General features: G+C 66.1%; 39 protein-coding genes (1 of these 39 running past the window's edge). 9 read left to right on the top strand and 30 right to left on the bottom strand.

The features are described from left to right. Together C8J42_RS17810 and C8J42_RS17805 are read right to left on the bottom strand one after the other, a co-directional pair. Positions 1–884 carry the 5' portion of an esterase-like activity of phytase family protein gene (locus C8J42_RS17810; protein WP_133021188.1) on the bottom strand. Its footprint begins 541 nt before the window's first position, so the window shows 884 of its 1,425 coding nt (coding positions 1–884); it begins with the start codon at positions 882–884; its stop codon lies off the left edge, out of view. A gap of 25 nt (positions 885–909) precedes the next feature. Beyond that, the gene (locus C8J42_RS17805) at positions 910–3,291 is read right to left on the bottom strand and encodes a TonB-dependent receptor (RefSeq protein ID WP_243644582.1); all 2,382 of its coding nucleotides are present in this window, start codon (positions 3,289–3,291) and stop codon (positions 910–912) included. Positions 3,292–4,249: 958 nt separating this feature from the next. Here C8J42_RS17805 and C8J42_RS17800 point away from each other — a divergent pair. Genes C8J42_RS17800 through C8J42_RS17790 form a run of 3 tightly spaced genes read left to right on the top strand, consistent with a single transcriptional unit; the run spans position 4,250 to position 8,968 of the window. Next, positions 4,250–6,007, top strand: coding sequence for a type I secretion system permease/ATPase (locus C8J42_RS17800; protein ID WP_243644581.1), 1,758 nt, complete (start codon positions 4,250–4,252; stop codon positions 6,005–6,007). Continuing rightward, entirely contained in the window at positions 6,004–7,377 is a 1,374-nt protein-coding gene (locus tag C8J42_RS17795) for an HlyD family type I secretion periplasmic adaptor subunit (RefSeq protein WP_133021169.1), read from the top strand. Before C8J42_RS17800 ends, C8J42_RS17795 begins: the two co-directional genes overlap by 4 nt. Then, positions 7,367–8,968 (top strand): TolC family protein, encoded by a 1,602-nt coding sequence (locus tag C8J42_RS17790; RefSeq protein WP_133021168.1) that lies wholly within the window; start codon positions 7,367–7,369, stop codon positions 8,966–8,968. The genes C8J42_RS17795 and C8J42_RS17790 overlap by 11 nt, the downstream gene beginning before the upstream one ends. Positions 8,969–9,013: 45 nt before the next feature. On the opposite strand, the gene C8J42_RS17785 is transcribed toward C8J42_RS17790, so the two are convergent. From C8J42_RS17785 to C8J42_RS20660, 9 genes are read right to left on the bottom strand one after another with little or no spacing between them, the layout of a single operon-like run. Next, complete coding sequence (locus C8J42_RS17785) at positions 9,014–9,541, bottom strand: AAA family ATPase (protein ID WP_133021167.1); 528 nt, start codon at positions 9,539–9,541, stop codon at positions 9,014–9,016. A gap of 51 nt (positions 9,542–9,592) precedes the next feature. Further along, the gene (gene pelF / locus C8J42_RS17780) at positions 9,593–11,104 is read right to left on the bottom strand and encodes a GT4 family glycosyltransferase PelF (RefSeq protein ID WP_133021166.1); all 1,512 of its coding nucleotides are present in this window, start codon (positions 11,102–11,104) and stop codon (positions 9,593–9,595) included. Next, on the bottom strand, positions 11,101–12,015 hold the full coding sequence (locus C8J42_RS17775; protein WP_133021165.1) for a hypothetical protein: 915 nt from the start codon (positions 12,013–12,015) through the stop codon (positions 11,101–11,103). Before C8J42_RS17775 ends, pelF begins: the two co-directional genes overlap by 4 nt. After that, complete coding sequence (locus C8J42_RS17770; protein ID WP_133021164.1) at positions 12,012–12,980, bottom strand: hypothetical protein; 969 nt, start codon at positions 12,978–12,980, stop codon at positions 12,012–12,014. The genes C8J42_RS17775 and C8J42_RS17770 overlap by 4 nt, the downstream gene beginning before the upstream one ends. Beyond that, a complete protein-coding gene (locus C8J42_RS17765) occupies positions 12,977–14,452 on the bottom strand; it encodes a hypothetical protein (RefSeq protein ID WP_133021163.1) in 1,476 nt (491 codons plus the stop codon). Before C8J42_RS17765 ends, C8J42_RS17770 begins: the two co-directional genes overlap by 4 nt. Continuing rightward, on the bottom strand, positions 14,449–16,170 hold the full coding sequence (locus C8J42_RS17760; RefSeq protein WP_133021162.1) for a hypothetical protein: 1,722 nt from the start codon (positions 16,168–16,170) through the stop codon (positions 14,449–14,451). The genes C8J42_RS17765 and C8J42_RS17760 overlap by 4 nt, the downstream gene beginning before the upstream one ends. Continuing rightward, complete coding sequence (locus C8J42_RS17755; protein WP_133021161.1) at positions 16,167–17,045, bottom strand: endo alpha-1,4 polygalactosaminidase; 879 nt, start codon at positions 17,043–17,045, stop codon at positions 16,167–16,169. Before C8J42_RS17755 ends, C8J42_RS17760 begins: the two co-directional genes overlap by 4 nt. 14 nt (positions 17,046–17,059) lie before the next feature. Continuing rightward, a complete protein-coding gene (pelG, locus tag C8J42_RS17750; protein ID WP_133021160.1) occupies positions 17,060–18,457 on the bottom strand; it encodes an exopolysaccharide Pel transporter PelG in 1,398 nt (465 codons plus the stop codon). 24 nt (positions 18,458–18,481) lie between these two features. Further along, positions 18,482–21,877 carry a cadherin domain-containing protein gene (locus C8J42_RS20660; protein ID WP_133021159.1) on the bottom strand — a complete coding sequence of 1,132 codons (3,396 nt, stop codon included), beginning with the start codon at positions 21,875–21,877 and terminating at the stop codon, positions 18,482–18,484. 416 nt (positions 21,878–22,293) lie between these two features. On the opposite strand from C8J42_RS20660, the gene C8J42_RS17740 reads away from it, so the two are divergent. Next, positions 22,294–22,692, top strand: a complete 399-nt coding sequence (locus tag C8J42_RS17740) for an ankyrin repeat domain-containing protein (RefSeq protein ID WP_347812418.1) — start codon at positions 22,294–22,296, stop codon at positions 22,690–22,692. A gap of 61 nt (positions 22,693–22,753) precedes the next feature. On the opposite strand, the gene C8J42_RS17735 is transcribed toward C8J42_RS17740, so the two are convergent. Beyond that, entirely contained in the window at positions 22,754–23,473 is a 720-nt protein-coding gene (locus C8J42_RS17735; RefSeq protein ID WP_133021157.1) for a glutathione S-transferase N-terminal domain-containing protein, read from the bottom strand. 102 nt (positions 23,474–23,575) lie between these two features. Between C8J42_RS17735 and C8J42_RS17730 the strand changes: the two genes are divergently transcribed. Next, positions 23,576–24,142 (top strand): TetR/AcrR family transcriptional regulator, encoded by a 567-nt coding sequence (locus C8J42_RS17730; protein WP_133021156.1) that lies wholly within the window; start codon positions 23,576–23,578, stop codon positions 24,140–24,142. Between the two features lie 41 nt (positions 24,143–24,183). Here C8J42_RS17730 and C8J42_RS17725 read toward each other — a convergent pair whose 3' ends face one another. The 5 genes from C8J42_RS17725 to C8J42_RS17705 all read right to left on the bottom strand — a co-directional run bounded on the left by C8J42_RS17725 (position 24,184) and on the right by C8J42_RS17705 (position 32,088). Then, positions 24,184–24,714 carry a peptide-methionine (S)-S-oxide reductase gene (locus C8J42_RS17725; protein ID WP_133021155.1) on the bottom strand — a complete coding sequence of 177 codons (531 nt, stop codon included), beginning with the start codon at positions 24,712–24,714 and terminating at the stop codon, positions 24,184–24,186. 103 nt (positions 24,715–24,817) lie between these two features. Next, positions 24,818–26,095, bottom strand: a complete 1,278-nt coding sequence (locus C8J42_RS17720) for an MFS transporter (RefSeq protein ID WP_165895546.1) — start codon at positions 26,093–26,095, stop codon at positions 24,818–24,820. 46 nt (positions 26,096–26,141) lie between these two features. Continuing rightward, positions 26,142–28,415 (bottom strand): glycoside hydrolase domain-containing protein, encoded by a 2,274-nt coding sequence (locus tag C8J42_RS17715; protein ID WP_243644580.1) that lies wholly within the window; start codon positions 28,413–28,415, stop codon positions 26,142–26,144. Next, positions 28,412–29,563 (bottom strand): YdcF family protein, encoded by a 1,152-nt coding sequence (locus C8J42_RS17710; RefSeq protein ID WP_243644579.1) that lies wholly within the window; start codon positions 29,561–29,563, stop codon positions 28,412–28,414. The genes C8J42_RS17715 and C8J42_RS17710 overlap by 4 nt, the downstream gene beginning before the upstream one ends. Beyond that, on the bottom strand, positions 29,560–32,088 hold the full coding sequence (locus C8J42_RS17705; protein ID WP_133021153.1) for a TonB-dependent receptor: 2,529 nt from the start codon (positions 32,086–32,088) through the stop codon (positions 29,560–29,562). Before C8J42_RS17705 ends, C8J42_RS17710 begins: the two co-directional genes overlap by 4 nt. Before the next feature lie 115 nt (positions 32,089–32,203). On the opposite strand from C8J42_RS17705, the gene C8J42_RS17700 reads away from it, so the two are divergent. Continuing rightward, a complete protein-coding gene (locus C8J42_RS17700; RefSeq protein WP_133021152.1) occupies positions 32,204–33,322 on the top strand; it encodes an ROK family protein in 1,119 nt (372 codons plus the stop codon). 566 nt (positions 33,323–33,888) lie between these two features. Here C8J42_RS17700 and C8J42_RS17695 read toward each other — a convergent pair. The 7 genes from C8J42_RS17695 to C8J42_RS17665 form a co-directional block, all read right to left on the bottom strand. Continuing rightward, the gene (locus C8J42_RS17695) at positions 33,889–34,551 is read right to left on the bottom strand and encodes a histidine kinase dimerization/phospho-acceptor domain-containing protein (protein ID WP_243644578.1); all 663 of its coding nucleotides are present in this window, start codon (positions 34,549–34,551) and stop codon (positions 33,889–33,891) included. Between the two features lie 132 nt (positions 34,552–34,683). Beyond that, positions 34,684–35,721: a glycosyl hydrolase family 8 gene (locus C8J42_RS17690; protein ID WP_243644577.1), complete on the bottom strand. Its 1,038-nt coding sequence runs from the start codon at positions 35,719–35,721 to the stop codon at positions 34,684–34,686. Positions 35,722–35,734: 13 nt separating this feature from the next. Continuing rightward, a complete protein-coding gene (locus C8J42_RS17685) occupies positions 35,735–36,181 on the bottom strand; it encodes a hypothetical protein (RefSeq protein ID WP_133021150.1) in 447 nt (148 codons plus the stop codon). A gap of 5 nt (positions 36,182–36,186) precedes the next feature. Continuing rightward, complete coding sequence (locus C8J42_RS17680; protein WP_133021149.1) at positions 36,187–39,546, bottom strand: cellulose synthase subunit BcsC-related outer membrane protein; 3,360 nt, start codon at positions 39,544–39,546, stop codon at positions 36,187–36,189. Further along, positions 39,543–43,895, bottom strand: a complete 4,353-nt coding sequence (bcsA, locus tag C8J42_RS17675) for a UDP-forming cellulose synthase catalytic subunit (RefSeq protein WP_133021148.1) — start codon at positions 43,893–43,895, stop codon at positions 39,543–39,545. The genes C8J42_RS17680 and bcsA overlap by 4 nt, the downstream gene beginning before the upstream one ends. After that, positions 43,892–44,608 carry a cellulose synthase operon protein YhjQ/BcsQ gene (locus C8J42_RS17670; RefSeq protein WP_133021147.1) on the bottom strand — a complete coding sequence of 239 codons (717 nt, stop codon included), beginning with the start codon at positions 44,606–44,608 and terminating at the stop codon, positions 43,892–43,894. The genes bcsA and C8J42_RS17670 overlap by 4 nt, the downstream gene beginning before the upstream one ends. Further along, a complete protein-coding gene (locus C8J42_RS17665) occupies positions 44,608–44,901 on the bottom strand; it encodes a hypothetical protein (protein ID WP_133021146.1) in 294 nt (97 codons plus the stop codon). Before C8J42_RS17665 ends, C8J42_RS17670 begins: the two co-directional genes overlap by 1 nt. Before the next feature lie 584 nt (positions 44,902–45,485). Between C8J42_RS17665 and C8J42_RS17660 the strand changes: the two genes are divergently transcribed. The 3 genes from C8J42_RS17660 to C8J42_RS17650 are packed head-to-tail and all read left to right on the top strand — an operon-like array spanning position 45,486 to position 50,478. After that, complete coding sequence (locus tag C8J42_RS17660; RefSeq protein WP_133021145.1) at positions 45,486–48,164, top strand: TonB-dependent receptor; 2,679 nt, start codon at positions 45,486–45,488, stop codon at positions 48,162–48,164. Beyond that, the gene (locus C8J42_RS17655; RefSeq protein WP_133021144.1) at positions 48,164–49,255 is read left to right on the top strand and encodes a Ca2+-dependent phosphoinositide-specific phospholipase C; all 1,092 of its coding nucleotides are present in this window, start codon (positions 48,164–48,166) and stop codon (positions 49,253–49,255) included. The genes C8J42_RS17660 and C8J42_RS17655 overlap by 1 nt, the downstream gene beginning before the upstream one ends. Before the next feature lie 8 nt (positions 49,256–49,263). Further along, positions 49,264–50,478 carry a histidine-type phosphatase gene (locus tag C8J42_RS17650; RefSeq protein WP_133021143.1) on the top strand — a complete coding sequence of 405 codons (1,215 nt, stop codon included), beginning with the start codon at positions 49,264–49,266 and terminating at the stop codon, positions 50,476–50,478. A gap of 167 nt (positions 50,479–50,645) precedes the next feature. Here C8J42_RS17650 and C8J42_RS17645 read toward each other — a convergent pair whose 3' ends face one another. The 6 genes from C8J42_RS17645 to C8J42_RS17620 all read right to left on the bottom strand — a co-directional run bounded on the left by C8J42_RS17645 (position 50,646) and on the right by C8J42_RS17620 (position 57,560). Further along, positions 50,646–51,674, bottom strand: a complete 1,029-nt coding sequence (locus C8J42_RS17645; protein WP_133021142.1) for a c-type cytochrome — start codon at positions 51,672–51,674, stop codon at positions 50,646–50,648. Then, on the bottom strand, positions 51,671–52,291 hold the full coding sequence (locus tag C8J42_RS17640; protein WP_133021141.1) for a cytochrome c oxidase assembly protein: 621 nt from the start codon (positions 52,289–52,291) through the stop codon (positions 51,671–51,673). Before C8J42_RS17640 ends, C8J42_RS17645 begins: the two co-directional genes overlap by 4 nt. Then, positions 52,288–52,701 (bottom strand): hypothetical protein, encoded by a 414-nt coding sequence (locus C8J42_RS17635; protein ID WP_133021140.1) that lies wholly within the window; start codon positions 52,699–52,701, stop codon positions 52,288–52,290. The genes C8J42_RS17640 and C8J42_RS17635 overlap by 4 nt, the downstream gene beginning before the upstream one ends. Beyond that, positions 52,698–55,244, bottom strand: coding sequence for a cytochrome c oxidase subunit I (gene ctaD / locus C8J42_RS17630; RefSeq protein WP_133021139.1), 2,547 nt, complete (start codon positions 55,242–55,244; stop codon positions 52,698–52,700). Before ctaD ends, C8J42_RS17635 begins: the two co-directional genes overlap by 4 nt. Beyond that, positions 55,241–56,209 (bottom strand): cytochrome c oxidase subunit II, encoded by a 969-nt coding sequence (locus C8J42_RS17625; protein ID WP_133021138.1) that lies wholly within the window; start codon positions 56,207–56,209, stop codon positions 55,241–55,243. Before C8J42_RS17625 ends, ctaD begins: the two co-directional genes overlap by 4 nt. Before the next feature lie 163 nt (positions 56,210–56,372). Then, entirely contained in the window at positions 56,373–57,560 is a 1,188-nt protein-coding gene (locus C8J42_RS17620; RefSeq protein ID WP_243644576.1) for a biotin carboxylase, read from the bottom strand. Between the last annotated feature and the right edge of the window lie 111 nt (positions 57,561–57,671).

Here is a 57,671-nt window from a genome sequence, read left to right as displayed (position 1 = left end):
AGTTGCACCACGTGATGCGCGATCGGGTGCGCCGGCGTCGGCGTGCGGCTCAGGTCATACAGGAGGACTCGCGTGTTGATCCTACCCGCGGCGTTGCCGGTGGCGCTGTCCTGCATGAGCGCGCTTTGCAGCGCCACGAACAGCGTGTGACCGTCGGGCGACAGTGACATGCCCTCCGGCCCCTGGTTGTTGCGCCGACCGGTGTAGGGCGCCTCCAACGATCCGAAATAGCTTCGTCCGGCGCGTTGTGGCGCGATCGCGGTGGGGGGACGGATCACGTCGCGCAGGCGACCCTGCCGATCGAAATAATAGATGTTCGCGGTGTATTCGTCGCCGATGTAGAAGCCGCCGTCGCGTGCGAATTGCAGCGATTCCGCATCGAACGATACCTTGCCGGCGCCCGTGCCGCTGGCCGGGGCGGGAAGAACGATGCCGCGCTCGGTAAGTGTGCCCGGCCCCGGATCGGCGCCGGTGAAGGGCTGGCCGCGAAAGTCCCGCAGTTCCAGGCCACCATCGGGTATGAGATCCAGCGTGCCGCTGGCCGGCGTGAAACGGACGCGGAAGCGGTTCAACCGTGCGGGATACTCGAAGAAGAGCTTGGCGGCGGGATCGTTGCGCCCCCGATCGGGCAGGGTCCAGAGCACACCTTCGTAGTGATCGCCGACCCGCTTCCAGCTGTCGCGCGCGATCTTCAGCGAGGAGAAGGAACCGAGCGTATCGCCGAGAAAATCGACCGTGTCCGCCGACAGTACACCTGCGCCGACCAGCCCTTGATCGACATAGGTCCGGCCGTGCAGCGAGACGCTGCGCGCGCCGACGGTCCGATCCTGATGGGGGCGGGTAATGGCCTCCTCGCCGCCAGCGAAGGCAGTGAGGAGACCCATCAGGATCAGCAGGGCCGGCAGGCGTCTAGAATGCAACGCCGAGGGTTCCGAAGACCTGCCGTGGTGCCGACGAATGGAATACCAGGATCGATCCCGTGGGGTCGCTCGGCGCGAACACGCTGCTGTCGAAATTGGAGGCATAGCGCTTGTCCGTCAGATTGGTGACGTTCAACGACAGCTTCGTGTTCTTCAACGGACCGAAGTCGTCGAAGCTGTAGCTGAGACCGAGATCCACCGTGGCATACCCACCGAACCCCTGGTCGTTCGTATAGGTATAATAGCGCTTGCCCGTATATTTACCCAGCACCGAAGCGGATAAGCCGCCCTGCGTCAGCGTCAGCATGCTTGAATAGAGCTGCTCCGGCGTATCGACCTGCTGCTTGCCATCGGTGGCATAGAGCACGCAAGTGGTCGTGCAGAAGTTCAGATCCTGATCATAGGTCGTCTTGTTCAGCGACGCCGAATTATACCACGTTACCCACGGTGCGGGCTTCAGTAGCACGCCCAACTCGACGCCCCGGGCGGTGACGCTGCCGGCGTTGTGGAAGGAATTGCCGCAGCCGGGGTTCTGCTGCTGGTTCGTCGGGCACGGGTTGTACTGCAGCAAGCGATCGTCGAACTTCACCCAATAGCTGGTCAGCGAGACCTGCAGCATCCCGCTGACATACCGATAGCCGCCCTCGACGCTGCGCGACGTTTCCGGCTTCAGCGTCGATCCCTGGACGTTCCAGATCGCCTGCGTCACCGATTGCGGCCCGAGCTTGAAGCCGCCCTGGTACATCGCGATGTTCTCGGCATAGCTCGCGAACAGTTCGTGCCCGTGCGCGACTTCCCAGCGCACGCCTGCCTCTGGAAGGAAGTAATCCTTCGCCACCAGCGTCCCCGTCGCGAACTGTGTGGATGCGGGCGGCGCGGCCTTGGCAATGCCGGGAACGGCCCGCGCCTCGGACCTGGAATAGGTGCCCTTGAAGCCGAAATCGAAGCTCAGCGTATCGTCGAGCAGCGACACCGTATCCTGCAGATAGAATTGCCGCGTCGTCCAGTCGGTCTCCTGGACCCACTGCGCCGTCGCCGGCTGGCCGCCAAGGAACTGCCCCAGGTCGAACGGGCCCTTCACGTCATTGCGAATATAGCGCGCCGCGCTGCTGGTGTTGCCCTCCGTCCAGACGCCCGCTTCGAAATGGTTGAAGCCGATCCGCCAGCTGAGGCTGCCGAGGATGCCGTCGCGGTCGATGGTATAACGCGTGTCCCGGATCTGCACCGGCAGGTCGTCCGCGGTGGTTGCCGTGCCCTGTGTCGAGAGCCCGGAGATGAAGTTGTTGCCGGCACCCTTGTCGGTGTGGCGATAGCCCTGAACACGCGCGCTCAGGCCCTTGGCGATCTCGATGTCCGCCGCAAGATAGAAGAGTCCGTCGTTCCGCAGGATCTGGCCGTTGGTGTAGGTGACGTCGCCGCTCTTCTCCGGCAGCACCGAGGGCGCACACTTGATCGGCGTCGTCGTCACGGCGCAGGCGTTGCGACTGAGATAGGTCTGCCAGTCGGGTGCGTAACCGCCGAGATCCCAGCCGCGGCGTCCCAGCGTTTCCTTGGACAGATAGGCATCGTCGGCCTGGTTGGTGCGCGAGATGTCCGCAAAGGCGGTAAGGCGGAAGCCGTCGGTCTTGTACATGATCTTGGCGTTGATCTGCTTGCTGGTCGATCGGGTATAGGCATTTTGATCGACGAACAGGTCCTGCCGGGCATATTGGCCCGAGACATAGGCCGACAGGCCTTCATACTCGCCGGTGTCGAGACGTACGAAAGTGCGCAGGGCGTTCTCGCTGCCGACGGTCTGGCTGATTTTGAGGCCAATATCCTTGCTCGGGTTGCTGCTGGTATACATCACCGCGCCACCGAGGTTGCTGGTCGAGGCGATGCCGAGACCGGCGATCCCCGTCGCGAGATCGGCACGACCCAAATTCTCCGAAATCAACGCGCGGCTGATCGTAAGGCCGTTGTAGTTGTTATAGGCACCGTCGCCGAGCGGCATCCCGTCGAGCGTGTAGCCGAGATGCGTCGTGCTGAAACCGCGAACCTGCAGCGACATCGACTGTTCGTTGAGGCCCAGCGCATCGATTGACTGCGCGCTGACACCGGGCAGCATGTTCAGCGCTTTCTGGATGCTGGTGCCGGGCGGCAGCGCGTCGAGGTTCGCCGGCAACAGCGTCGATACCGAGCGGGTTTCGCCGGCGCCGACCACGACAATGTCGGCGGCGGTGTCGGCATCTGCGGTGGTGTCGGCATTCTGGAACTGGGGGTCGGCAGACTGGGCATGCGCACCGGGCGCGAACGCAGTCAATGCGGCGGACGCCATCAGAACGGCGTAGCCGTAACCGCTGCGCAGTCCGCGGCGCGAAAAATATGTCATGGTGGTTCCCTGTCGCAGCAGCCGAACGGCCGCCCCCGTCGTCGCGGCTAGACGCTAGGTGAGTCATTTCGGTTACGAAACGGCGTCCTTCGGGTGACACCTTTGCAGGACAGATGTTCTGGGGCTTAAATCTGACGATCGACGAATGTCTCGATGTCGGGAGTTTCAAACGGATCGTGAACGACCGAAAGTAGGTCCCCCCGCCACAAGGCGCGACGGCTAGCAGCTGAGCTATGATTGGCGGCGTGAAGAAGCCCTGGTCGTTTCGGTACCCGAGAAGGACGTCGTTGCCGCCGGACCCAGCGCTTGAACCGGTCGCCGTCGAGGATCAGTAAGCGCGTGCGTGGGAAGCCGCCGTCGTTGCCCCACACGGCCGACTGCCGAGGGTGCGCGCAGGTCGCGAAGTCCTCAAGCTAGATCTCCCAGCTGCCGTTGGCGCGAAATCGGTTGGGGAGGGACGTGTTTCGGCAGAAGCGGCCGGACTAACAGCCGTATGCATGTAGATAAGCGCACGCGTCATTCCCGGCAAATAGGCAAAGCCGTCCCGCATTTCGAGGGTGTAGATTTGCCCCGTTTTGTCCGCCAGCGTCATCGAGAAACGTGAGGATCGCTTCAAACATGTTTCCATTGCTATGGTCGGAACGCCGGTCGGCAGAGTAATTTCGGCCGTGGTAAGTGATAATTTATTAGAGAAGCCCCTTTTGAACTGGGCGCAGACAGATCGGTAGAAGGGTAGCCTTTCGGATTGATGCCGCTCCGCCATCACCGTCGACCATGTTGCATGCCGTGGCAGACGTAATTGTCGAAGCGGATTACGTCAGCGACGGCGCAATATCGCTCGCGACCGCGCTTTGCCGGCCATAGACCAATCGGCAGGCCAACCGGCATGTGGAGCGTTCTGACGGTCGCAAGTGCCGGAGAAACCGTTCGTTTAACCTTTCGCGGCTAGATAGCCGTGATGCCGACGTTATCTTCAGCGCCTGCGACGGCAAACGCCAGTCGCCGCCAGAATGCCCTGGCTGGCGCAGTCCGAGGCTGTCGACGCCATCTGGCGTTCGCGGCGATTTTCTCCGGGCTGGTGAACGTCCTGTACCTCGTGCCGTCGATCTTCATGCTGCAGGTGTATGATCGCGTGGTGCCGACGCGCGGTGGTGCGACGCTGTTACTGCTCACGCTGATCCTCGTCCTCGCGCTGATCGTGTTCGCAATCCTCGATGCGGTCCGGATGCGACTGCTGCTGCGCGCGAGCATGCGGCTGGAGCGTCGGGCGGCGCCGGGCATCTTGCTGCGGATTCTCGGCACCGACGGCGCGACGATCGGCCAGCGTAGCCAGGCGATGCGCGACTTCGACACGGTACGCGGCACGCTGACCGGGCCGACGATCATCGCGCTGTTCGATGCGCCCTGGGCACCGATCTATATCGGCATCGCGTTCCTGCTCCATCCGTGGATCGGCGTACTGGCGCTGGTCAGCGCGCTGCTGCTCGGCGGGATCGCGATCCTCAGCGACCGGGTGACGGCGGGGGCTGCGCGCGATGCGCATGCGCGGGCAGTGTTGGCGACGCGCGAACAGGACGTGTCGATCCACGGGTCGGAGGTCGCGCGGGTGATGGGGATGCGCAACGCGCTGATCACCCGGCACCTGCTCGAACGCGCCGAACTCGTCCGCCGTCAGTCGGCGCTTGCCGGCACTGCGGGACAGTTTCTTGCGATCACCAAGTTCCTGCGGCTGTTGCTGCAATCGCTCGCGCTGGCACTCGGGGCGTTGCTGGCGATCCGGCAGGATATTTCGGGCGGTGCGATCTTTGCGGCGTCGCTGCTGCTGGGGCGTGCATTGCAACCGGTCGAGCAGATCCTGGGCGCGATGAAGCCGCTCGCCGCCGCGCGCAACGCCTATCGCGATCTCGATGCGTTTTGCGCGATGCCGGGGCCGGCGATCGATGCGACCGTCCTGCCGACGCCGGTCGGCCGGATCGACGTTCGCGGCGTCACCGTCCGCGCCGAAGCCAGCGATCGGGCGCTGCTGTCCGATATCAGTTTCGCGGTCGAGCCCGGCGAGATCGTCGCGCTGGTCGGTCCGAGCGGGGCAGGCAAATCGACCTTGCTGCGCGTACTTTCCGGAGCCTTGTCACCGGACACCGGCGAGGTACGGATCGACGGCGCAAATCTCGCGGACTGGAACCGCGAACAGCTCGGCCGCCATGTCGGTTACATGCCGCAATCGCCGTCGCTGTTCCCGACCTCGGTCCACACCAACATCTCGCGCTTCCAGTCGGTGCTGGCGGGCGAGAGCGAGCAACTCGACGCCGCGGTGGTCGAGGCGGCGCAGGCGGCGGGCGCGCACGAGGTGATCCTGGGCCTGCCCAATGGCTATGCGACGATGCTGAGCATGGCGGACGGATCGGGGCTGTCGGCGGGGCAGAACCAGTCGGTCGCGCTGGCGCGCGCGCTGTTCGGCTCGCCGACGATCCTGTTCCTCGACGAACCCAACGCGCATCTCGACAGCGACGGCGAAGCACGGCTGGTGACGACGTTGGCAGCACTGCGCGCGCGCGGTGCGACGGTGATCGTGTCGACGCACCGGACCGGGCTTCTGCAAGCGGTCGACAAGATCATGGTTTTGCGCGGCGGCACGATCCAGTTGTTTGACGAGCGGGCAAAGGTGGTGCGTCCCGCCAACGTCGCGTCCACGACGGCGACCGGAGGTGCACGATGATCCCCGCCGAACTGGCCAGTCCGGTCCCCGCCGCTGGTGGTGCGAGCCTCGGCGATCGCCTGCGCCTCGACGATTCTCCGCGTCACGCGATCCTGATCGGCGGACTGGTCGCGATCCTTTTCTTCGTCGTTGGGCTCGGCTGGGCAGCGTTCGCGCGGCTCGATGCGGCAGCGGCGGGCGACGGGCAGGTGGTCGTCGCCGGCAATCGCCAGACCGTCCAGCACCGCGAGGGCGGGATCGTCGCGGCGATGGCCGCGCGCGACGGCCAGCATGTCCGCGCGGGGGACGTCCTGTTCCGCCTCGAAGGCGCGGAAGTGACCGCAAGCGAACGCGCGTTGGCGGCCAGTGTCATCGACCTCCAGGCGCAGCGCGCACGGCTCGAAGCGGACGTTCGCGGTGGCGCGATCGTCTGGCCCGCCGAGTTCGCATCCGCACAGGGCGACGACCTGCGGCTGGTCGAGCGGGCGAAGTCGCTCCAGATCGCGCAACGCACCGCGCGTTCGGCTGCGCTCGCCGCCAACGGTGCGGTACTCCGCCAGCAGGCGGCGGCCGTCGCGCAGCAGACGACCGGCTTCAACGCACAGGCGCAAGCGACTGCTCGCCAGCGCGCATCGCTTCGCCAACAGTTGGAGAGCACGCGTACGCTCGCCGATCAGGGCTATGTCTCGCGCAACACGGTGCGGGCGATCGAGCGCTCGATCCAGCAGCTTGAGGGGACCGACGCCGACTATGTCTCGCGCTCGGCGGCGGCGCGCGAACAGATCGGCCAGACGCGCGCGGAGGGCGTCCAGACCCGCCGCAAATATGTCGAGGACAGCGCCACGCTGCTCCGCGACACGCAGTTCCAGTTGAACGAGGTGATGCCGAAGTTCGCCGCTGCGCGCGAGCAGCTGGCGCGGACGATCATTCGCGCGCCGGTGGCGGGCCGCGTCGTCGGGCTGCGCGTCTTCTCGGTCGGCGGCGTGATCCAGCCGGGGCAGGCGATCCTCGACATCGTCCCCGACGCCGCGCCGCTCGTGGTCCGCGCGAACTTCTCGCCCGGCGACATCGACGGCGTGTTTGCAGGGCGCGAAGCCGAAGTGAAGTTCCTGTCGCTGCACGAACGCGACCTGCCGATCCTGCTCGGCACGGTCCGCACGGTGTCCGCGGATTCGCTCCGCGACGAGCAGACCGGCCACAGCTATTTCAGCGCCGAGATCACCGTGCCGCGCGACCAGATCGCCAAGGTCGAGGCCGTCCGCGGCCGCGACACCGGCATCCGCGCGGGCGTGCCCGTCACCGTCCTCGTCAAGCTGCGGTCGCGCACCGCACTCGACTATCTCCTCGATCCGTTGACCGAGGCTTTTTCACGGTCGCTCCATGAACGCTGATATCCTTCGCCTCGCCGCCGTCGTGCTTCTGTTGCCGGCTGGATCCGCGGTCGCCCAGACGGCACCGGAGGCACGGTCCGCCGCGCCGGAAACGCTGGGGCAGGCGATCGCCGACGCGTATCGCAGCAACCCCTCGCTGGAGGGGCAACGCGCGCAACTCCGTGCGCTCGACGAGCAGATCGTCCAGGCGGGGGCGGCGTACCGGCTGACCGCGGGCGTCAACATGACGCTGCAATATCAGTCACAGGACCAGCGCGGCTTGCTCGGCGATTTCGATACGGCACGGGGGCGGATGGTCGGCGCTTCGCTGACCGCGTCGCAGATCCTGCTCAACGGCGGGCGCACCGCGGCGCAGGTGTCCGCGGCCGAGGCGACGGTGCTGGCGGGACGCGAACGGCTGCGCGAGGCGGAGAACGCGATCCTGCTCGAAGTCGTGGATGCGTTCGTGTCGGTGCGGCGCGACCAGGCACTGGTGGCGATCCAGCAACGCTCGCTCGATTCCTACGGACGTCAGGTCACGCAGGCGATCGCGCGCGAACGCGGCGGTGACCTGACCCGCACCGACATCGCGCAGGCGCAGGCGCAGCGCGAGATCATCCGCGCGCAACTGGCGCAGGCGACGGTCAACCTCCAGGCGAGCCGGGGGCGGTTCGCAGCCGTGGTTGGGCGCAATCCCGGTAGTTTGCTCGTCCCGCCGACGTTGCCCGGCCTGCCTGGCTCGCTCGATGCGGCGTTTGCGGTGGTCGAGAAGGAGAGCCCGAGCCTGTGGCAGGCGATCCTCGCCACCAAGGCGGGCGACGCGCGGATCGCCGCGCAACGCGCCGAACGCGCGCCGATCGTCGCGCTGTCGGGCAGTTATGGCTATGTAAGTCCGTATTCCTATCGCCTGCGTGATGCCGGTGCGCAGGCGACCGGTGGGGTCACCGTGACGATGCCGCTGCTGACCGGCGGCGTGATCGGATCGCGCGTCCGCGCCGCGGTCGCCGAACGCCAGCAACTCGGCTTCGAGGTCGAAACGGCGCGGCGTGCCGCTCTGGCCAACGCGCAGAACACCTGGAACCAGGCGGTGGCGGGCGGCGAGCAGATGGCGGCGGGGAAGCTCGCGACCGAGGCCGCGGAGTCGGCGCTCACCGGCGTCCAACGCGGGTTCGCGGAAGGGTTTCGCTCGAATTTCGAAGTGCTCGATTCGGAACAGCGGCTGCTGACCGCGCAACTCGTCTTCGTCAACGCGACCTATGGCGCCTATGCTGCGGAAGCGCGCCTGCTCGCGACGCTCGGGCGATTGCAGGCGGCGGCGATCGATCAGGCCGTGCCGAGCTACGATCCGGCGCAGAATACGCGGCGCATCCGGGCGAAGACGTTCGGGCCGTTCGATCCCGTGTTGGCGCCGATCGATCGCGCGCAGGTTCCGAGTGCCGCTGCCCGACCCGCACCCCAACTCGCACCCGCGACCGACGCGAGGATCAGGCCGGCGCTCGTACAGACGTTGCCCGGACCGGTAGGCACCGCCTTGCCGATCACAAGCGTTCCCATTCTGGCAGGCCCGGCGATCGGCGACCTCAGCGATACGGTCGTGACGGGTGGGACTTAACGCTTAAGTTGCTCCCTTTCCGTCGCGCGGCCCACGCGATTGCAACTATCGCTCGAGTCCTTCGGCACGGTAGAATCGCGCCAAGTCGCGCGTGGTCGACAGCATGAGTTTTGGCAGGACGACCTGGTCGAACAGTGCCGCGTACCGCCTGCGGTTGGCGGGTGTCGTGACCGCGATGTGTCGGATCATCGCCCATGTGACTCGGTCGCTGCCGCCGTCGAGTGCTCCGTGCCTCGTTCGGTCGAACCAGGATCGCCGGAGATAGCGCAGGAGGCTGGTCATCGTCGGCGCTTCGAGAAGTATCACGCACGTCGCCCGTCCGAGACGCTGCGACAGGCACCGCGAATAATTGCCGTCCATCACCCAGCGTGAGCCGGCGATAGCCAGGTCGTGCAAAGCTAGGAACTCGTCGTCCGGCCGCGGCTGCCAGTCGGTATTTGGCTGGTGGTGAAGCTGGTCGAGATGGATGGCGGGCAGACCGCGTCCCCGTGCGATCGCGGCCGCCAGCGTCGACTTCCCGCTGTTCGATGGCCCAAGGATGCACAGGCGAGGGCCGAGATCGTCGAGCGTCATGACCCGTTTCCTACGCCGATCACGGATCGTGCGGCAACAGCACGACCGATCCTACCCCGTCATTAGCGTCTCATACAGGGTGGCATAGGCTCCGATGATCGTGTCGTGGTCATAATCCCGCCGCACGCGCTCGCGCATCGTTTCCCCCATCGCCAGTCGCATTGACGGATCGCCGGCGATCGTCAGGATCCCCGCCGCGGTCGCAGCCGGATTGACCAATGGCGTGACGATGCCGCCATGGCCGGAGTCCGTGCCACCGCGCCCCTCGATCATCTCGCGGCAACTGCCGACATCGGGTGCCACCACCGGGATACCGCACGCGCCGCCTTCCAGGATCACCAGCGGTTGCGCTTCCGACAGGCTGGTGAGCACGAGCAGGTCGATCTTCGCCATCCAGTCCTCGATCCGCACGCGTCCGGCAAAGCGGAAAACCGGCGTCAGCTCCAGATCCTCGACCAGTCGTGTGCATTCCGCGGCATATTCCGGGTCCTCGTCCTCGGGGCCAAGCACGACGAAGCGGATATCGGGACGTTCGGCGTGCGCGATCGCGGCGGCGCGGATGAACGTCTTCACGTCCTTGATTGGCACCACGCGGCCGAGCAGCGCGACCAGCGGATGCGCCGGATCGCGTTGGTCCGGGAGGCTCGCGAACCGCCGTGAATCGATCCCGTTGGGGATCACGCGGACACGCTCGATGGCAGCGCCCAGCCGGCGCTGGACTGCCGTGTTCGCGCCGTACAGCGCGACGATCGGGTCGCAGCTGTCGTAGCACGCGGTCGCATAGCTGGTGAACGCGCGCACCCACAGGTCGCGAAGGTCGCGGACGCTGCGCTCCAGTTCGAGCCCGGTGTCGACCTGGTCGCCGATCCAGTCCGCCATCATTACCTCGATCTGGCGTTCGAGCAGGTAGATGCCATGCTCGGTGATGAACGCCGGTCGCCCGGTCTGGCGCGCGGCTCGCGCGGCAAGCAGGCCCGCGAACCCGGTCGAGATCGTGTGATACGCCTTCGCGCGGGGCAGGGGCGTGGTCAGTACCGCGAGCAACCCGCCCAGCAGAACGCGCATCGCCCAGAAATAATGGTGGAAGGACGCCTTGGGGAGCATCGCCTGATAATGGCGCCGGAGCCTGGCGAAGACGGCGGGGTGCGACAGGATATCGCCGGGCGCGAGCGGCCGGGTGCTGCCGCCGATCACGTCGATCAGCGTCGCGAGCCGATCCGCGCCACCCGTCGCGACGAACGCGACCAGCGCATCGGCGATCGGCACCGCGATCCGGTCTGGAATGGCGCGTGGAACGGCCGGTGCGGGCGCGAGGCCGATCTCGACAACCGCGACAACGTTGGGCGGCGGCGTCAACTGGAACGGGAGCAGCCCGGCGCCCGGCTTGATCGCGGCGATCACGAACCGGATGTCCGGCAGATGCGTGATCAGATCCTGCAACCAACCGGACACGCCACCGATCACATAGGGGTAAGCGCCCTCGACGATCAGGCAGATGTCGGCGTCCGGTATGTCGACAGACGCTTGTCGCGACTTTTCGGTAAGGGCCGAGAGCGGGATCATGCCGCCGCTCCCGTCAGCCACCAGATCGCCCGCGTCGTCGCGCCGCGATGGGTAGCGTCCATCGGCGTATCGTTCCGCTCCGACGCGGCCTCGATCGCAGTCGCCATCCGGTCGATCGCCGCGTAATCGCCGGCGGCCCACAATGCTTCCATCATCAACGCGTCGCGCGTTCCAGACCCTGGATCGTCCGCCTTTGAAGGGACCGCGGCGACCATCGTTGCGACCGCATCCTCGCGAAGGTGGAGGCGTTGCGAATCCGACAGCAGCACGTCCGAGCGGGCATGATCCGCGAGCAGCGTCGCCAGGCTGGTGGCGGCGTCCGGATCGGCGCCATCGGCGATGCGCGCCGATAGCCTCGCCCGTGCCAGGACGAGGTTCTCCGCCACCCGGGCCGAGGCTGCCGCCGCCAGTGCGCGGATGGTCTGGTCGCCATCGGTCAGCGCCAATGCGATGAGCGGTGACAGCGCCGGCTCGAACGATCGCACCACGGTTTCCAGCGCGCACCGCCGCTCGGCAACCGCGCCGTGACGCATGATCGTGACCAGCGAACTCAGTGTATCGGGCGTCGCATGATGGACGCGTCCGTCAAGCATCCGCGCGACAGCTAGACGCGCGCCGCGCTGTGCGGAACGCCCGGCAACCGGGCCGAACATCTCGTCGTCGCTGCGCTGCGTCTTGAGCTTGAATACACGGACGAGCGGCAGCGCGGCGAGCAGCCCGAGCGGTCCGAACACGCCGAGTACTGCCGGGGCAAAGCCGGTCGCGGTACCGCTGCGAAGCCACACGCCGAACCCGAACGCGCTCGCCACGGCATGCACGGCGAGGCTCCAGCCGGCCGCGACTCCGGATATCTGGCACGCCGCCAGGATCATCATCTCGACGACCAGCAGCGCGATCAGGCGGAGGATCATGCGACCAGCCCGGCGGATCTCGCGGGTCGCCGTGTCGCCTGCGGTAGATCGGCGAGCAGGGGCGTCAACCAGGCGGCGATCTCGGCGAGTTCCGCGGTACGACTCGCGTTCAACGCCTCGAAGGGCAGGGTGTGGAGAACCAGGCAGCCGACGATCTCGCCGGTCTTCCGGTCGGGCAACGCGATCGCGGCGACGCCGACACCGTCGAGCGCGTGCCGATCGCTGCGCTTGGCGACATGCAATATGCGTTTGTGCCGCTCGATCCTCTCCAGGAGGGACGCGGGCAGGACGTCGCGCCGCCCTGCGGTAACCGGCCCGCGGAGCCAGGCACGCGCCTCCCCGCCGGTGACCCTGTAGCAGGTGAAGTCGGCGGTCCGCGCGGCAAGCGCGACCAGTTCGCCGATCGCACCGCGCCGCTCTGCCCGGTCCTCCGAACTGAGCCGCGTCGCCGTCTCGATCGCATGGCCGACGGTATGCGCTTCCGTCGCGATCTGGACCTGCAACAGGCGATTGGTCTGCGACAGCGTCGCAAACGCGTCGGTCAGCCTTGCCAGATTCCGCGTCGCGACCCGGCCGCGCTTTTCCAGCCGATCGTGACGCCCGGTCCGCATGATCGTCACTTCGCCGATGATCCCCGCCACGACGAACCACATCAAAGGCTGTAGCGACAGATGGAACAGGTGATCGAGGTAATCGCGTTCGCCCGGGGTGTCGTGAACGTTGGCGAGCCAAAGCCCCGATGCGATCACGGCTGCGAGAACGCCGGGGCCGGTCCCATACGCCAGCGCCATCACGAGGACCGGCACCCAATAGGGGTTCGGATGGACGTGCGCGAAACCGGTGCCGCCCGTCAGCCACCAGTCGAGTGCGACCAGCGCGGCGAAGGCAAGCGCGATCTCCGCGGCGACGCGCGCGGGGCGTCGCCACCGGGTCTGCCATTTGCGAACTTGGTCGTCGTGCGTCACTGCGTATCCCCAAGGCTGCGTGTCAGCAGCGCCCGTGCGTAGAGTTGGCGACCGGAGAAGCCGGGGCGTGCGATCGAGGTGATGCCGCCACTGCCCTCGACCCGCCAGGCCACCGCGATCGGTGCTGCAATGCCAAGACTGGCGGTCGGCCCATCACCACCGAACCTGTCGACGGTCCAGCCTGCCAGTGCGCTCATCTGCACCGTACCGAGCGCGCCGCTGAGCAGACCCTGGACGGTATGGTTCTCCCGCGTGGCGAGCGGGATGATCGCCAGGCTGTTCGCCCCGAGCTGCATGCGCTCGACATATTCTGCCTCGAACCGATAGGTCAGGCCGAGCGCGGGGAACTGGCGGCGGATGAGATAATCGACCCCGCCGCTCGCGACGATGGTGTCACTCGCGCCGCTGCTCCCGGCGAGCCCGTAGCGGTTCGCGCCGATATCGCCTTGCACGACGAGACCAGGCGTCAGGCGATAGGTCACGCCGATCAGGGCGCGTGACAGATAGCCGCCCGCCAGCACCTGCGCTGGCGTCGAGTAATCGGGCATGTGCCCGGTCAACGTTACGCGAAACTGTGCATCGGCGGACCCCGCGACGGCCTTGGCGCCGCCCCCGGTGACGCCGTCGTCGAGTGCTGCGGAGGCGAGCAGCTGTACGCGGACTGCGCCGTCGAACGCTGCGGCTAGCGAGGCATCGACGATCGTGTCGCCGGTTCGCACGGTCCGTGCGTCGTCGCCGACACGACTGGCGACATGGCGGATACCGCCACCGACGGTGAAGGTATCGCCGACCGCCGCATCGATCCGTGCGGCGAACTCCGCCTGCGACAGGTCGCTGCCGTCGCGCGCGGTGACGCCGATGCTGGCCGTTCCCGGTACGGCGGCGATGGCGCGCCGAGCGGTCAGGTCGTCGGCCGCGAGCGTGCGGTAATCGCGTGCCGCGCCGCGCACGTCACCGTCGGCGAGACGCGTGTCGGCGAGCATGCGCGCCGCGCGTGGGTCGGTCGGATAGCGTTTCGCCAATTGCGTCGCGGCGCGTCGTGCTGGCCCCGGATATCCGGCTGCGGCGTCTGCCTCGATCGCGGTCAGCGCCGCATCGGATGCGGTATCGTCGGTGCTCTCGGCGAGCGGTTGGGTCATGGCCGGCGGTGAGAAGGTCACCGCGACCGTTGCGCCCGCCTGCCGCCAGGTCATCGACCAGCCGGCGGCGGGACGCAGGACGAGGCTGTCGTCGTTCCAGCGAAGATCGCCGATCGCATCGCCTGCGGCCTCGCGAAACGCCGCGATCCGGTCGGACGTCATCGCCTGGTCGAAGCGCGCGACCAGCTCTCCATCGCGGTCCTCGATCCGGACGACCGCGTCGTCGGGCCAGGCGAGCACGACCTCGGGCACCACGACCCGACTGTCCGCGAAGACGGTATGGGGAACGGTCAGCGCGGGCGCGTCCGTCAGACAGAGAAACAGCGCGATCATTGCGCCAGCACCGTTCGGGCACGCCCGGCCTGGCCCTGTGCGATCAGCAGGCGTGCGTGCAGCGCGGCGAGCGATCGGTCGCGCGGGGTCTCGGCGCGCAGCGTCTCGACCAGCGCCACGGCCTCGGCCCGACGACCGAGCTTTTCCAAGATCTCCACGCGAGCCTTGCTGGCGGCGGGTGTCTGGACGAGCGCGCGGTCCAGCCAGGGTCGTGCCGCACGCTCGCCCCCCATCCGCGCCTGAACGTCGGCCATCAGCCGTAGCGCCGGGAGGTCGGTCGGATCGCTCGCCAGATGCTGATCGAGCCACTTCGCCGCGCCCTTGGCATCGCCCGCGTTCCACGCCGTCCAGGCGAGGTCGAGCTGATCCCGCGGCGCCGCGACCCCGGCCGCAACGCGCCGTTTCGCGATCGCAGCCGCTTGTGCCGGTTCGACCTTCGTGGGGGCTGCGGCGGATAGCGCGGCGACCTGCGCCGGATCGAGCGAGCGGCCGTCCAGCAACGACGCTAGCAGCGCACGACCGGCGGTATCATTGCCAGCCGCGCGAGCCAGCGACAGCCGCATCAGCATCACCTCGGTCTGGCCCGCGAGCGGATGTCGCGACAGGAACGCCAGCGCCTCGCCCGGTCGATCGCGCTCGGCATAGCGCGTCAGCCAAGCGCGCTGCTGGTCCGGGCTGCCCTGCAAACTTTGCTGTTTAAGCCAGATGAGATCGTCGCCCCCCGGCCGCGGCCCCATCAGGAACAGCAGGCGCTGAGCTGCCGGCGCGGTCGGTGGCTGGCCGGTCGCCGCCCGCCGCAGCACCGCCATCGCATCGCCGCGGTAACCCGTTGCAAGCAGCCGCTCCGCCTCCCGCTCGGGTTGCGCGCCCGGCGCCTGGGCGCGCGCCAGCAGTTCGGTACGCAGGCCGTCGCGGTCGCCTGCGTCGGTCAGGATCGCCTCGCGTGCGGCCGCCCGCTGCTCGACCGGCAGATAGTCGGTCGCCCTCAACCCTGCGGCGGTATCCTTCGCGCGCGCCGCGACACGGATCGCCAGCCAGGGATCCGCCGCCCGCCAGTTCGCCGTCGTCGTCCTGTCGAGCAATGCGATCAGGTCAGTGCGCCCAGCCTTGTCGGCACGCCGTGCCAGATCGAGCGACAGCGCGGCATCGGGCGGCGGTACGACGTGGTTCGCCGCTGCCACGATCACGAGGTCGGGCCGATCGATCGCATAGGCCGCCGCAACGATGTCCGCGGCCGGCACCGATCCGCGCTTCTGCGCCGCCTGCATGACGAGCGTCGACGCATCCGCGGTTCGTCCGGTTTGGCGAAGAAGATCGACACGCAACCGCCACGTCGCTGCCGCCCCGCCGTCGGGCCGTGCCGCAAGATAATTCAGCGCCACAGCCGGTCGCTTTGCTGCGACCAGATCATAGGCGACCTGCATCGTCGACACCGATTGACCCTCGGTAATCAGCTGCGCGGTCAGCGCGGCCAGCGCCGCTGCATCGGCCGTCGCGATCTGCGCCGCGATCGCCGGATGCGCAGGCGGCACCACCGGGGGCGCTACCGGCGCGACGGGCAGCGAACTGCTCGCCGTCGGCACCGGCTGTGCGCGACGCTCGGCGTGAAGGATCTCGCGGTCGTTCGGCAACAGCATCAGCCCGCCCGCAAGCAGGCCAAGCCCGGCGATTGCGGGCAGGACGATCGCGAGCCGTCCGCGTCGGCGGTCGATCCTCATCCGGCCGGCTCCAAGACCAGTCGGTCGAGCGCGAGCGTCGCGACATAGGGGCTGAACCCCGCCGCCCGTTCGCGCGCATACAGTGCCGCGACCTGTTTGGTGTCTGCCGGATCCCAGTAATCGAGCGTCATCAGGCTCAATGCCGGGTTCCGGACCTGAGCCGCGCGCAGGCGACCGGCCTGCCACGCCCAGTCCGAATCGCTGAGCAACTCATAATGCTTGGCGGTAAAGTTCCACCGCGATGCCATCGCCTCGCCGAGCAGGTAATCGATCTTCGGCGCGACGTCGGGCAGCAGTGCATAGCCGCGGTTGAGCATGATGCGGATCCTGGGGAAGCGCGCGCGCACGGCGGCGATCAGCGACACGCCCGCCGCTACCATGCCCTTGTTGGCCACCGGATCCTGCCGTTCCATCGCTTCGGCGTTATCCATCGTATCGATGAAGATTCCGTCATAACCCAGCGCCAGGATCGCGGGGACGAGGCGGTCGAGCACCGCTACGCGCCACGCCGGATGACGCAGGTCGGCGAGCCGCGCGTCGGGCCAGTTGGGATTGGCGGCCCTCAGCGCACCGGCCTTTTCGAGCCCGGCGAAATACGGCCGGCTGCGCTCGACTTCGCCGAAGCTGACATAGCCGAGCAGGATGCTGCCGGGTCCACGAAGCGGTGCGATCGGGCGGGCATGGTGCGGCTCCAGCACCAGCAAGGCGCACGCCTTCGCCAACACGGGATCGGTCGTTGCGCCGTAATCGACGCCCCAACGGCGTGCCGTGCTGGCGCGCGGCTTGGCGGTGGCCTCCGACCGCGATCGAAGCCCGAGCGTCAGGGCCGTTGCACCCAGCGCCAGTATCCGCCGCATGATCTTCCGGCGCGGCATATCCGTACTTCCCGTCACAACAGACGCCCTCCATGCCCCACGACCGAGGGATTGTTGCCGACGAACAGCAGGTAGGTGAGGTTGACCGTGGCCTCCGCGACCAGCGCGATGCCGACCGACGCACCGACCACGGCGCCGGCCATATAGCCCCAGCCGAATGCGGCAAACCCTGCATCCCATTGCAACAGTGTCGCGACGCCGCTGCCGACCGCGAAGGCCGTCCACGTCAGCAGGATCCGACCGAACAGGTCGTAATAGGCCAGCACCACGGTCGTTGCAATCACCACGAGGTGGAAGACGGTGCCGAGCGAAGTCTGCCGGAACGCGAAGATCGCGCGCGCGTCTGCGCCGATCAGCTCGAACAGCGGCACCGCGAACACCCAGGCGAGCGCGGCGACCAGCACCTGCACCAGCAGCATGATCCGCAGGCCGTCGAACATCGTCCGCGCGAGTTCGCTGCGCGCCTCCTCGATCCGTTGCAGCGTCGACGTGCCGGTACACCGGACGATCATGTCGCCGAACGCGCGATCGAACCGCGTCTCCGTCACGATCAGCAACAGCGTGAGCCCGGGGACCATCGTCAGAAGCCCGAGAAAGCTGCCTTGGTCGTTGATCGGATTGAGCCGCAACAGTCCGATCGCGCGGATGCTGTCGGGCCCCGCCCACAACAGCCATTTGTCGATCCAGATCGCGACGACCCCGGCAACGCCTGCCGCCGCGACGATCCACGCGAGCCGCAGCGCCATCGCATCCCTCTCGGGCAAGACGGGCAGCGCAGAAAAATGCCGGCGGATCACCACCATGATCGCGGCCAGCGTCAGGCCGATACCGCCGGCGATGACCGCGAGCACGACGACGACGCTCGGCTTTGGCAGGAGCCACAATATCAGCGTCGAAAAGCCGATGCCGAGCAGGTAGGCGAGGGGGATCGCGCGGTAGCGGCGCAGCGCGGTGAGCAGGGGCGCGGCGATCCAGACCTGGGTGAGCCAAGCGAGGATCAAGGTCGCGAGCGCGGCTTCGCCAAGCGGCAGCCCGGCCAGGTATCCGAACACGGTGGCGCCGACGGCAAGCGCGATCGCGCCGCCCGCAGCGAGGGCTACCAGCATGATCCCCGACACGCCGCCCGCATCGCGCGCGAAGATCCGATCCGCCACCATCCGGGTTGCGAGAATGCCGACCGGTGCCGCAGCGAGTGCGGACAGGCTGAACGCATAGACCAGGATCGTCTGGACGGTCCGCGCGCCGCCCGCGCCGAGATGCGCGCCCGACCAGTGGTTGAGCATCGCCATCGCGACCGCGGTGATCAGCCACGGCCCGGCGCTGATCACCGCACCAAACGCGGCGGCGCCGACGATCCCGCCGACGCCGCCCTCACGCGCGGTTTTCGCTAATTGGAAGCCTATGCCCGCCATAACACCGCCGGCCTATGCCGTGGGCTACATGAAGAAATCGTTCGCAGACAGGACATGGTGGCCGGTCAGCGCGATAGAGAAATCGGCAGCCGAACCGCTGTCGGTATTGCCTTCGACGACGGTGAATTCCTTGCCGCCGATCATCTGGTAGCTGTAGCGGAGCTGCCCCGGTGCGGTGAACTTGCCGGTCGTGCCGATGAAGCTGAACGCCTGGTCGCCGCGTGCGAACAGCGACGTGTTGGCGTCGATCATCGACAGGTCGATCTTGTCCTGCCCGACGGTGAAGTCGGTGATGACGTCGCGCGACGACGACGTCAGGCTGTCGCCCTTCACCTCGAAGCGGAAGATGTCCGCGCCTGCGCCACCGGACATCGTGTCCATGTCGTCGCCGCCGATCAGGATGTCGTTGCCGTCGCCGCCGTTAAGCACGTCCTTGCCGTCGCCACCGATCAGCGTGTCGTTGCCCGCGCCGCCGTGGAGCGTGTCGTTACCGAGGCCACCGGTCAGACGATCGTTGCCGCCAAGCCCGTTCAGCACGTCGTTGCCCCATCCGCCATCGAGCACGTCCTGCTCGCTGGTGCCGTTGATCGTGTCGGCGAACATTGTACCCGTCTTGGTGATGCCGACCACGTCGGTCACGCCGATCGTCAGCGTCTGCGTGTCGATCGCGCCACGCGCGTCGGTCGCGACCACGGTCACGCCGTAGATGTTGTCACGGTTGGCATCGGTCGGCGCCTCGAAATCGGGCGCGGTCACGAACTTCAGCACGCCCGTGGTCGCGTCGATCGAGAAGTTGGCGCCATCGCCGCCCGCACCGATCGAATATTTGATCGAGTCGCCCCAGACAATGTTGGCATCGGTCGCGGTGATCGTGGTCAGTGCGGTGCCGTTCTCCGCGATCGACAGCGCCCCCGTGGTGCCGCCGCCGAACGAGGTCAGCACCGGATCGACATTGGCCTGATGGCCGATCTTGACGTCGTGGACGCCGATCGCGCCGAGATCGATCGTCAGGATCTCACCGATCTGGCTGGCGATCGTGCCACCGCTCACCGTCGTCCAATCGGTCCCCGGCGCCTTCAGGTCGACGGTGACCTTGCCTTCGCCCTCGACCGTGAACGCAAGGTCGCGGCCGTCGCCGCTCAGCGTCGTCAGCGTCGCACGCATCGGCAGCGCGGTGATGTGCGTCACGTCGTCCGCGACCGCGCCCATCGTGATAGCATAGGTGCCGCCCGCTTTCGGCAGGAACACCGTGTCCGCGTCATAGGCGTACCAGTTGGCGACATTCTTGATGACCTGGCCGTTGCTCTGGCCGTCGACGTCGAGCGAGAAATTGCCGGTGGTCGCGCCGACCGTCGCGGTGATCGTGTTGCCGACCACGGTCGAGCTGATCGTCGTGTTCTGGAACGCGCTGACCCGGCCCGCCAGATCGGCGAGCGTCACGAACTCGACGCCGGCCGCCGCCGCCTGCGCGACGAAGGTCGTGAACATCTGCTTGGTGTACAGGCTGGTGGCGCCATCGGCGGCCCACATCGTCGGGCCGTAATCATGCCACGGCCACACGATGACCGGGGCGTCCGCACCGGCGGTCAGCGCGCCCAGTTCCTTCGCCCAGATCGCGCTGGCCTCGGCGACGGTCTTCTTCTGAAACTCGATCAGCGAGAAGTCGAACGACGTGTTCGGCGCCAGATAGACCTTGTCGTCGGCGGCGTTCTGAGGCGTCATGTAGCCGATCGCGTTGGGGTAGCCCGCGCCGACGCCCGAATAGCCGCCGCTGAGATACGTCACGTATTTCAGGATTTCCTGGCTCGTCGCGATCTGCTCGGGTGCGCCCGGCACCGCGGCCCCGCCGACGGTCACGGTCTTGCCGAGATACGCGCTCAGCTGCTTTTCCAGCTCGGTCCGCGACTGGCCGAATTCGAACGCGATCTGCGCATCGGTCAGCAGGTTGGTGTCCATCGGATGCGTGTAGCTGTGCGCGCCGATCTCGTTGCCCGCATCGAGCAGCGCCTTGTAGACCGGCAGCGACACCGCCCAGTCGGTCGCCTGGCCGTTCGCCGGATCGTTGCCGATGTTGACGTAATAGCTGCCGACGAAATTATAGTTCGTCTTCCACTCGGTCAGGATCGGCAGCAGCTTGTCGTAGATGCCGGGCGCGGTGCCGGCCGGATTGACCTCGTCGATCTGCTTGCTCTGGTCCATGTCGACGCGCGATGCGAACAGCCCGGCCTGGCGGGTCATTTGCAACCCGACCGACAGGCCGTCGCCGTGGACCGAGTAATCGATCGCCTTCTGGAGCAGATTGTCGTCCGCCATTACCGCTTCGCTGGAGAATAGCACGTTGCGCCCGCCGGTCTGCGTGGCGATCGCCGCCGAATAGGTCTGGCCGTTGACGGTTTCGGTCGCGATCGTCGTACCGGTCCCGCTGACGCTGGTGAACGCGTTCCAGCCGACGCCGGTATATTGGCGGATGACCTGGCCGTCAGTGTACCCGTCGAGCACGAGGTGCGACGCGTCGCTCGCCTTCACCGTCACGTCGGCGGGAAAGCCACCGGTCACGCGCGTCGCGTCGAACAACAGTTTCATCCGCGAGTAGGAATCGCCAGCGAGGGCGGTATTGTCGGCGCCGTTGGTCATGAACTCGCCCGCTGCGACCAGGCCGATGCCGAACTGCTTGGTCGCCTGTTCGAGCGTCTGCGCGATCAGGTCCGCCTTGCCCGCGTCGACGTTGCGGAACGACGGGAAGACGATCGTGTCGTACTTGGCGAGCGTCGCCAGGCTGGTCAGGTCGCCTTCGGTCAGGATGTCGAACGGCACGCCAGCCTGCATCGCCTGGCTCTGCGCCGCCATGAACAGCTGCGAATAGGCGGTCTTGCTGAAATAGGCGTTGGCGGTCGAATCGGACCAGACGATCGCAATCCGATGCGACGGATCGGCGATGATGCCGGTATCGTTGAAGACGGTGAACGCGGGGCTCGAATAATTGCCCGGCAGGAACGCGGTGTCGTTGACGTCGTAGATCGTGTCGATCGCGTTCGGGTTGCCGATTGCCGCCTTGGGCACCTTGAACTCGACGGTGGTACGATCCGCCGACCACGCCGCCTGCAAGCCGCTGGCCACGAGCGTCTGCCCGGCAGCCCCGCTATACAGCGACACCGTGCCGTCCGCGGCGAAGTTCACATTATACTCGGCACCACCGGCAAACCCGAACACTTGGTATCCCGTCGTCGCGTTACGATCGGTGTTAAGCCACGCCGTGGTGTTCGCACCGATTGCGGTCGGAGCGGTCATCGCAAACGCGAAGTCCGCGCCGTCGCTGCGCGCGTAGATCGCATAGCCGGTGCCCAGACCGCGATCGATGCGATCAGCGGCGGTCCAGTCATTCAGCATGCCATCTAGCATCACCGGTGTTGCGTTCGTCATCGTTCGTCCCCGTTTCAGCCACGGACTTCATGAGGGCGGCAAGGCTGCCCGTTACGAAGCTCGAGCGCCGCTTAGCGAATACATTCCGTCTTTCGAACAGCTTAGATGCTCGGCTCGGGCGGAACTGTCTCACCGTGGTACGGGGATGCTCGTCTCACCGCTGTGCTGACGCCAGATAGGCATGAAGGCGGGCTGACAACGGACTGTTGGGGGATCCAGGTCAATCCTTACCCCCTGGCATAGGCCCTTTTTAGAAAGCAGCGGAATAACGAAGCCGCTGGCAGCGGCAGTTAAGTCCCACCTGTTGTCTTTCAAAGGCCATTTGTCGTCGTGTGAAACCGAGATGAAGGGGTGTTCGGGTTTTGGTAAGCCCGAAACTGTGACTGCACGTCCGGAGCTGGGGGGCTGCTAGCATCTTGGAAAGTTTGGTACCAAATGGTCGCCATGAAGATGGTACCATCGACTACTCTTCCTATAACGGTCAGGCGGCGACCGTCGACGTGCTGATCGCGAAGGGCGCGAACGCGTGTCGTCCCGATCGCGACCAGGGCAACACCGCGCAGATGGGCGTCGCCTTCAAGGGCGAGGACGGGATCGCCGCACGCCTGTTGAAGGCCGGATGCGACGTGAACGCGCGCAACAACGCCGGCCAGACCGCGCTGATGATGGCATCGCTCTTCAACCGCACGCGGCAGGTCGACATGTTGCTCGCTGCAGGTGCCAATCGTTCGATCCTAGATGCCGCGGGTCGCTCGGCAAGCTCGATCGCCGCCGATCAGGGCAACGCTCCGATGGCGGCACGCGTAAAACACTGAGTGTCGCTGTCGTTCCGCACGGACCGGTCGTCGGGACGTGCGGAACAACGAAGAGGATCAGTTACGGCCGATTGTCGAGTTCCGGCACGCCGCTGTTGCCGTCCGCATAGGCAGCGAGGAACGTCGGCCGCTCCTGCCAGCGCCGCCAGAACGCGTCGACATGCTCGTAGCGCTCATTGAGGGGCATCGCGTTCACCGCGAACTTAGAGAACGCGATCGCGGTCGCCATCGTGATATCCGAGAAGGTCGGCTCGTCACCACCGAGCATCCACGCGCGACCGTCCGACAGATGCCGGTCGACCAGCGCGGTATGCGCCAGCGCCTCCTTGCGGCAATGCTCGCCCCACGCGGCGTTCGCGGTTAGCTCGAGCTTGGGGCCGAGACCCTGATGCAGGACGTGGAACGCGGTCGTGATGCGGTAGAGGATGTGCACCCAGATGCGGTTGTCCCACATCGTGTCGAGACCCTGCTGCTCCGGCGTCTCGCCCATGATCCGCCGACCCGGATATGCCTGGTCGAGATAGCGAACGACTGCGGCCGTCTCCGAGATGAAGCTACCATCCGCCAGTTCGAGCGTCGGCGTCTCGCCCCACGGATTCATCTTCAGGTGCTTCCACTGCCGCTGCTCGCCGACCGGCGACATGTCGTAGACCGTTTCGTCAAAGCGGTCGGCAATGCCCTTTTCGTGCAGGAAGATGCGCAGGCGCTGCGGGTTCGGGAAGGCGGACGGAGAGGTGAACAGGCGAAGTTTTACGGTCGATGGCGACGTTTGAACGGTCATGACGTATCCCTACCAAGTGATCGGTAGTGGCTAACTGCGTGCTTGCGCGGCGCGCGTCAACGTCTATCTACCAGTTGGTCGGTTGGCGGGATGGAAATCTGTATGGCGAGTTCGAATTCCAGGGAAGCCGTGCTCGCCGCGGCGAAGCGAAGCGCGATGGCGCGCGGCTATAACGGCCTCAACTTTCGCGACATCGCTGCCGAGGTCGGGATCAAGGCACCCAGCATCTATCATCATTTCGCGACCAAGGCCGAACTCGGCGCGGCGGTCGCGCGGCGCTATTGGGAAGATACCGTCACGCAACTGGCGGCTATATCGGACGAAGCGCAAGATCCGCGCATGGCCCTGCGCCGCTACCCCGAGATCTTTCGCAAGTCGCTCGCGAACGACAATCGCATCTGCCTGTCGAGCTTCATGGCCGCCGAATACGACGATCTGCCCGACCCGGTCAAAATCGAGGTGCAGGGCTTTGCAGACGTCAACGTAGCGTGGCTCAGCACGCTCCTCGTCGACGCCGAAATCCTGGGTCCCGACGAAAGCGAAACCCGGGCTAGGGCGATCTATGCGGCGGTTGCGGGCGCGCAGCTGTTCGCACGCGGTCGCGCGGATATCGGCCTCTTCGATTCGATGATCGACAGCTACCGTGCGGCAGGGCTTTTGCCGGATTAGCATCAGGGGCCGGACATGCGGTGTTCGACTGAATGGGTCGGTCAAAGCTCCCGAGCCGTGCCTTCCGGTAAGGCAATTTCGGCAAAATGGCGACGGATATAGTCCAGCTTTGGATCGATGTAGCGACGACAAAACGGCCTGTCCGGGTCCGTCCGGTAGTAGTTCTGGTACCGCGCGTCCGAGGGTTTGAAGTCGACGAAGGGGAGAACCATGGTCCGCGCCTCCTGGCCCGTTTCCTCGGCGAACCGAGCGATCACGCGGGCAACGTCATCGTGTTGATCCGCCGCGAAGACATAGATCGCGCTCCGATACCGCCCGCCGGGCGAGTAGATGCCGTTCGCCGAATGCGTTCTCAGGTGAACCTCCGCCAGCGTCGACAGGCTGATGATTGCGGGGTCGAAGCTGACGATCACGGCTTCGGCCCACACGTCCGAAGGCGCCTCCGACCGAATGAAGCCCTGATCGACGTGGTCGACGCCGCGCAGCGCCTGAAAGACACCCTCGGTGCACCAATGGCAGCCGCCGCCAAACCCGATCCTATCCAATCCCGTTCTCCCGTGCCCCGACCGCATGATGCATATGGACGCTGGCCGCGGGTGTTGAACCCGGTGGGGCAAGATTCCTGAAGTCGGATGCGGGCACGTGCCAATGGGGGATGCCGTGTCCGACGTTGCTTCAACCGTTTCGCGCCGCCACGATCGCGCGTCCTGTCGACGGTCGGAATTTCAGTGAAGCGACTGCAGCGAGGCAGATGAGTGCGCCGACCAGTGGCACCATCCAGGCCATCGTCAGCAGATTGCGCTGCTCGACCGGGCCGAAGGGCGCCGATGCATCCCACCCGATGATCGACAGGCCGCGCCCGAGCAACGCTCCGCTGATGCCGCCGCCAAGCTTCAAGGTGAGAAGCAACAGTGCTACCGGTAGCCCCTCGAGCCGGATACCCGTCCGGTGCTCGCCGTGATCGATCGATCCGGCGAGCAGTACCCAGATCATCATTTGCAATCCTGCGTTGCCGATCCCGAACAGCGCGATGCCCGCTATCGTTACCAATTTGCCCGTTGCGAATACGAGAAGTCCGATGGCGATGATGGTCAGCGCTGCGGCCAGAACCTCTCGCTGCCGGACACGACGGGCAATCGCCATCCACGCCGGCAGCGCGACGAGTTGCGACACCGCAAGCGTCGTCAGCGCGCGGCCCGTCCACGCCGCGTCATGGATCACGCCCTTCCCGATATAGGCGAACGATCGCGCAAAGAACGGCAAGGTCAGGGCCTGTGCGAATCCGAGCGCGAGCAACATCAGGAGCGGCCGATTGCCGATGATCCACGCAAGCGATCCGCCGTGCTTTGGCTCGGATTGCGGTATTTTCGCCACCGGTACCGATGCCGAGGACAGCCACAGCGTGCCGACATACGCCAAGGCGGCAAAACTGGTCACGGCGAGCAGCTCATAGCCTCCGTCATTCGTCGGATCGACGAACGCCTCCGCGAAATGCGCGACCGCCAGGGCGCCAAGGCAGCTGAACATGTACCGCAGGCCGGACAAGGTCGTCGCCGCGCCCGGAGTCTTGGTCATCCGCATCATCAGCGCGTTGTGCGCTACGTCGCAGACCGAATACGCAGTACGGAACAGCAACACAATCACGATTGCCCAAGCGAGGATCGCGCCGCCGCGCCACCCCGGATCGACGAAGAAGATCGCAAAGAAAATTCCGACAAAGGGTGCGCCGACGAACAGAAGGCGACGATACGTGCCGAGCCTGTCGGTGGACCGATCGAGCAGGCGCCCGAGCAGGGGATCGCAGAGGCCGTCCCAGACGAGCCCGATCATCACGACCAGTCCGGCGACCCCAGCCGATACACCCCAACGCTCGGTCAGGACGAACAACAGGAACACGTCCATCGTCGACGCGAGGACGTTCTTGCCGAAATTGCCGCTGGCGTAACCGACCATGCGCATCCGCCCGGCCTGTGGCGGATGTTCGACTGCGGACGCTAATTCATTGGCGGCGGCGTGCTCCATCCGTTAGCGTCTTAGCGGCGGTGTCTTGCAGTTGCGGGACATTTCGTCTGGCGGTTCCGACGGATGGGACGATGGTCGTGATCGCGAGGATGCCGCCGCGGAGCAACGCAGCGTGGTCGACGCGGAAGTCGGGCAGGGCGCGCCCGTTCAGGCTGGCGCGTGCGATCACGCCGTCCTCCGGTCCGTCGCGGCGGATCGTCAATCTGCGTCCGCTGCCGAGATCGATATCGGACCGCGCGAACGCCGGAGTCGTCACGACATACCACGGCTCGCCCGGGACGAGCGGGTACAAGCCGAGCGTGGCGAACACGTACCACGCGGTCATCCCGCCGGCATCGTCGTCCATTCCGTCGGCAAACCCCTGCGGCGACAGCGCGAAGCTGCGGCCGACGAACGGCACCGGCAGCTTGCCGCTGTTGGTATAGGGATGCGCGATCGGCTTGGTCAGAATCGTCCGGATCATGTCGGCGGTGGCTTGCGGGTGACCCAGCGCGGCGAACATCCAAGGCACCTGGATGTCGGGCTCGTTGGTCATGTTGAACAGGCCTGCATCGAAGAAATGATGCAGTTCGCCGAGCATCCGTTCGCGGCCGACCGTCGCGGTCATCCACGGCAGGTCGAAGATCGGCGCCCAGCGATATTGCCACAAGGTGCCCTGATACAGCCCGCGCGCCTTGACCACGTCGCCGTCCGCGCCCGGCGTCTGGAATACCGATCGCCACATCGGGCGGTAGCTTTGCGCCTTGGCGGTAAGGATTCGCGCGAGATCGGTGCGGCCGAGATCGCGCGCGAGTTCGGCGGTCGCCCAATCGTCATACGCCGCCTCGATCTGCTCGTCCGGCGTGCCGCGCTTGAGCGTGTCGCTGTCCGCCGCCATTCCCGCCAGCGCGGCGTCCGCGTCGAACGCGATTCCCTTGCGGTGCATGTCGAGCAGCGCGATCCCGGCATGCTCGGTGCGGACCGTCAGGAACGGTTCGTGCGGGGTCGACCATTGCGCTTTGCCGCCCGCGTACAGCGCGACCAGCGACTGCGCGATATCGGCGCTGCGCTCGGGCTGGAGCAAGGCGAGCAACGGCATCTGGGTGCGGTAATTGTCCCAGAGCGACCAGTTGGCGTAGCACGTCCGGCCCTTGGGCGAGGTCTGCACCGTGCCGTCCTTGTCGCGGTGGCGCCCGTCGGGATCGTCGATCGCGACCGGGGTTTCCATGACGCGGTAGAGCGACGTGTAGAACAGCGCGCGCTCGTCTTGCGAGCCGCTCGGCACAACGCGGCCGAGTATGCGGTTCCAGGCGGCACGCGTGTTACTCGCGACGGCGGCGAGCGACGCGGTGCCGAGTTCGGTATCGCGGACCGACGCCGCACCGCGTCCGTCGATGGTCGAAAGCCCGGTACGGATCTCGATCGCATCGCCCGCTTTGCCGGTAAGGTGCAGCGTCGCCAGATCGTTCGCGCCCGCGGTCAGCGTCTGGTGGATGGGCCGTCCGTTGACGAGGATCCGGCTGGCGGTGTGGAGGTGATAGGCGCCCTGATCGCAAACCGTGCCAGCAAGGAGATCGGCGCGGACATCGTCGCTGGTCAGGCTTGTCCAACTGGCTGCCAGCCGTTTCGAATAGCTGTGCCGCGGGTCGATCCGCAGATCGACCGCGCCGGCGCGGGGCAGGGTGAAGCGCAACACGCCGGCACCCCGCGTGGTCGCCATCTCGGCGAGGATGCCGCCATCGTAGTGGACCCGGTAGACGCCGGGCCGCGCTGTTTCGCTGCTCTTGTCGATCAGCGCGGGACCGCTGGCGCCGGCGTAGCGCAGCGAGATCATCAGGTCGCCGCCGGCACCACCGCAGCCCACACCGACGCCGCGGGTGTGCGAAAAGCCGAGCAATGTGGTCGCCGCGTGATCATAGCCCGCGTGGTTGGCCGGGCTGGTATCGGGGCCGAGCTGCATCATCCCGAACGGGGCCACGGCGGCGGGGGAGAGCTGTCCGAAGTCGGCGAGCGTGCCGACGAACGGGTCGACGAGGTCTGCGGGCGTTTTTTGTGCGGTTAGGGCGGTCGGGGTGAGGAGAAGGCCGAGGAGGAGCGGGTAGCTCAGCCACCCTTTCCTAGGCCACCCCGGCGAAGGCCGGGGCCCAATTGGAAAGGTCGGCGTAACGGAGCGCGATCCGCTGTTACAGCCGTCCCCCAATTGGGCCCCGGCCTTCGCCGGGGTGGTGGTGCGCGTGTGCATCTCGGATGCGTGCAAGAAATACCGCTTCATGGATCGAGAGGATCGCGCGGATCGTGGCGGAGCGATAGCCGTGATGGCCGAAATTCCAGGTCGTACGGCGACAGCCGCCGCCCAACCGCGCCCGGCAAATACCCAAGCTCCGCGCGGTTGCGATCCGAGAAGGTCTGGCTCTCGATGTATTTGCTCTGCTCTGCGTCGGTCACGATCAGCGTCGGCCGATCGAGCGGAATGCCGAGCGCCACCATCCGCCGCGTCGCATTGCGCAGGTTGGTCGTCGTATGCCGCGCATACGGCTCGAGAATGACGCGGTCGGACGGGATGCCGTAGCGCTCGACCAGTGCGCGGCGGATCTCGACCGCCTCGACGAACTGCGTACCGCGCGGGTGGACCGCGCTGCCCGAGACGAGGATGAACGGCGCGAGGCCCTGGCGATAGCGTTGTGCCGCGAGCAGCGCGTGGAGCTTGCTGCGTGGGCTGAGCGTGGTGCCGACATCCTCTGGACCGACGCCTGGCACGATCAGCAGCGAATAGCGGAAGGCCTTCCAGTCGGTCCGCACCGCCAGCGCACGCGCGCCCGCATTCTCGCGCTGGTCGAGCGGTTCGAACCGCGTCGCTGCCACCGCGTCGTTGGCATCGAGCAACGCCACGGCGAGCCGCACGCTCGCCGCGATGGTCGCGGGCGGCGCATCGGACGCGGCACGCGCGGTATCGATCGCGACCTTGACGCTGTCGGTAAAGAACGGCGTGCCTGTCGCGAAGATCGGTCCGTCGATCTTGGGATAGCGTCCGGCCAAGCCAAGGCCATAGACGCGCAGCACGACGTTCACCCCGTCCAGTTCCTGGTCGAGCGCCACCGCTAGCGGCAGGTCCGCATTCGCCTTCACCGATCGCAGAGCGCCAGTTGTCGCCAACTTTGCCATGATCGCCCGGTCCTGATCGGTCCAGATCGTTGCTTCGACCACGCAGGCAGGGACATCGCCGCACGCGGCAATCCGCCGCGTCCGCGCATCGAGCGCCCCCGCCGGCGAACGCCCCAACGCGCCGAGCATCGGAAACAGCCGTTCCGACAACGTATCGACGACCGTGTCGCTAACCGCCATCGGTGCAGGCGTCTCCGCCCACACCGGTACAGCCGCGGTCACCGCCAGCGCCGCCATCATCATACGCAGTCCCGTCACCAGGACTTGCTGACCACGAGGCGGACGTTGCGACCGAAGATCGGACGGCCATAGATAGCATCGGCCGTGCCCTGGCCGCTCAACAGGTCGGTACGCGTATTGCCCTCGGTCAGGCCCTTCGCGTTGAACAGATTGTCGCCCACGACCTGCATCTGCCACGTGTCGTGCGTCAGCGTGATCCCCGCGCCGACCGTCTGGTAGGAGGGGAGGGCGGTGTTGTTGAAGAAGTCGACATAGCGTTTGCCGGTATATTCGTAGCGGCCGTACAGCTGCACCGAATTGCCCGCGACGTCGAAGTCGACCGAGGGGCGGATGTTGCCGTAAACCTTCGGCTCGCGGACGATCTGGTTGCCCTCGACGTCGCCCGCGCTCGCGCCGTTGGCGTTGACGAGGCTCTTATACTGCGGATCGCTGATCGTCAGTGCGCCGGTCACTGCGAAGCCGTATGGCAGCGCGAGGTTGCCGTCGATCTCGATGCCCTTGATCTCCGCCTTGCCGACGAACGGCACCGACTGGTCGTTGCGGCCGGTGACCGGGTCGAGCGCGACGAACGACGCGTTGAGCGGATTGTAGCGCGTATAGAAGCCGATCAGGTACAGATAGGACCGGCCGAATGCGGCCTTGAGGCCGACCTCATACTGGTTCGCCTTCGACGTGATGATCGTCGGGTTGATCTGGTAGGTAACCTGCGTCGACGGCGGCGTTTCGAGATGCGACGCGCGCGCATAGGCGCCGAAGTGCTTGGTGACGTCGTAGTTGATGCCGCCGGTCCAGTTGGTGATGCTGGGGCTGAGCTTCGAATTGATGATCTGGCCGGTGAACGCGCGGACCGCGTTGTCGGCGAGCGTGGTCGGATCGCCGAGATTGGCGGCCGTCGTTGCGAACGCATAGCCCTTGAAGCTGTAGCGTTCATGGCGGATGCCGCCATCGAGGGTCAGGCCCTTGACCAGCTCCCACGTGTCGTTGGCATAGAGCGCGTACATCGAGGCGTCGGTGTTGCCGCGGTTGAGCGTGGTCGTATAGCGTAGCACGCCGTTGTCGGTGACCGAGCCGACCGCCTGGCCCACGGCGTTGTAGGCGATCAGGTCGAGCGTGCGCGGCTTGCCCTTCACTTCGAGCAGATAGTCCTGGTACGCGACCTCGTTGGTTTCGCCGTACAGGCTGCCATACACGCCGACGCGCAAGTCATGCGTGCCGAACCCGGTCGCGATCGACCGCGTGACGCTGAGGTCGCCTTGCGTCGAATAATATTTCGAGACGACGTCGCGGAACTGCGCGGGAACGACGAGGCCCGAGGCAGTGCTCGGGTCGTAGACTTCGGCGCCATTGGTGCCGGCGATCGCATAGCCGAGCCGGGTCACGCCTGCGCCGAACGCGGTCCGCGCGGCGCCAAGGCTGCTGGCGGCATAGGCGTTGGCGTCCGAAGGGTTGCTGGTCGAGTACAGCGCGTTGAAATGGAGTTTGCCGACGCTGACGCCGCCCTTAGCCGCGACCTTCCAGCCGTCGTAGTCCGCGTCATACTGTACGCCGACATTGCCGAACTGGGTGTGGCGCCCATTGCCGAGATCGGCGTCGACGTTGCGCGTCGTGCCGTCGGCCTCGCGGAAGCGGATGTTGGCGTTGCGCAGCGCAGGCGAGTTCATCGTGCCGCTGAAGAAATCGATATACTGGTTGAGCGACTTGCTCGGATCGCGCGGGTCGGCGGTCGGGATCGGCAGGTAGAACACGTTGTGGTCGTTCAGGTAATTACCCGACACGCGCAGCGATCCGTTGCTGAAGTCGTGCTTGATGTTGGCGCGGATCTGGCCGCCGCGATCGTTCGGGAAGCCGTTGTCGCGGTAGCCGTCGTGGCGGCGGAGGAACCCGCCGATCGCGTAATAGGTCGAGTCGTCGATCGGGCCTGCCTGATACCCGTCGAGCCGGTAGAGGCCGGTGTCGCCGAGCGTGACCTGCGCCTTGCCGCGCGTCGTATCGGTGCCCGACACGGTGATGTTGTTGACGATTGCCGCGGCGTAGCTCGCATAGACCGGGGCAGGGCCACCGCGTACGACCTCGACGCGCTGCGTCATCAGGTCGAACCGGTTGATGCTGTCGCCGCGGAAGAAATTGCCATCATTCTCGTGGAACAGCGGCAGGCCGTCCTGCTGGAAGGTGACCAGGCCGCCGTCGCTCGGCAGGCCGCGCAGGCGGATGATGTTCTGGACCTCGCCACCGGTGTTCTCGACCGCGAACCCGGGCAGCTTGCCGAGCAGGTCGGCGAAGTTGATCGGCGCAAGCTTCTGGATGTCGGCGTTGCTCAGCGAGTTGACCGCATAGGAAACGTCGAAGCGGCGCTGCTGGCGCGCGGACCCGGTGACGATGATGTCGCCGCCGCCGGCGTCAGGTGCTGCGGCGTCGGCACCGGTTGCTTCCGGGGCTGCATCGGCAGGTGGCGTGGCGGGGGCGGTCTGGGCCCAGGCTGGCGACTGCGCCGCAATGCCCAGCGCGATAAAGGCGCAACCCGTGCGCAAGCCAAATTTGGTCATCTGTTCGTCCCCAGCCCTGTTCGATGCCACGCCGCTGGACGTGAAATATGACGATTTTAATTAATTTCACGAAATAAACTAATCGAGTTATCGAACGCGGTAACGGAGTACGGTCATGTCCTATGCGAAGCTGAGGCTCGATGATGACGAGCGGCGGATCATGCAGGTCCTGCGGTCGGCCGGCGCGCGGTCGCGCAAGCAGCTTGCCGCTGACCTCGCGATGAGTGCGTCGAAGCTGACACGACTGTCGAGCAACCTGCTGGCACATGGACTGATCGAGGAATGTCCGAGTTCGGAGCCGATGACGCCCGGCCGGCCCGCGGTTCCGCTCCGCATCTCGCCCGACGCGGGGTATTCGGTCGGCGCGATGCTTCACCGCGGACTGATGGAGGTGGCGCTCGTCGATTATGCCGGCGGCGTGATCGCGCACAGCTCCCAGCCGTTCGACGATCCCGATCCGCGGGTGTTCGCGGCGCGCGTAACGGCGTCGATGCACGACATGGCGATCGAGAACCGGTTGCTCGGGCGTCGATTGCTGGGGGTAGGGATCGGCGTCCCCGGGTCGTCGCTATCGCCTGAGGGGAATCGGCGCTGGACGGTCGACAGCCTTGCCGCGTGGCGCGGGATCGATCTGAAGACGCTGTTCGAGGAGCATATCGGGCATCGGATCTGGATCGAGAACGACGCCAACACCGCTGCGCTCGCGGAATATTATGTCGGCGGGCTGATGCGCCGGTGTTCGACCGCGGTGGTGATCCTGCTTGGTCACGGGATCGGCGCGGGAATCATCGTCGAAGGCCGTATCCTGCGCGGGGCGATGGCAAGCGCGGGTGAGATCGGCTGCCTTTATCCGACGAATGAACCCCGTCCTTCGACGCTGGATCTGCTCTCCACCTTACGTGACGAGGGGTGCGCGATACACTCGTTGGTGGACTTCGATGAAGTCACTGCTGGATATGAAACGGTCGTCGATCGATGGGTGCGGCGCGCGGCGAAGCAGATCGAACCGATCATAAACTGGGGCGTCGCGTGGATCGACCCTGGCGAGTTCGTGATCTCCAGCCCGCTTCCGGCTCCCATCCTGCAATCGCTGGTCGATCATATCGATTTCGGCGCGATGCACATCGGCGACCATTGTAGCGAAATGCCGCGCGTATCGGTCTCGACGCTGGAAGGCAGCGCGGCGACGATCGGCGCTGCGCTGCTCCCCATCCACGCGACCGCGGTGGTGTAGACACATGTTGGACAGGAGCGCGACAGCCGCCGACCGGCGAACGAGCCGGTATGTTATCGAACGCTGAGGTGGCGTAAGCCGCCGTCGTCCAGACGTCGCCAGCGGCAACTGTACCTCTATTGCCAACCGTTTGCCGGGTCTGTGTGCGATCTCACAACCCGTCGTTCGCCACGCAGTTTCATTCAGGACGGATAGTGACGATCCGGATGAATCTTTGAAGCTAAGCTTAAGGTACCCTCAAATATTGAGCGGCTCGCGCGTGACAGGCTACCTTGCGTGGCTGATCAACGATCTGATCGGCTAGCGTCCTCGCCGGTACCGCTACGCTTTGGCCTTGATCAATGAGCCCAGATTTTACGGTGTTGCTATGTCCGGTGGAGATAGTTGAACGGCCATGCGGTTTGCTACCTGTCTCGCCATTGTGTCGATCCGAACGTCATCTCGAAGCACAGTCCCTTGTCGCCGGGCCCAGGCGCGACGTCGAGCAGGCCAAGATGCACACATGCCACGCGGTCGACGATCGACAGGCCGATCCCCGAGCCTTCCGACCGTGATCCGTCACCACGCTAGAAACGGTGCTTGAGCCGCGCGAGATGCTCGGGTGCCACGCCAACGCCGTCGTCGATCACACCGATACGTGCACCCGGGCCGACGCGCACGACGATCGCGGTGCCGGGCGCGGTATGGCGCACGGCGTTGTCGACGAGATTCTCGAGCGCGAGGAGTATGGCGCCGGGATAGCCGATGCTCCCGGTATCGGCTGACAGGTTTTCCAGCGCGATCGTTCGGCCAACTGCAAGGATGCCGGGTGCACGACTGACAACGACCGCTTCCGCCAAGGCGGCAAAGTCGAGTGGTTCGCCGGCATACTCGACCGGCCGTTCGAGATCGGCGAGCGCGAGAAGTTGTGCGACGACGCGGGCGGCGCGGTCCACCGACGCGAACAGCGCGTCTTTCACGGCCGCGTCGTCGACCGCGTCGGCGCGAAGGCGGATCACGGCGAGCGGCGTGCGCAGTTCGTGCGCGATGTCGGCGGCGAATGCAGCCTGCGTCCGGAACCCGTCCTCGAGCCGGTCGAGCGCCTCGTTGGTCGCGGCGGCGAGCGGCTCGACCTCGGACAGCAGCGTGCCGCGCGGCAGGCGCGTGTCGAGCGCGCGCGGGCCGATCGCCGCGGCGGTCGCCGACACCGCCTGCATCCGTCGCGTCAGTAGTGCCCCGATCAAGGGCACCAGCCCGGCGATCGGCAGGCATTAGCCGTCGCGAGGCGGTTTAGTTTGAGCCGATACGGCATAGGGCGGCAACACCGCTTCGACGGCTACCTCGCCGGTCTCGCTGGCTGCCGCGGACTGACCGCTGGAGATTCAGGGGAAGGCTGCGGCAAGGCACTGCAACGCGGCCGCGTAATAGTCAGTGGCGAGCGTATCGGGGGGGGGCGTGCCGAGCGTGCGGCTTACCACCGCGCGACCGCCGACGGACAGGGGGTATTCGGCGACCTGCCCCGACACCACGTCGGTCCATGCCGGAATCTGCTCCGCCGGCATCGATCGCCACCAGATTCGGATCGGCTCGATCAGCGCGCTGCGGCCCGACACGCTGGCGAACAGCGGCACGCGGATGGCGTCGAAGCCGAACCGTGACGGCTTGTCCGCAGCGGGCGCGATGGCACCTGTGTTGGAGACGTCGATCCAGTCGGTCGGCAGGCGATGCGCGCCGAACCGGGCCGCGGCGATCAGAGCCTCGCCGTCGGTGATGACCCTTCGCCAGATCGCCGCGTTGCCGGTCTTCGCGAACAGGTCGAGCGCCGGCCAGACGTAATAGCAGGGGTTGATCGTCGTTCGTGCCGCGGTCGAGAACCCGTCCAGGCCGGGCAATAACAGCATCCGCCCGCCGACCGTCTTGACGAGGCGGGTGGCGATGGCGTCGACGATCGTCCGCGACCGCGCGGCATAGCGTGGCTCACGCCACTTGTTCGCCGCCTTTGCCAGTGCGTAGGCAATGAGCAGGTCGCCATCGGTTGCATTGTTGCGATCGGCGGTCGGATTGGCGGCGCGCGCATCGTAGCGCCAGACGTAGAGCGCGACATCCGGCCGAGCAAGTTTCGCTTCGGTCCAGGCGAGAATCTTGTCGAACGCGGCGCGATCGCCCGCAGCCTGGGACAGCAGCAGGCCATAGCTCTGGCCTTCGCTGTGGCTGACGCCGCCATTACCGTTGTCGACGATCCGCCCATCGTCGGCCATGAACCGGTGTTTGAAGCTTGCCCAGTTCACGCCGTTTGCCGCACCAGTCGCTGGCAGGGTCCGGGGTTCGATTGCCGCGCTGTTCTCGGTGGCGAGTGCCCTGTCGTCCGGTGCCCGTGCCTTGCTGCATCCGGCGATGGCCAGACCGGCCATTCCAGCCATGACGTGTCGACGATCAACGTCCATGCTTCAGTCGTGCCTCCGTATCGCTCCACCACAGGGTGCGTGTCGTTAGATCGGCACCGCTGCCGAGCGTATGCAACCAGGCGTCATACGCCCCCTCCAGCAACGGTCGCAGGGTCTGTTCGGTTGCACCGCCGAGAACCGGTGCCAGCCGACGAGCAAAGCCGGTATGCGTGATCAGCAGGCCGTCCTCGGCCAGTTCGAACCGCACTTCGCCGCAGTCGTGCTCACGCCACAACCGGTTGATCGAGGCGGCGAGCGCAGCGATATCCTGCGCGTCGCCGACCGGATGCGCGCCTGCGATCCGTGCGCCGACCGCGCGAAAGAACGCGCGTCGCTGCGCCGTGGTGGCGCCGCCACCGACTTCGGCGATGATGCTGCCCAGCAACAGGGAGGTGGCCGTGGTTTCGGTCGCGTTGTCGGTGGACCATTCACTCATCGCGTTCATTTGGTTCCCCCCAGGGACTGGCGCAATTCGAAAGTCGATCGGTAGTCGTCATAGGTCCCGAACGTGTTGGCACTGGCCGAGGCGCCGATCCGGGTATTCGGGTTCAGGCGATAGAACAACGATCCGTCCGCCGAAAAGGCGAAACCGGTGTTGCTCAGGCTGTCGTAATAGGAGCGGACGTCCGTGTTCCGCGCCTTCAGCGCATCGAGCTCGGCCTGCGCGTTCGGGTCGGTCGGATAGATCGGCGCACGATCCTGTTCGAAGCTCTGATAGCCCGGCGCGACGCCCAGACGCCCCTCCCACCGCGTCGAATTATACGCATAGCGGATCGGCAGGCTCATGCTGAGGAAGCTCTGCGGGCTGAAATAGCCGCCATGCCCGTAGGTGAAGTAGTTCTGGTTGTTGTCGAACGCCTGCCAGTTGAGGTTGAGGCCACCGGTCAGCGTCGAATGCCCGTCGCGGTAGACCGGCAGATAGCCGCCGGCATTCGCCTGATACCCGCGATTCTGGCGGACGTTCTCGCCCGTGTAACGATAGCCCGATACGTCGGCGTAGACGCCAGTGCCTTCATTGTCCCAAGACAGCGATGCGCCACCACCGGTCCGCATCACCTGGCCCCAGCGCTCGCCGGTGACGGGATCGCGCGTGCCGGCATAGGACACGACGCTGTCGGTCACGGGCTCACGCTTCACCCAGCCTTGCGCCGACACCGTGTTCGAGATTTTGGGTTTGGCGGTGAAGCCCCACGTCACTTCGGTATTGTCGAACCCGATCGGCGTCGATCCGACTTCGATCCGGACGCCGGGGCTGTCGTAGGATGCCGCGACCGCGACGCCGGACGCGTGCTGCGTATCCGCCTGTACCAGTGCGGAAGGCAATGCGTTGACGATGCCTTGCGCCTCGGGCGTGGCGTTGCGGCCGAACCGAGCGAGCGCGGAGCCGGTCGGGCGTCCGGAGTCGATCACGACCGGTGTTGCCGAGACGGAAACGCGACCGCCGGCGACACCCGTGGAGAGCGTCGCGGTACCCGACAGTTCGCGCAGTTCGCTCAGGCCGGTCTCGCCCGAGCGCTCGCGGAAGCCTAGCTTCATTTCCGCACGGGGGCCGGTGTCGTCGCTCAGGCGGGCGATATCGTCGCGTAGGCGGATGAGCGTGGCGTCACCACCTGCAACGCCGGCCTGGGATACGGCGCCGTTCGAGGATGCGTAGCCGCCCGGTGCGAAGCCCGTTGGTACCGGAACGCCGGGTGAGCCTGCGCCGTATCCGGCTGCCACGGTGAAAGCCATCGGCGTCGAAGAGCGGCCGGGCTTGGAAGTCGGGATCGGCCCGGCGCTCAATGCGAACGGGTTTGCGGCGACGACGGGCGCCTGTTCCGCCTGGCGGAAGGGATTGCCCGAGCCCATGCCCGCGGCGAACGGGTTGGCACCGCTGAGCGTGGCACCGGTGCCGGAGCGCGCGGCATAGGCAGTTTCGGCGCGGCGCAAATAGCGTTTTGCCGCCCCTCGGTCGCCGCGGGCCTGCTCCATCTGGCCGGCAGCGGCGTAGATCTCGTAGTCGTCTGGATAGGCAGCGAGCGCGCGGTCCACGGTCGCGGTGGCGACGTCGTGGTTGCCACCAGCCCCTGCGCTGCCGATCAAGCCGATCAGCGCGCCCTTGTCCCGTGGATTTGCAGCGAGCACCATCTGATACGTCTGTGCGGCCTGCGACGGCATGTTGCCCGACTGGTACAGCCGACCGAGCGCCCCCAGTACGTCGGCATTGCCTGGAGAAGCGGCCCACGCCTGTTGCAGCAGGTCGAACGCCTGCGCGTTCTGGCCTGCGAGCCGCATCCGGTCCGCTTGCGACGACGCGGCAATCCCCTCGAGTCTTGCGATTGCCGGCGCTGCGGAGGCAGACCCCGCCGAAGCCGTCCGCGCGCGGTCGATGGCGCTGGCGACCGCAGCATCCTGTCCGGTCCGTGCCAGTACGCGGACGATCGGCTCGTAATCCGCCGCCGTCGCCGGGCTTGCGGCCAGCGCGCGCTCGGCAAGCGGGACGGCGCCGGCTTGATCGCCCAGATCGTTCAGCCCCCCGGCGATCGACGCGAGCGACGCTGCGCTGAGCGTCGGGGTCATGCCGATCTGGCGCAGCGTCGCGATCGCCTCGCCCCCGCGACCCTGCGCCGCGATCGCCTTGGCACGCGCGACGGCGGCATCGACGGCGATCTGTGCCTCGAACCGGCGGATTGCGGGCGTCTTCTGCGCTTCGGTCAGTCGCGACAGCAACGACGTCGCCTGCGCCTGCCGACCACGCTCGTTGTGGAGCATCGCCGCGGCGTACAAGGCGTCGGCGGTACCGATCGTCTGGATCGACTGGATGAGCGCCTCGGCCTCGGGCGCACGGCCCTGCCCGATCATATACCGCGCGTATTCGTAGCGGATCCACGGGTCCGCCGGGTCGAGCATCAGCCCACGTTGGAACAGGGCATCCGCCTTCGCCGGATCGCCATGCGTCGCCGCCTGTAACGCGTCGTTGCGCACCACGCGGCTTTCGAGTTGCGCTGCGCTGCCGCCGGCGGATCCTGCCTGCCGTGCGAGATCGGCCGAGTCGGCATAGCGACCCTGGCGTTCGTAGATGTCCGCCAGCAACGCCAGTGCGGGGCCGCGATCCTTGACGCCGGTGCGCGCGAGCGCTTCGGCCTGGGTCTGTGCGCCGACGACATCGCCGGCCGCGAGCCGCGCGCGGGCGTCGTCGAGCCCGGCGTAGAATTGCGCGGATGCCAAGGCTTCCGACCAGCGCGCCCGGTTGCCGCGCTCCGAAGCGCGCGACAGGAGTTCGGCGGACTCGGCGAAGCGCGACTGCCGTAGTCGGACGACGCCTAGGCCACCTGCTGCGTCGGCATCGTTGCGGTTGTTGGCGAGCGCCGCCTCGAACTGGCGTTGCGCTTGAGCGAGATCGCCCTGTTCGAGCGAGCGGAACCCGGCCGCGCGGGAATCGCCGCCGCGGTCTGACGGTATCGGTGCTACTCTGCGTGCCGGGGCTGGAGCGGGAACCGTCCGCGATGCGGTCGCAGGCGCGGGTGCGGGACCGGTCATGCTCGCCGGAGCCTGCGCTGGCGCCCTGCTCGGTCGCGCGGCAGGTGCCGGGGCTGGAGCGCTCGACGTCGACAAGGCGCGACGGGCTTCCGCGTTCGAGGGATCGATCGCGAGCGCGCGGCGATACGCGGTCCGCGCGAGGTCGGCGCGGCCACGCGACTGCCAATACCGCCCTTGCTGGACGAGCGCACCAACCCCTGCAACCTGTGCCACCGCAGGCTGGACGAGGAGCGGCGATGCGATGCCCGCCGTCAGCAGCGCAAGCGTGGTGAAGCGGATCATGCCGCGTCCTCCGACCCGAGCCGGCGACGTTGCTGGCGCACCAGCAGTAGGTACAACGGCCCTGCCAGTAGCAGCGCGATTAGCAACCCGCTCAGCGCCATCAGTAACGGCCGCTCGCTGAACCACCAGCCGATCCGCATCCACACCGGCAGCGATCCCGACCAATAGGTCTGGCCGACCGCAAAGCTGCGCATGCCCTCGCCATTGGTCACCGACAAATCACCCTGGACCTGCGCATTGATCCGCTGTTCGGCGAGACCCTGGACCAGTTCGGGCAGGTCGGCAGTATTGGTGCTCATTACCGCCACCACCGTCCGCGCCGCATCATAGGGCGAACGGAAGCTGACGTACCCGTTGAACCGTTCGGCCGTGGTCAGGAACGCGTTGGTCTCGCCGACGTCGCTCTCGCCATAAGGCGAGATCAGCCCGAAGACGCGTTCGATTGGATTGCGTTCGACAACGCGCAGTCTGCCATTCTCGATCCGCACAGGCGCACCGGCGAACAGCGCGGTCGCGCCGGCGGTCCGTGGGATACCGATGACCAGCACGTCATGGCCTTCCAACCGATCGCCGTCCGCGGCCTGCGTGACGGTAACGCCCGTCGTCGCGGCACCGGTCGAGTCGCCGAAGCGGCCCATCATCGCCAGGAAGGCCTCGACGATACCCAGGTCGGGCGAGGCGGGGACGACGACGACGGTCTCGGCCAAGTCGGGACTGATCGTGAACGGATAGCCTGCGTTCGCGAAGGTCGCGAGGCTCGGCATCCGCTGCGCATGATAGGCGTGCGCCAGGTCGATCGCGCTGTCCGGGTCGATCGCGACATGGACGTTCTCGGGCAGCGTGCCCTCGCACTTCTTCTTGGTGCCGAGGATCAGGTTGTAATCGAAGATCAGTTCGTTCTGGCCGAACAGATTGTAGTTCGGCAGTTCGACCTTGGCCCTTGCCTGGCTTGACGATGCGCCGTCCTGGCCGCCGATCAGCGCCTTCCACCAAGCTGCGCCGGCGAGCGGGAGCGTCCGTAGATACTGGTTGTTGATCGAGATATCGAGACGCGACGCACGCCGGTCGAGCCATGTCGCCGACGGATAGCGATAGCGCAGGTCGAGCGATGCCCCGCCCCGTGGCCAGAAGAACAGGTCGGGTGCGGTCCGGAACGCCGCGGTGAGCGGGCCCGGCGGCAGGCCGACGCCTTGCAGCGCGCGGGGGTCCATGATCTCGCCCAGTTTGACGGCACGGTCCGAGCGGAGCCAGCGGGGTGCGGCGTAGCGCGCATAGGTCGGGATGCGGACACCGTCGAACGACGCCGCGGCGCCACCGATCGTGCCGCGGCCCGTGGCGAGCGCGGCGGCGGCGAGTTTCAGTTCGCGCTCATCGCGACCCATCACCAGCAGCAGCTGGCCGAAACCGTCGAACGGATTGCGGATTACCTGTGCCGATGGCCCGGCAATATTGGGCACGTAGTTGCCCACGCGCATACCGGGACGCAGGAACACGATCGCATTGCCGCGCGGGATGCGGCCATAGCTCGGCTTGAACGCGAACCCGCGATAGCTGGCCAGCCGTCCGAACCAGGATGCGACGCTGGCCGCGGCCTCGAGTTCGCCATTCGACGGCGCCGCACCGAACACGAACGGCAGGTTGAGCGGCAGATTGTCGGCGCGATCGAAGAATGGCGATGGCAGGCGGGTGAGGTCAGGCCCGAGCGGCAGACGCTGGATCGTCAGGTCGAGCGCCGAGCGCGTATTACTGACGTTCGCCCAGAGCGAGCTGTGGAACGGATCCTCGCAATCGCGGGTGTAGTGACCAATCAGGCGCAGGTTGAGCTGGTTGTCGCCCGGCAGGAAAAGCGCGGGATTGACCGCCATGGTGAGTTGCTGGCCGCCGGCACCGTCGGGTGTGAGCCGAACCGTGCGGACGACTTCGCCGTTCAGCATTACTACGAACTGACTGAGATCGGGGAGCAATGCGGGCGACCAGGCGAGCGCAAGTGTCAGGTTGGCGGCCGTGACGACCTCGTTGCTGCGAAGCCCGAACGGGATCGCGATCTCGCCGCGGGTGCCGGCAAGCCGGATCGCGCTACGGATGCGGAGGTCGCGCAGCGTCAGGCGCTCTTGCCGGATACCGCCCGGTGCTTCGGGTGCGGACACCGGTACGGCCGGCGCCTGGGCCGCGACCGGCTGCGGCAGGCCGACGCTCATCACCAGCGCGGCAGCGGCCAGCGCGGCGGTCGCGGCCTTGAGCCGGGTGCGCTCGCGGCGACGTTCGGCGCGGTTGAAGCCGAGCAGACGCTTCAGCGTGACGAGATCGACGACCAGGATGTCGCGGAGCGATCGAAGCGTCGAGATCGGAGCGCGGGGCGCTTCCGGTTCCCAGGCATCGTTGCGGCCCATGACGGCGCGGACGAGTTGACGTAATTGAAGCATGTCGAGTTCCAGAAACCGCATGGTGGCCATGTTCTTGTCGACGCGTTGCGTCTGGACGGGGAGCGTGAGGATTTCATCACCCATCGGCAGCGCGACGTGGGTGACCTCGCGGTCGGCGAGCGTCACGCTCGGTGGCGCGGTGATCGCAAGCCCGCCCATCGACAGGTCGATCGTCTCCGCGTCGACGACGTGGCCGTCGGCGAAATAGAGCGTCGCCGGCAACTGGACGGGGATGCGGATATATTCGCGGACCTGCCGCGTCTCGCGCGCGACCGACACGGCAGCGAGCAGGATGACGAGGCTGAAGACCGCCCACACCGTGTTCAGCACCAGCGTATCGCCCTGGATGTTGAACAGATGCGCGAAGAAGAAATATTTGACGCACCCGAAGGCGATGCCGAACAGCACCAGGCCGATGCAGATCAGGTGTGGGCGCGCAGTCGCGGTGTCGAAATGCGTCTTGTCGAGCAGCGAGCCCTTGTCGGTGACGTTGAACTTCCCGCCGTGCGGTCTGAACAGCGTGACGACGGTCGGCCGAACGAGGTGGAACGCCAGGATCGTCTCGTACACTTCGCCCCAGAACGGCCGGCGATCGCCGCCCTGCAACCGTCCGCCCGAGACCTGCGCGCAGTAGAGATGCGCCGCGGCATAGGCGAAGATCATACCGGCGGAGGCGTGGATGATGTTCTCGCCGAGAATAAGGTACGCCAGCGGGCTGGTCAGGAAGGCGATGCGCGGCAGTGGAAACTGGAAGTGCAGCATCGCGTTGAGGTAGCAAAACCGCTGCTGAAGGCTGAGGCCACGCCCGAACAGTGGATTGTCGATACGCAGGATCTGCGTCATCCCGCGTGCCCAGCGGATGCGCTGGCCGATGTGCAGCACGAGTCGCTCGGTCGCGAGCCCAGCCGACAGGCGGATGCCGAGATACGCGGTCGACCAACCCATCCGTTGCAGGCGGAGCGCGGTATGCGCGTCCTCGGTGACGGTCTCGAACGCGAACCCGTTGGTGTCGGCAAGAGCCTCGCGGCGGATGATCGCGCACGATCCGCAGAAGAAGGCAGCATCCCACAGGTCGTTGCCGCGCTGGACCGCGCCGTAGAACAGGTCGCCTTCGCCCGGCAGGTCGCGGACCGAGCCCAGGTTGCGCTGAACCGGATCGGGCGAATAGAAGTGATGCGGCGTCTGGACGAGCGCGAGTTTCTTGTCGCGCTGGAACCAGCCGACCGTCATCTGCAGGAAGGCGCGCGTCGGCACGTGATCGCAGTCGAAGATCGCGATCAGCGACCCCTCGGTATTCGACATCGCCGCGTTGAGGTTGCCCGCCTTCGCATGGTTGTTGTCGGCGCGCGTGATGTAGCCGCAGCCGACCGATCGTGCGAACGCCCGGAATTCTGGCCGGCGACCGTCGTCGAGCAGGTAGACGTGATAGCGATCGCGCGGATAATCCATGTCGAGCGCCGCGAGCACGGTCGTCCGGACGATCTCCAGGCTTTCGTTATAGGTCGGGATGTAGACGTCGACGGTCGGCCATTCGTGCGGCTCGCCCTCCGGTTCGACCGACTGGCGATCGAGCGGCCACGCGGTCTGGAGGACGCCTAGCGCGAGGATGACCCACGCGTAAAGCTCGGCGAGGTACAGACCCATGCCCAATATGGTGCCCAGCGCGCTTTCGAATTCGAGCGTCGCGGTGGTCCGCCAGAACAGATAGCGCGTCGATACGACAAGCGACAGCAAGGCGAGTACCAGCGTCCCACGACGCGACTTCGACCGGCCGAGCACGATCGCGCCCAGGATCGATACGCCCGCGAAGATCCACTGCGACTTCAGGTCGAGCGGGACGGTGACGACAACCAGCGTCAACAGCGCTGCGACGACGATGCCTAGCGTATCGGCGCGAAACGCCTTGCGGACCGATCCGCGCGTCATTCCGCAGGCTCCGTGGCGGCGACGAGGCCGCATCGCGCCTCGATCGCGATGGTCATCGCGGCAAGATCGGGGAGCACCACGCTCTGCTTGGCGTAGCGCGCGATCGGCTGGAACGACGCCAGCGCCTCGTTCACCGCCTCGTCGCGGCGGACCGTCGCGATCAGATTGTCGCCGAACAGCGCACGCAGGAAGATCTGCGAATGGCGCGACAATTTGCGCGTGTCGTCGACCTGGTTGAGCACGAACACGGTCTGTTCGAGGTCAATCGTCGGCGTGCCCGGCTGGACCTTCGCCAACGCCGCGAGCGATGTCGGCTGCGGCACGAGCGTGCACAGGTGCAGCGCGGCGTGTGGAAAAAGGCTGGTCTTCAGCGCGAGGTCCGCAGAGGCAACATCGGCCAGCACGATCCGCCCGCTGTCGAACGGCGACGCGCCCGACCGCGCGATCAACCGTCCGAATGCGCCGCTCTGGACGGCGGCATAGCCCGACAGCAATTCGACCCCGTCGACGACGATGCCTTCGGTCGTGGCATCGGTCATCGCCGGAATTTCCTGCGCGGGGAGCATCCCGAAGAACAGCTTGAGCGCATCGGCATGCGTAAAATCGATCGCCGAGACGTCGTGCCCCCGTGCGGCGAGACCAAGTGCGAGACACGCAGTCAGGAACGTGGTCCCGGCGCCGCCGACGGGTGAGTGGCACAGGATCAACGGCATCAACGGCGCTCCCTATGGTCGTCGGAAAGGCCGGACAGGAACGCGCGCAGGCTGCCGCCGTGGCGCTGACCGGGCTCGCCGCGTACCGATAAGTTATCGTAATCGCTCAAGAAGTTCTTGGCGGGTGTCCTTTCCTCCGTCGCACGTTCCGCGCGACCGACGACGCGCTCATCCTCCAGCAATGCCGCAAACAACGGCCACGGCTCGACATCGGCAATTGGGTCGGCGAACTGGCGATACTGGAAATCGCGCTGTCCCAGTCTTGCTAATAGTGCCTTGGCATCGGGTCGCATCGGGAACTCCTTGTTTCCGAACCCTCGCCTAAATCTTACATCAATAGGTTAATATTGGCGGTCACTTATTTCCAATTTACTATAACGCTGGTTTTCCTGTTTGATAATATTGCTAATTCTCAAAGAGATAAACGGAAATAGCGGCCTGATACATTTTAGTGAAGGCAGAATTATAGCGAGCCGTGGCTGAATAAACTGGGATCGGTCCTGACGGATCCGTGACGATAATATTTCAAGTGGTTTGACTGTGGAATCGCCTGATCAACCAGAAAAAGATTTATTCCAAATGCAGGGGCCTCGGGATGTGATGACCTGAGCTGAGGCTGCTGCGTCAGCCATGTCCCTGGTCTCGTTCCAGTGCCATCGCCGAACCTTCGCACGAAAATGTGCGTGCTCATCAAACCCTTGTCAGCCTAGCGTCGGTTGGGCGGCTCCGGTGTCCGCAGGCGCGTGTAAAAATCGTCATGCAACACGTCGGAAGTAAAACCGTAACGGCAGTGAAACTATAATGCCGCCAGCCCGCAACATCCGCGTCCTAGAGCCCCGCTCGTTCGGACCGGTCGGTCCGGGGGAGAATACTCGACATGTTGAAACATTCGCGCCTGCTTTGGGCGACGCTGCCGCTTACGCTTGCGGCTCTGGGCGCAACGCATTCGGCTAACGCGCAGACCAGCGCTAGCGCATCCAGCACGGGGCAAACCCGCGCCACTGATACCGCCGGCATTCCAGACGCGGACACGACAGGGGATATCGTCGTTACCGGCTCCTATGCGCGAAGCCTCGCCGCGGCGACCGAGACCAAGCGGCAGGCAGGCTACGGCGTGGATGCGATCAACGCGACCGACATCGGCAAGTTTCCGGCGCAGAACGTGGCGGAGGCGCTCCAACTCATTCCAGGCGTCACCATCACGCGCCCCCGCGGCGAGGGGCTGTACGTCAGCGTCCGTGGCTTGGGTCCGCAGTTCCAGAGCACGCTGCTCAACGGACGCCCAGTGGCGATCAACGACCTGATCGAGAATGGCGGGGCCAACGGTCGCCAGTTCCGGTTCGAGATGCTGCCGGCCGAGTTCGTGTCGCAGATCGACGTGGTCAAGACGCCGACGTCGGACATGACCGAGGGCGCGCTGGGCGGCAATATCGACGTGAAGACGTTCCGTCCGCTCGACGTCGGCAACAAGACCACGCTGAACCTGCGCGGCACCTACACGACGCTGACCGACAAGGTGAAGCCCAACGCCACGGCGTTGATCAGCGCCAAGACCGACGACGGCACGTTCGGCATTCTCGCCGGCGCGCAATATTGGGGCAAGGAGGTCCGCAACGACCGCTCCTACAACACCGGCTGGTATCTCGATAAGTTCGCGTCGGCGCTGGGCAAGGGCTTCTACACGCCGGGGCGCACTCGGCCGACTGTGGAGACCGAGGATCGCAAGCGCCTGTCGGGCATGATCTCGGCGCAGTGGAAGCCCAGCCCTGAGCTTGAGACGACGCTCGACGTGCTCGCGACGCGGCTCGACATCGCCTATGACGAATATGGCCTCGATATCTATCCCGACGACGCCAGCGTTGCCGGTCACAAGCCGGTGCTGGTGCCCGGTTCGGTCAAGCTCGACGGCAATAGCGTGGTCGCGGCGACGATCAACGACGTGCGCTTCATGGGCACGCGCGAATACAGCCTCAACCGGCACGATCTGATCACGGTGGGGCTGAAGCAGGCCTGGACCCCTGAGGGCTGGAACGTCGTCGCCAACGCCAACTGGTCGTTCGCGCATAGCTATCACCCCAGCTACGCCGAGGGCACGGTGCGCAGCCGTATCCAGTTCTTCGCGCCGCTGACCTATGACTCGTCGGGCGGCTACAAGGTGGCTCCGACGATCACCACGCCGGTCAACGTCCTGGATCCCGCCAACTACACGCTCTACCCGTTCAACATCGCGCCGAAGAACAGCAAGGACTGGGACACCTACGGGCGGCTCGATGTCGATCACGACATGGATGGCCTCATCACCAAGCTGGCGGCGGGCGGCGAATATCACTGGCGCAAGCGAGACTATAGCCGTCGCGACTTCACGGTGAACCCGGCGGCCAACACGTCGCTGACCGGTTTCGCACCCAATGGCTTCGAGCAGCTCCCGTTCGACGATTTCCTGTCGGGCGTCGGCGGCAACATCCCGCGGACCTGGCTCGTGCCGATCACCAGCGTGTTCTACGACAAGCTGTTCACCGACGCGATCGCCAACAGCCCGCTGTCGGCGGGCGACCTGCGCGCTTCTTACGTCGTGACGGAGAAGACGGCAGGCGGTTATGTCCGTGCGGACTATGCGTTTCCGGTCGGCAGCGTGGCTGTCACCGGCAATGTCGGCGTGCGCTACGTCCACACCGATCAGTTGGCGAGCGGCAATCTGACTGCCGGTAACGTCGTCACGCCGGCACGTTTTCCGCAGACGTTCAGCAACTGGTTGCCGAGCTTCAACCTACGCGCCGAGCTGACTCGCGATCTGGTCGGGCGCCTTGCCGCCAGTCGCGTGCTCACGCGGCCGAACGTCACGCAGAGCGCACCGCAGATCACCGTCTCTACCGATCAGGCCACGGCAAGCGGTGGCAACCCGGCCTTGCAGCCGTTCCTCGCCACCCAGTTCGACGGCTCGCTCGAATGGTATTTCAACCGCTCCGGATCGCTGACCGGCGCGCTGTTCTACAAGGCGATGGACGACTACATCACCGCGCAGAACATCAACGTCGAGATTCCAGGCCGCGGAACGGTGCTGCTCAGCACGCAGGTCAACGGCGGCAGCGCCAAGGTCTATGGTGCCGAAGCGGCGTACAACCAGGTCTTCACGTTCCTGCCGGCGCCGTTCGACGGGCTTGGCGTCCAGGCGTCCTACACCCACACCTCGGTGCAGGCGAACTACACGGCGGGTGCGCGCCCGATCAAGGACCAGCTGATCGGCCTGTCGAAGAACAGCTTCAACGTCGTCGGCTTCTACGACAAGGGGCCGCTGGCGGCGCGCATCTCGTATACGTGGCGCGACAAATATCTGTCGGGCGTCGGCAGCACCACGCAGGTGCCGACCTTCGTCGCGGCATTCGGTACGCTGGACGGCAACATATCGGTGCGCGCCACCAACGCGCTGACCTTCAGCGTCGAGGCGATCAACATCGCCAACGCCAACAGCTACAGCTATAACGACAAGGAAATCCAGTTCGGCGAGATCAACAATTACGGCCGCACCATCCTGTTCGGCGTGCGGGCGCAGTTCTGATGTTCAGGTCGATGCTACTTGCCGCCGCCGCACTGGTTTCGACGGGCGCCTCGGCACAGCGGGCGATGAACGACATTCAGGTGGTCGGCTCGCACAACAGCTTCAAGGCACGGATACCGACCGCGGTGATGGCGAAGATCCGTGCCGCCGAGCCGCGGATGGCGGACGGGCTGGACTATTATCACCTGCCGCTCGCAGAGCAACTCGACCGCGGAGTGCGCCAGATCGAGATTGATATCTTCGCCGACCCCCAGGGCGGGCGCTATGCGTCGCCCAAGGGCGAGGCGTGGGCGAAAGCCGCAGGCGAAACGACGAGCTTCGATCGTGCGGCGATGCTCAAGCCCGGGTACAAGGTCTTCCACATTCCCGACGTGGATTACATCAGCACCTGCGTGACGCTGGTCCGGTGTCTCGGCGAAGTTAACGGCTGGTCGCGCGCGCACCCGCGGCATCTGCCGATCATGATCACCATCAACGCCGCCGACACGCCATCGCAGCGGCCGGAAATCAGCAGCCCGATACCGCTGGATGACAAGGCTCTGCTCGATGCGCTCGACGGCGAGATCCGGTCCGTGCTGCCGGGTAAGCGTCTGATCACGCCGGACGAGGTGCGTGGGACGGCAGCGAGCCTGCGCGAAGCGGTACATACGCAGGGATGGCCGACATTGACGGCGGCGAGGGGACGGATCTACGTTCTGCTCGACGTGCGCAAGGCAGTCTCGGACGTCTACCGCGACGGTCACCCGTCGCTGGCCGGCCGGGCGATGTTCGGCTGGTACCCGGACGACCAACCCGAGTCCGCGATCCAGATCGTCCAGGACCCGCTGGTCGATGGCGAGCGGATCCGGCGCTGGGTCGACGAGGGCGTGATCGTTCGCACCCGCACCGACGCTGGCACGGCAGAAGCCCGCAGCCGCGACTATGCCAAGGCGAGTGCGGCGACAGCGAGTGGCGCGCAGGCGGTCAGCACAGACTATTACCCTGGTGCACCCGACCCGCTGCACGTCGGCTTCGCGGTGACGTTGCCGGGCAAGGCGATGGCGCGCTGCAGTCCGGTGCGCGTGTCCGGCGGTTGCAGCCTGCAACCATGAGGTGCAACTTGAAGTCGCGTGGTTTCGGGACCGTGTGTGCCATCGCCGCGCTGCTGATCGGCACGATCGCTGGCGCCGCGCCGAAGCGCGTCCTGGTGGTCGAGCGGGCGGTGCTGGTCATGCGCCACGGTATCCGCGCGCCGCTTGACGGCGAGGTGCCGTTGGACACCCGCACCGGTGCACCGTGGCCGGCTTGGCCTGTGGCTGAAAGCCGGATCACCCGGCATGGCGTGCGGGCCCTCGAACAGGCGGCGGCGTACGACCGACGGTTGCTCGCGGCGCGCGGGTTGATGACGCCAAACGGGTGTCCGGCGGGTCTCGTCCGGATCAGATCGAACAGTTCCGATCGGACGATCGCGAGCGGGCAGGCCTATGCGGAGGGCCTTGCGCCCGGCTGCGATCTCGCCATCGAACACAAACCTCTTGGCACCGCGGATGCGATCTTCGAGCCGTTGCGTGCACGGGCGACGGCCTTCGACGCGCGCGCAGCGATTGCACCCATCAACCGTGAGACGGGTGGCATGGCGGCACTCGCCCGACGTCACGGCGCTGCGCTAGCGCGACTCGATCAGGTACTTGGCTGTACGTCGGTGGAGCGGGGATGCGTACCTGCTGGCACGCCGACGGTCAGCGCAAGCGCCGATGGCCACGATCTCGTGCTGGCGGGGCCGATCCGCGCCGCCTCCGGGATTGCGCAGGTACTGCTGCTGCAGGAGGTCGAGGGTCTGCCACGCGAGAGCGTTGGCTGGGGCCGCGCGGATCCTGCGACTATCGAGCAACTCGGCGCGCTGCATGCCGCCTTGTTCGCCGTGTACACGCATCCGGCCTATATGGCCGCGCATCAAGCCGCCGTGCTCGGCCGCGAGGTGCTGGCATCCTTGTCCTCGACGGGACCGCGGCTGACGGTATTCATGGGGCATGACACCAACGTCACGGCGCTCGCCGCCGCGTTTCGGGTCGATCTGGAAGCGCCGGGCTATGCCACCAACGACGTTCCGCCGGGCGGGGCGCTATTGATCGAACGCCTGCGTGACGCAAGCACCGGTGCCCGGTTCGTGCGGGTGTCGTACCGTACCCAGTCGCCCGAGACCCTCCGGGGGCTCGGGCAATCCGCTTCGCTCGTAGCGCTGAGGATTCCAGGTTGCGCGAGTCTAGTGTGTCCCGCCGCCACATTTTCCCGGCGGCTGGTTTCACACCTGGCTCCGCTGCAGACAGCTCGGTGACACCGCGACGCGGCCAACTGCGGACTTATTTGGGAAAGCCAATACGCGGCTGAGAAGCTTCGAGACTGCCTTCCGGGGGGCAAGCACTAAACTATGATCCCAGGCACGCGTAGGCATGAGGCGACAGCCTTGCGTGCAAGTGCCGACGGCGCCGCCTCTGCGGTAATTCAGCGACCCGCGAGATACTGCGCAAGCGGATCGATCATATCCTCCGGGATACGACGCGCGATCACCGGCATCGTCGATTGGGACTTCCGCGCGTCGACCACCGTCTCGTCACCGCGCCAGTTGCGGAGGCGTTGGGCGATGTAGCTGGCGCGCTGGCCGGCGAGCACGGGGTAGGGCTTGCCGGGGGCGTGGCAGCTCGAGCACGCGGGGAGCTGCACCTTCGGCAACCCCTCGCGGTCGATCCGGGCAGCCGCGGTCGATCCCGATGGTGTGACGCCGCCGATCCCTGACATTGCCGCGAAGTGATCCGCGAGGCGCGTCATGTCCTCGGGCGTCAGCGTCGCGGCGGCGTTCGCCATCACCGCGCTCTGCCGCTTTCCGGTCGCATAGGCTTCCAGCGCCGCGCGGAGATACGCAGGACTCTGCCCACCGAGGACGGGCATGTCGGGCTGGCCGCGGCCACGTCTGTCGGCACCGTGACAGCCGGCGCAGGTGGCGATTTTGGCATCGGTGACGCCCGGCACTTCGGTCAGCGAGCGATAGGTCGCGGGCGACATCTCGGGGAGCAGGCGGACGAATGCGACCATGCGGCGGACTTCGTCGTCGCGGTCCTTGGCGGCCCAGCCGGGCATGCCGGTGTATTTGACGCCGTGCTTGAGGATCCAGAAGATTTGCTTGTCGGTCCACTGGCGCGCGTTGATCGAGAGGTTGGGGGCAGGGGGCGTCGCGGCCTGCATTACGGGCAGCGGACGGACGCCAGGCGCGCCGTGGCACGAGGCGCAGCTTGCCTTGAACAGGCCGGCGGCACTGACGAGACCCTCTTTCGCTTTGGGATCGTCGGGCGCACTAAACGCGGCGTGCGCGCGGACCGAGTTGCGCATCGTCCAGTGGAGGAACCAGTCGGTGATCTTCCAATGGCCCGACGACGCGGCGATGTTGAACACGCCCGACCAGGCGAACAACAGCCCGGCAAGCGCTAGTCCGACGATGGCGGCGGCGGCGCGCGCCCAGGTAATCCGGATCGTCATGCGGTCGCGCTCCGTGTCTTCAACAGTCCGCCGAGCATCGCGAGCCCGCCGATGAAATAGCTCGCCGCGCCGACCATCAGCATGACGACGCCGCCGAGTTGCTGGTCTTCGAGTGCGTTAAGGCCGTGTGTTGCCGGGTGCATGGCCATCATCGCGTAGAGCGGGCGCGGGGCGAGGCCGATCAACGCGCCGAGCAGCGTCATGTGCATCGAGGTGAGCAGCAGCGCTGCGACGCCGGACGCGCGACGGTCGGTTGCGCCGCCGATGCGTGTGCCAAGCACCGCGCTCCAGAGGAGGAGGCCGGCGATGAGGAAGCTCGCTTGTTCGATGAGCAGCGCGAGGGGCTGCATGTCGACGCGAAGCCTCAGCGCGGGGAGGTGCCAGAGCCAGACGACGACGAGTTCGACGAGTGACATCGCGAGTGGGGTCACGACTGCGGGCCAGCGCTCGGCCGGGTCGAACTTGCTTCCCGCAATTCCGTAAGCGAGGAACGGCGCGGCGACCGCGACCGCTATCATGTGACCCGCCATGTGCCCGACCATCCCGAGCGGTGCTGCGGCGAAGGCCCAGCCGAGCGGGACGAGCACGGCGCCCAGTGCGAGGCTCGCGCGTCTCATCGGCAGTCGCCGAACATGATGACCGGCAGCGCTGTGAAGATCACCGCGACGAAGCTCAGCCCCGCCAGCAACCGCGTCGACAGCGCCAGAAAGCGGAGGCGGTCGATCGCGGTGCCCTGTTCGTGTGGCGGCGGATCACCCGGTGTCTCGGATTGCACACGCGCGATATAGCCCGCCGCGACGATCCCCAGCAGCGCGACGATGGTCGCGATCAGCGTCGCGAGCGGGAAGCCGGTCAACGCCGTCCTTGGGGTCGATGATTTCGCGCACGTCACCGCCACCCACAGGTAGCAGAACAGGAAATGCACGGCCCAGATCGTCGGTGGGACGATCAGCGTCCACAGCGTCACCTTCAGGTCGCGCGCCCAGTGTTTGCGCTCGGCGTCGGAGTTCCGCTCGGGCTTCGTCATGCGACCCCCGGGAACAGGCCGATCGTGCAGAACGTCACGATGCCCGTCAGTGCGAGGAAATGATGGTACACGGTGATGTTGCGCAGGTCGGCGTCATAGACCGGCGTCATCTTCCCCGCGAGGCTGCGCGCAAGCGTGTAGGCCTGCATGATGACTCCGATCGCGGCATGCACCGCAGTCCAGATCGCCAGCGTCCAGACGATCGCGGGATAGACGTGGAGTTCGGGATCGAGCCCCGAATACCAGGGTCCGGCAAGCCCGGCGAACAGGCTCGACAGCGTCGCGACGATGCCGACGACCAGCAGCGTCCTGCCCGCACCGACGTTGCCGCGGCGGTGCACTTCGCGCGCGCCGACGGTCGCGGCCCAACCGGTCAAAGTCAGCGCCAACGCGACCATCGGCCAGAACAAGCCCGGCCCGTTCAGCCCGACTCCGCTCGGCGGGAAATCGTTGTGGATCGTCCAGAAGAAGAAATAGCCGAACACCAACCCCGAGAACGCGGTCGCGTCCGCCATCATCGTGATGAACATCGCCCACCAACCCGGTGCCGATGGCCCCGACGTGTAGAGCGGCACCTCGATGCCGTGGCCGATATGCTTGGTCGGCTTTTCGGGGATCTCCGCGGTGCCGGTCCACAGCCACCACAGCACGCAGGCAAGCGTCGCGACGCCGCTGACCGCCGACCAGATGTAGAGATGGTACGTCGTCAGAATAAACACGCCTGCCAGCGCGACCGCGGTCATCATCGGCTTCACGCTCGGCGTACCGAGGCGGATCACCTGGAGGGGGCGCGCGTCGAGCACGGTGGTGATGATCGACTCGCGCCGCATCTCCTCCGCGTCGGGCAGGAAGAACCGCCCCTCGTCGACCTTCTGGACGAAGTTCTTCTGGTCCCAGATCGGATAGCGGCTCTCGATCAGCGGCACCGAGCGGATACCCCAGTCTTCGTCGTCGGGCAGCGCCAACCATTCGAGCGTGCCAGCGTTCCACGGATTGCGCGGCGCCTTCGGGCGACGCGGCGACAGCGCGAGGTCGATGCAGACGATCAGCACGCCGAGCGCAAAGAGGTATGAGCCCGCGGTCGAGGCGAGATTGAGCCCGCCGATGCCGAGTTCCTCCGGATAGGTGAACACGCGCCGCGGCATCCCGAGCAGGCCCGACAGGTGCATCGGGAAGAAGGTCAGGTTCATGCCGACGAACATAATCCAGAACGCGATCCGCCCGAGCCGGTCCGACAGCTTCTTCCCCGTCACCAGCGGCCAGTAATAATACAGCCCGGCGAACAGCGGCAGCAGCGTGCCGCCAATCAGCACGTAGTGGAGATGCGCGACGATGAAATAGGTGTCGTGCGCCTGCCAGTCGAACGGCGCGACCGCCACCATCACGCCGGTCAGCCCGCCGATCACGAACACGGCCAGGCTTCCGCTCGCGTATAGCAAAGGCGTCGATTTCTTGACGTTACCTGCCCAGAGCGTCGCGATGAACACGAAGATCTGCACGCCAGTCGGGATCGCCACCGCTTCCGATGCTGCCGCGAAGAAGGCGAGGCTGATCTTGGGCAGCCCGGTCGTGAACATGTGGTGGACCCACAACCCGAAGCTCAGGAACGCCGTCCCGACCGCGGCCAGCACGATCCACGGATAGCCGAGCAGATGGCGTTGCGCGAAGGTCGGGATCAGCATCGCGAACAGCGCGATCGAGGGGAGGAAGACGATGTAGACCTCCGGATGGCCGAAGATCCAGAACAGGTGCTGCCACAACAGCGGATCGCCGCCCTTCTCCGCATTGAAGAACGGCCAGTTCAGCAGCCGCTCCATCTCGAACAGCACGTCGCCGGCGATCAGCGGCGGGAACGCGAACAGGATCATCACCGCGACGACCAGGATGTACCAGGCGTAGAGCGGCATCAGGTTGAGCCGCATGCCCGGCGGACGGCATTTCAGCACGCCGACGATCAGTTCGACCGCGGCCGCCACCGACGATACCTCGATGAAGCTCAAGCCTAGCATCCAGATGTCCGCGCCGAGCCCGCTCAGATCGGTCCGCGTCGTCAGCGGCGGGTACATGAACCAGCCGCCATCGGGTGCCGCGTCGAAGAAGATCGAGCCCGACACGAACATGCCGCCGATCAGGAAGCTCCAATATCCGAACCCTGACAGCCGCGGGAACGGCAGGTCGCGCGCGCCGAGCAGCTGCGGCAACAGGATGATCGACACCGCCTCGAACATCGGCACCGCGAACAGGAACATCATCATCGAGCCGTGCAGCGTGAACAGCTGGTTGAACGTGTTCGCCGTGACGAGATCGTTGTTCGGCACCGCCAGCTGCGTCCGCATGATCAGCGCGAGTACGCCCGCGAACAGCATGAAGCCGAACGCGGTCAGCGTGTACCAGACGCCGATCCGGTTGTTGTTGACGTCGGTCCAGTGGAAGAACCAGCCCGAGGGTGGCTTCCAGACTTCGCGCAAACGATCCTCCTGCGCCTTGCGGACCGCGGGATCATTCTGGTCGGGGGCGACGTACGGGGTGCTCTCGGTGGTCATTTGAGCCCCTGAAGGTAGCTTGCGATCTGGTCGGCTTCGGCGGCCGACATCTGCGGGAAGGCGGGCATCCGCACGCCGGGCTTGGTCTTGCCCGGATCGCGGACGAACCCGGCTATGTTGGCATGCGTCATCGACAGCACGCCCGCGGCGAGCGTCGGGCGCGAGCCGAAGTGCGTCAGGTCGGGACCGATCTTCGCGACGGGGCCGACGCCGCGGACGCTGTGGCAACCGCTACAGCCGTAACTCGCGAAGGTCCGCGCGCCCGGCGATGCGATGACGAGCGCGGGCTTGCGCTGATCGGCGAGCCAGTGCTCGAATGCGGCCGGCTCCATCGCGATCACGTCGAACGCCATCAGCGCATGGCCGAGCCCACAGAACTCCGCGCAGACGCCGCGGTACGTCCCCGCCTTGGTCGCGCGGACGACGAGGCGGTTGGTGCGGCCGGGGATCATGTCCATTTTGCCGGCGAGTCCCGGCACCCAGAAGCTGTGGATGACGTCGGGGCTGCGGAGCGACAGTTCGACGGTGCGCCCGACCGGCAGGCGCAATTCGTTCGCGGTCTCGACAACCGAACCGCCCGGCGGTGCATAACGGACGCGCCACCAGAACTGCTCGCCCTCGACGCCGATCCGCAGGTCGCTGTTGGCAACCTCGCGCGGCCGCATCGCTGGGAGGGCGTAGAGCAGCAGGCCCAGCAGCAGGATCGAAGGTCCGATGCCGCCGAGCCACAGCACCAACTTCATCCCGCCCTTGTGCGTCAGCCGACCTTCCGGCGCGCGCATCGCGTGGCGCATCAGCAACGCGAGTCCGCCTGCGAGGATGATCGCGCCGATCACCAGAACGATGGTGATCGAGAGAACCTTGTCCGCTTCCTCGCCGAACGGCGCGAGCGTCGACTGGTGTCGGTTGCACGCCGCCAACAGCGGCAGGCACGCGCCCACGGAAAGAAAAATAGCCTTCCGCATCATCACCTTGCCACCCTTTAGAAGGGCGTCCCCTAAACCGGCTGGCAGGGCTGCGTAAACCCAAAATGACAGAAATGTCATGTGGGCACGTCACTCAGAGCAGATCGTGCGAGCGTTTTCACGAAGGTATAGGCAGGCCACGCGCAATAGATAATTTGCGTAGCTAAGCCTCGGTCGAGGAATCGAACCTCCATTTGGCAGCAAGCATCGCCTGCAAAAGATCAACGTAGCTCCACCCCTTGGCGCGGGCGGCGATCGCCGACAGGCAGTCCTGATCTTCGCGCCCCGGCCGGCCCGGCCCCGTCATGTTGGGTTTCATATTGAGGTCGAACAATCTGAAAATACCATCGCGATTGGCCCGGCAATCGATCCGGATCGCGGTGCGAGCGTCGACCAGCGCGGCCGCCGCTACACAGCTATCGATCATCGTCGCGATTGCGGGATCGCGCAGCCGATCGGGGTCGATCGCGACGCTGTTGGCTGTAACCGGAACGTCGCCATTATACGGCGCTACGCCGCCACGCTGATCGAAGCGGTACACGGGCGGCAACGCCCAGTGCGTCGATGCCCGCGAAACGTCCGGGCGAGGGGACGCGGGCGGCATGACGGTGACGGTCATCTCGTCACCGCCAAGAAACTCCTCCACCATCAGCATGTCGCCGAAGGTGGCAGCCTCGATCAGCGCAGTCGCGGCATCGCGCAAATCGCCGAAGTTTTCCACCAGGGTTACGCCTTGGCTGCCACGGCCGCGCACCGGCTTGACGATCATCGGAAAGGACATGCCGCGGGAAGCACACGCCTGCTCGACATCGGCCAGCGCACAGACGTTTTCCCTGCCCGTGCCGGACAGCAGAAACGATCGCGCTACCGGCAGGCCAGCCTCGGCAAGGAGCTGGTTGGTCTCAAACTTGTCGTCGAACGCCTGCATTGCGGCGGGGATCTGCCCGACGATGTCGAAGTCGGCCATCGCCGTCTCCAGCGGATGTCCTTCGAACAGGACCGTGTTCGCCCACAGGACCGATGCGCCCGCAGCGCGTGCGCTCCGGATGCCCTCGAGCGTGTCGGGGAACACCCAATCGAGTGCCTTGGCAGGGTCGGCGAGGAGCTGGGCGTGACCATATCCACGCCTGCCGTCCGCAATGCGAAAGCGATGTCGGCGCCGCCATCCGAATACCCGCCCGGCTTTGCGTCCTTTCGCAATCCGTCGATCAACGGTGGCGGAAGCGCTTGGTAGAGAATGGCGACCGGCGCTGTTTTGATGAATGATCTCCTGCGCGTCGTGCCCTAGCCGGGAGCGGCACGGCAGGGCAAATGGCTCAATTCGCTCCGATGGGCGCGAGGCCGTCGACATCGGCAGTGAACGTCCGCTTCTCTATCGCGGCCTGAGTCAACAGGCGCAGACCACTCTCCGCCGCCGCGAGTGCGCCGGTTTGAGGAATTGGTAGGCGACGAAAATACAAAT

Source organism: Sphingomonas sp. PP-CE-1A-559 (genome assembly GCF_004340965.1).
Lineage (GTDB): Bacteria > Pseudomonadota > Alphaproteobacteria > Sphingomonadales > Sphingomonadaceae > Sphingomonas.
Note: the sequence above shows the minus strand (reverse complement) of the source record. Positions and strands in the feature narration are given on the sequence as shown.

Coding starts and splice junctions, on each gene's coding strand:
- C8J42_RS17790 (WP_133021168.1), top strand. CDS start 7,367: ATGAACGCTGATATCCTTCGCCTCGCCGCCGTCGTGCTTCTGTTGCCG.
- C8J42_RS20660 (WP_133021159.1), bottom strand. CDS start 21,877: ATGACGAACGCAACACCGGTGATGCTAGATGGCATGCTGAATGACTGG.
- C8J42_RS17785 (WP_133021167.1), bottom strand. CDS start 9,541: ATGACGCTCGACGATCTCGGCCCTCGCCTGTGCATCCTTGGGCCATCG.
- C8J42_RS17725 (WP_133021155.1), bottom strand. CDS start 24,714: ATGCGGTCGGGGCACGGGAGAACGGGATTGGATAGGATCGGGTTTGGC.
- ctaD (WP_133021139.1), bottom strand. CDS start 55,244: ATGACCACCGAGAGCACCCCGTACGTCGCCCCCGACCAGAATGATCCC.
- C8J42_RS17620 (WP_243644576.1), bottom strand. CDS start 57,560: ATGTCGACGGCCTCGCGCCCATCGGAGCGAATTGAGCCATTTGCCCTG.
- C8J42_RS17720 (WP_165895546.1), bottom strand. CDS start 26,095: ATGGTCGGTTACGCCAGCGGCAATTTCGGCAAGAACGTCCTCGCGTCG.
- C8J42_RS17665 (WP_133021146.1), bottom strand. CDS start 44,901: ATGCGACCCGATGCCAAGGCACTATTAGCAAGACTGGGACAGCGCGAT.
- C8J42_RS17640 (WP_133021141.1), bottom strand. CDS start 52,291: ATGAGACGCGCGAGCCTCGCACTGGGCGCCGTGCTCGTCCCGCTCGGC.
- C8J42_RS17655 (WP_133021144.1), top strand. CDS start 48,164: ATGTTCAGGTCGATGCTACTTGCCGCCGCCGCACTGGTTTCGACGGGC.
- C8J42_RS17715 (WP_243644580.1), bottom strand. CDS start 28,415: ATGAAGCGGTATTTCTTGCACGCATCCGAGATGCACACGCGCACCACC.
- C8J42_RS17735 (WP_133021157.1), bottom strand. CDS start 23,473: ATGACCGTTCAAACGTCGCCATCGACCGTAAAACTTCGCCTGTTCACC.
- C8J42_RS17795 (WP_133021169.1), top strand. CDS start 6,004: ATGATCCCCGCCGAACTGGCCAGTCCGGTCCCCGCCGCTGGTGGTGCG.
- pelF (WP_133021166.1), bottom strand. CDS start 11,104: ATGATCCCGCTCTCGGCCCTTACCGAAAAGTCGCGACAAGCGTCTGTC.
- C8J42_RS17700 (WP_133021152.1), top strand. CDS start 32,204: ATGTCCTATGCGAAGCTGAGGCTCGATGATGACGAGCGGCGGATCATG.
- C8J42_RS17805 (WP_243644582.1), bottom strand. CDS start 3,291: ATGACATATTTTTCGCGCCGCGGACTGCGCAGCGGTTACGGCTACGCC.
- C8J42_RS17645 (WP_133021142.1), bottom strand. CDS start 51,674: ATGACGATCCGGATTACCTGGGCGCGCGCCGCCGCCGCCATCGTCGGA.
- C8J42_RS17670 (WP_133021147.1), bottom strand. CDS start 44,608: ATGCCGTTGATCCTGTGCCACTCACCCGTCGGCGGCGCCGGGACCACG.
- C8J42_RS17660 (WP_133021145.1), top strand. CDS start 45,486: ATGTTGAAACATTCGCGCCTGCTTTGGGCGACGCTGCCGCTTACGCTT.
- C8J42_RS17705 (WP_133021153.1), bottom strand. CDS start 32,088: ATGACCAAATTTGGCTTGCGCACGGGTTGCGCCTTTATCGCGCTGGGC.
- C8J42_RS17685 (WP_133021150.1), bottom strand. CDS start 36,181: ATGAGTGAATGGTCCACCGACAACGCGACCGAAACCACGGCCACCTCC.
- C8J42_RS17730 (WP_133021156.1), top strand. CDS start 23,576: ATGGCGAGTTCGAATTCCAGGGAAGCCGTGCTCGCCGCGGCGAAGCGA.
- C8J42_RS17680 (WP_133021149.1), bottom strand. CDS start 39,546: ATGATCCGCTTCACCACGCTTGCGCTGCTGACGGCGGGCATCGCATCG.
- C8J42_RS17690 (WP_243644577.1), bottom strand. CDS start 35,721: ATGGCTGGAATGGCCGGTCTGGCCATCGCCGGATGCAGCAAGGCACGG.
- C8J42_RS17755 (WP_133021161.1), bottom strand. CDS start 17,045: ATGCCGCGCCGGAAGATCATGCGGCGGATACTGGCGCTGGGTGCAACG.
- C8J42_RS17800 (WP_243644581.1), top strand. CDS start 4,250: ATGCCGACGTTATCTTCAGCGCCTGCGACGGCAAACGCCAGTCGCCGC.
- C8J42_RS17775 (WP_133021165.1), bottom strand. CDS start 12,015: ATGATCCTCCGCCTGATCGCGCTGCTGGTCGTCGAGATGATGATCCTG.
- bcsA (WP_133021148.1), bottom strand. CDS start 43,895: ATGACGCGCGGATCGGTCCGCAAGGCGTTTCGCGCCGATACGCTAGGC.
- C8J42_RS17765 (WP_133021163.1), bottom strand. CDS start 14,452: ATGATCGCGCTGTTTCTCTGTCTGACGGACGCGCCCGCGCTGACCGTT.
- C8J42_RS17635 (WP_133021140.1), bottom strand. CDS start 52,701: ATGACGAAGCCCGAGCGGAACTCCGACGCCGAGCGCAAACACTGGGCG.
- C8J42_RS17760 (WP_133021162.1), bottom strand. CDS start 16,170: ATGAGGATCGACCGCCGACGCGGACGGCTCGCGATCGTCCTGCCCGCA.
- C8J42_RS17625 (WP_133021138.1), bottom strand. CDS start 56,209: ATGCGGAAGGCTATTTTTCTTTCCGTGGGCGCGTGCCTGCCGCTGTTG.
- pelG (WP_133021160.1), bottom strand. CDS start 18,457: ATGGCGGGCATAGGCTTCCAATTAGCGAAAACCGCGCGTGAGGGCGGC.